The organism is Chitinophaga rhizophila, from assembly GCF_019492185.1.
In the GTDB taxonomy this organism is placed as follows: domain Bacteria; phylum Bacteroidota; class Bacteroidia; order Chitinophagales; family Chitinophagaceae; genus Chitinophaga; species Chitinophaga rhizophila.
The window spans coordinates 519043-573013 of record NZ_JAICCF010000005.1 but is presented as its reverse complement, the minus strand read 5'-3'; the positions used below and the strand labels follow the sequence as shown (position 1 = coordinate 573013).

General features: G+C 44.4%; 35 protein-coding genes and 2 tRNA genes. 16 read left to right on the top strand and 21 right to left on the bottom strand.

Annotation, left to right across the window (positions count from 1 at the left end; all coding sequences use genetic code 11):
- Window positions 1–202: 202 nt before the first annotated feature.
- From K1Y79_RS26595 to K1Y79_RS26585, 3 genes are all read right to left on the bottom strand, one after another.
- Window positions 203–286 (bottom strand) — tRNA-Leu (locus tag K1Y79_RS26595).
- A 94-nt stretch (window positions 287–380) separates the two neighbouring features.
- Window positions 381–1817, bottom strand: a complete 1437-nt coding sequence (locus K1Y79_RS26590) for a family 43 glycosylhydrolase (RefSeq protein WP_236059857.1) — start codon at window positions 1815–1817, stop codon at window positions 381–383.
- A gap of 190 nt (window positions 1818–2007) precedes the next feature.
- The gene (locus K1Y79_RS26585) at window positions 2008–5268 is read right to left on the bottom strand and encodes a hypothetical protein (RefSeq protein ID WP_220253246.1); all 3261 of its coding nucleotides are present in this window, start codon (window positions 5266–5268) and stop codon (window positions 2008–2010) included.
- A gap of 1716 nt (window positions 5269–6984) precedes the next feature.
- Between K1Y79_RS26585 and K1Y79_RS26580 the strand changes: the two genes are divergently transcribed.
- The 5 genes from K1Y79_RS26580 (at window position 6985) to K1Y79_RS26560 (ending at window position 9869) form a co-directional block, all read left to right on the top strand.
- A complete protein-coding gene (locus K1Y79_RS26580) occupies window positions 6985–7365 on the top strand; it encodes a DoxX-like family protein (protein WP_220253245.1) in 381 nt (126 codons plus the stop codon).
- 6 nt (window positions 7366–7371) lie between these two features.
- Window positions 7372–8109: a DUF2071 domain-containing protein gene (locus K1Y79_RS26575; protein ID WP_220253244.1), complete on the top strand. Its 738-nt coding sequence runs from the start codon at window positions 7372–7374 to the stop codon at window positions 8107–8109.
- The gene (locus K1Y79_RS26570; protein ID WP_220253243.1) at window positions 8100–8852 is read left to right on the top strand and encodes a class I SAM-dependent methyltransferase; all 753 of its coding nucleotides are present in this window, start codon (window positions 8100–8102) and stop codon (window positions 8850–8852) included. The genes K1Y79_RS26575 and K1Y79_RS26570 overlap by 10 nt, the downstream gene beginning before the upstream one ends.
- The gene (locus tag K1Y79_RS26565; RefSeq protein ID WP_220253242.1) at window positions 8836–9231 is read left to right on the top strand and encodes a hypothetical protein; all 396 of its coding nucleotides are present in this window, start codon (window positions 8836–8838) and stop codon (window positions 9229–9231) included. Before K1Y79_RS26570 ends, K1Y79_RS26565 begins: the two co-directional genes overlap by 17 nt.
- 170 nt (window positions 9232–9401) lie before the next feature.
- Window positions 9402–9869 carry a GNAT family N-acetyltransferase gene (locus K1Y79_RS26560; RefSeq protein WP_220253241.1) on the top strand — a complete coding sequence of 156 codons (468 nt, stop codon included), beginning with the start codon at window positions 9402–9404 and terminating at the stop codon, window positions 9867–9869.
- 108 nt (window positions 9870–9977) lie between these two features.
- Here the strand turns inward: K1Y79_RS26560 and K1Y79_RS26555 are convergent, their stop codons facing one another.
- Window positions 9978–13388, bottom strand: coding sequence for a HEAT repeat domain-containing protein (locus K1Y79_RS26555; RefSeq protein ID WP_220253240.1), 3411 nt, complete (start codon window positions 13386–13388; stop codon window positions 9978–9980).
- A 399-nt stretch (window positions 13389–13787) separates the two neighbouring features.
- On the bottom strand, window positions 13788–18668 hold the full coding sequence (locus tag K1Y79_RS26550) for a PKD domain-containing protein (protein ID WP_236059856.1): 4881 nt from the start codon (window positions 18666–18668) through the stop codon (window positions 13788–13790).
- 234 nt (window positions 18669–18902) lie between these two features.
- Between K1Y79_RS26550 and K1Y79_RS26545 the strand changes: the two genes are divergently transcribed.
- A complete protein-coding gene (locus tag K1Y79_RS26545) occupies window positions 18903–21287 on the top strand; it encodes a T9SS type A sorting domain-containing protein (protein WP_220253239.1) in 2385 nt (794 codons plus the stop codon).
- A gap of 85 nt (window positions 21288–21372) precedes the next feature.
- Here K1Y79_RS26545 and K1Y79_RS26540 read toward each other — a convergent pair whose 3' ends face one another.
- The gene (locus K1Y79_RS26540) at window positions 21373–22032 is read right to left on the bottom strand and encodes a heavy metal-binding domain-containing protein (RefSeq protein ID WP_220253238.1); all 660 of its coding nucleotides are present in this window, start codon (window positions 22030–22032) and stop codon (window positions 21373–21375) included.
- A 292-nt stretch (window positions 22033–22324) separates the two neighbouring features.
- Complete coding sequence (locus tag K1Y79_RS26535; protein WP_220253237.1) at window positions 22325–23029, bottom strand: DUF2071 domain-containing protein; 705 nt, start codon at window positions 23027–23029, stop codon at window positions 22325–22327.
- Between the two features lie 118 nt (window positions 23030–23147).
- On the opposite strand from K1Y79_RS26535, the gene K1Y79_RS26530 reads away from it, so the two are divergent.
- Complete coding sequence (locus K1Y79_RS26530) at window positions 23148–24056, top strand: SMP-30/gluconolactonase/LRE family protein (protein WP_220253236.1); 909 nt, start codon at window positions 23148–23150, stop codon at window positions 24054–24056.
- Between the two features lie 65 nt (window positions 24057–24121).
- On the opposite strand, the gene K1Y79_RS26525 is transcribed toward K1Y79_RS26530, so the two are convergent.
- Entirely contained in the window at window positions 24122–27313 is a 3192-nt protein-coding gene (locus K1Y79_RS26525) for a reprolysin-like metallopeptidase (protein WP_220253235.1), read from the bottom strand.
- 675 nt (window positions 27314–27988) lie between these two features.
- On the opposite strand from K1Y79_RS26525, the gene K1Y79_RS26520 reads away from it, so the two are divergent.
- From K1Y79_RS26520 to K1Y79_RS26510, 3 genes are all read left to right on the top strand, one after another.
- Window positions 27989–29044, top strand: coding sequence for an NAD(P)-dependent alcohol dehydrogenase (locus K1Y79_RS26520; protein WP_220253234.1), 1056 nt, complete (start codon window positions 27989–27991; stop codon window positions 29042–29044).
- A gap of 407 nt (window positions 29045–29451) precedes the next feature.
- Window positions 29452–30249, top strand: coding sequence for a hypothetical protein (locus K1Y79_RS26515; RefSeq protein WP_220253233.1), 798 nt, complete (start codon window positions 29452–29454; stop codon window positions 30247–30249).
- 335 nt (window positions 30250–30584) lie between these two features.
- A complete protein-coding gene (locus K1Y79_RS26510; protein WP_220253232.1) occupies window positions 30585–31196 on the top strand; it encodes a hypothetical protein in 612 nt (203 codons plus the stop codon).
- 105 nt (window positions 31197–31301) lie between these two features.
- Here the strand turns inward: K1Y79_RS26510 and K1Y79_RS26505 are convergent, their stop codons facing one another.
- On the bottom strand, window positions 31302–32336 hold the full coding sequence (locus K1Y79_RS26505; protein ID WP_236059855.1) for an MBL fold metallo-hydrolase: 1035 nt from the start codon (window positions 32334–32336) through the stop codon (window positions 31302–31304).
- Window positions 32337–32858: 522 nt separating this feature from the next.
- Between K1Y79_RS26505 and K1Y79_RS26500 the strand changes: the two genes are divergently transcribed.
- Window positions 32859–33731 carry a hypothetical protein gene (locus K1Y79_RS26500; protein ID WP_220253230.1) on the top strand — a complete coding sequence of 291 codons (873 nt, stop codon included), beginning with the start codon at window positions 32859–32861 and terminating at the stop codon, window positions 33729–33731.
- An 87-nt stretch (window positions 33732–33818) separates the two neighbouring features.
- Window positions 33819–34976: a glycoside hydrolase family 43 protein gene (locus tag K1Y79_RS26495; RefSeq protein ID WP_220253229.1), complete on the top strand. Its 1158-nt coding sequence runs from the start codon at window positions 33819–33821 to the stop codon at window positions 34974–34976.
- A 179-nt stretch (window positions 34977–35155) separates the two neighbouring features.
- Here the strand turns inward: K1Y79_RS26495 and K1Y79_RS26490 are convergent, their stop codons facing one another.
- Window positions 35156–35656, bottom strand: coding sequence for a hypothetical protein (locus tag K1Y79_RS26490; RefSeq protein ID WP_220253228.1), 501 nt, complete (start codon window positions 35654–35656; stop codon window positions 35156–35158).
- Between the two features lie 240 nt (window positions 35657–35896).
- Here K1Y79_RS26490 and K1Y79_RS26485 point away from each other — a divergent pair.
- Window positions 35897–35980: transfer RNA gene (locus K1Y79_RS26485), tRNA-Leu, on the top strand.
- Window positions 35981–36518: 538 nt separating this feature from the next.
- The gene (locus K1Y79_RS26480; RefSeq protein ID WP_220253227.1) at window positions 36519–36746 is read left to right on the top strand and encodes a hypothetical protein; all 228 of its coding nucleotides are present in this window, start codon (window positions 36519–36521) and stop codon (window positions 36744–36746) included.
- Window positions 36747–36973: 227 nt separating this feature from the next.
- Here the strand turns inward: K1Y79_RS26480 and K1Y79_RS26475 are convergent, their stop codons facing one another.
- From K1Y79_RS26475 to K1Y79_RS26460, 4 genes are all read right to left on the bottom strand, one after another.
- Window positions 36974–38545, bottom strand: coding sequence for an IS1182 family transposase (locus K1Y79_RS26475; protein WP_220253226.1), 1572 nt, complete (start codon window positions 38543–38545; stop codon window positions 36974–36976).
- Window positions 38546–39131: 586 nt separating this feature from the next.
- Window positions 39132–39494 carry a hypothetical protein gene (locus K1Y79_RS26470; protein ID WP_220253225.1) on the bottom strand — a complete coding sequence of 121 codons (363 nt, stop codon included), beginning with the start codon at window positions 39492–39494 and terminating at the stop codon, window positions 39132–39134.
- A gap of 778 nt (window positions 39495–40272) precedes the next feature.
- Window positions 40273–40710 carry a hypothetical protein gene (locus K1Y79_RS26465; RefSeq protein WP_220253224.1) on the bottom strand — a complete coding sequence of 146 codons (438 nt, stop codon included), beginning with the start codon at window positions 40708–40710 and terminating at the stop codon, window positions 40273–40275.
- Between the two features lies 1 nt (window position 40711).
- Entirely contained in the window at window positions 40712–45031 is a 4320-nt protein-coding gene (locus K1Y79_RS26460; RefSeq protein ID WP_220253223.1) for a DUF6443 domain-containing protein, read from the bottom strand.
- Window positions 45032–45522: 491 nt separating this feature from the next.
- On the opposite strand from K1Y79_RS26460, the gene K1Y79_RS26455 reads away from it, so the two are divergent.
- The gene (locus tag K1Y79_RS26455; protein ID WP_220253222.1) at window positions 45523–46341 is read left to right on the top strand and encodes a hypothetical protein; all 819 of its coding nucleotides are present in this window, start codon (window positions 45523–45525) and stop codon (window positions 46339–46341) included.
- A 423-nt stretch (window positions 46342–46764) separates the two neighbouring features.
- On the opposite strand, the gene K1Y79_RS26450 is transcribed toward K1Y79_RS26455, so the two are convergent.
- The 3 genes from K1Y79_RS26450 to K1Y79_RS26440 form a co-directional block, all read right to left on the bottom strand.
- Window positions 46765–46944: a hypothetical protein gene (locus tag K1Y79_RS26450; RefSeq protein ID WP_220253221.1), complete on the bottom strand. Its 180-nt coding sequence runs from the start codon at window positions 46942–46944 to the stop codon at window positions 46765–46767.
- Window positions 46945–46959: 15 nt separating this feature from the next.
- A complete protein-coding gene (locus tag K1Y79_RS29610) occupies window positions 46960–47103 on the bottom strand; it encodes a hypothetical protein (protein ID WP_394370784.1) in 144 nt (47 codons plus the stop codon).
- 109 nt (window positions 47104–47212) lie between these two features.
- Entirely contained in the window at window positions 47213–47422 is a 210-nt protein-coding gene (locus K1Y79_RS26440) for a hypothetical protein (RefSeq protein WP_220253220.1), read from the bottom strand.
- An 877-nt stretch (window positions 47423–48299) separates the two neighbouring features.
- Here K1Y79_RS26440 and K1Y79_RS26435 point away from each other — a divergent pair.
- Window positions 48300–48527 (top strand): hypothetical protein, encoded by a 228-nt coding sequence (locus K1Y79_RS26435; protein ID WP_220253219.1) that lies wholly within the window; start codon window positions 48300–48302, stop codon window positions 48525–48527.
- Window positions 48528–48761: 234 nt separating this feature from the next.
- Here the strand turns inward: K1Y79_RS26435 and K1Y79_RS26430 are convergent, their stop codons facing one another.
- The 4 genes from K1Y79_RS26430 to K1Y79_RS26415 form a co-directional block, all read right to left on the bottom strand.
- Window positions 48762–49679: an alpha/beta fold hydrolase gene (locus tag K1Y79_RS26430; protein WP_220253218.1), complete on the bottom strand. Its 918-nt coding sequence runs from the start codon at window positions 49677–49679 to the stop codon at window positions 48762–48764.
- A 22-nt stretch (window positions 49680–49701) separates the two neighbouring features.
- Window positions 49702–50586, bottom strand: coding sequence for an NmrA family NAD(P)-binding protein (locus K1Y79_RS26425; protein ID WP_220253217.1), 885 nt, complete (start codon window positions 50584–50586; stop codon window positions 49702–49704).
- A 72-nt stretch (window positions 50587–50658) separates the two neighbouring features.
- Entirely contained in the window at window positions 50659–51219 is a 561-nt protein-coding gene (locus tag K1Y79_RS26420; protein WP_220253216.1) for a Crp/Fnr family transcriptional regulator, read from the bottom strand.
- A gap of 170 nt (window positions 51220–51389) precedes the next feature.
- A complete protein-coding gene (locus K1Y79_RS26415) occupies window positions 51390–52322 on the bottom strand; it encodes a hypothetical protein (protein WP_220253215.1) in 933 nt (310 codons plus the stop codon).
- Window positions 52323–53971: the final 1649 nt, after the last annotated feature.

The following is a 53971-nucleotide window of genomic DNA, read 5'->3' as shown; positions in this document are numbered from 1 at the left end:
ATCATTTAATGCGAAGGTAAAATCATTTAGAAACGCCATGAGAGGAGTAAGGGACGTGAACTTCTTCCTTTTTAGGCTCGTTAAACTATATGCCTAATGGCAATCCCCCAAGTTTTCAACTTGATCCCGTTAAAACCTATGAAAAACCGACAAGTATAAATTAAAAATGGCTCTGTAATCAATTGATTACAGAGCCATTAAGTGCCCAGAACTGGATTCGAACCAGCACACCCTTGCGAGCGCTGCGACCTGAACACAGTGCGTCTACCAATTTCGCCATCTGGGCAACTGATTTTTGTTCAGGGAGTGCAAATGTATTACATTTTTAAAATTAGCCAAATTTTTATTTAACCTTCTATTTGAAGATGCCAACAGCTGTATTAAAGATTACGCAAACTGAAATAGGAAAACTCCGCGCTATCCTGCTCATTTCCCTTGTAATGTAAGCCTAGTCGAGGGCTTCTATCCCATTGAGGCAAAGACTTTATTTCTTCTGCTGAACCCACTTGTTTCCAGGATGCCTGGCCAGCCTGATAGAAGAACTTAGAGACACGGCCTTCAGACATAGCTAGCTTCAGACTGGTTATGCCTGAAGGAGCCTTTATTGCATGGAGGATGAGATGTCTATTATTATCTACCTTCCATACTTTGATACTATCACCTTGCACACCGACGCCTATGGCAACGCCTGCATCTCCATATACGACAAGTCCTTTAAGCGCCTTATTACGGTTAATAACACTTGTTGTGATCTCAAAACTGTCTGAAGTTGGCCTGACTGTCAAAGCGATTCCGGTCAGGTTATCGCTGGTGGTAGTTCCTGATAGGTGAAGCGTGCCCTTGTGGATCTTTACGGAAGGATCAGCATGGCGAAAGTCCCACTGCCAGAAATTTGACAAGGCCGTGGTGTTAAAATCGTCGCGTAGTTCACTGGGAACTGCCATATTATTGGATGCTATTTTCAAAGCTGGCCAGCCATCCTTCCCTTGCCAGGTTAAGGCAGAAAGCATTGCTTCCCGGCCAGTAAATACATTGCTCTTCCTGTTGTATCCGTGGTGTAAGTAGTAAGTCTCTCCCTTATCTCCTGGCACAAAGGTACCGTGCCCCATACACTTCCAGCTATCATTTTCGTGAAGGATGGGGTTACTGCTATATAGCTGATAAGGGCCCTTAAGACTGGTAGCACGAGCTACATGAACCGCGTAGCTGCAGTCTTGTCCGCAGCAGTTGCCGACTGAATAAAACAGATAGTAGTAATTATCCTTTTTCAATATACTCTGACCTTCCATACCAATACGGCTACTATCTTTTAACAAGGAGAAAAGTTCTCCTTCTGTTTTCAGACCATCTGCAGACAACCTGGAACCCAGGAGTTCAATAGGGCGGTCATCCAATCCATAGGCCTTGAAGGTGATATACAACTGACCGTTATCATTGAAGACAAAGGCATCAATGGCTTCTTTTCCGTGCTCAATCAGCACACCATGATCGGTAAATCCATGATCCGGATATTGAGAAGTTGCCACCCCTATGTAGGAACGATTATCTGACTTCCTCCGGGCGGTATAATACAGGTAGTAAGTCTGACCAATTTTATAATATTCGGGTGCCCAGAAAGACCCAACTGTCCATTCTGGAGATTTGTCGAATACATATCCGGTCTGACGCCAGGTTTTCAAGTCAGACGATTTAAATACCGGAAAATGAGGTGCCCACTCAGAAGATGTGCCGGTCGCATAATATACACTATCGACCTTTATTACCGACGGATCAGCAAAATCGCCGGGAATTACGGGCTCCGTAGCCTGAGCAGACATCTTTTGACAGATTAACGCGGAAACGGCAAATAACAGAAAACTACAATAATGTTTGATCCTGAGCATGAAGTACGTGGTTGAGACAATGACTTAAATGTATTCAGGTAGCCTTTACCTGATTAAGCGACTAAAATATAAATTATGCGGCTTAATTCATCATCCGTTCATCCTTTTCTACTAAAGATGTATTTTATTGTGTGACCGGATGCTGATAACGGTAGTCAAACATACTTCGTATCCTGCCTTCATTGTCTCTCACCAACTTTAAGCGTCCATGGCTATCGTAGTTATAGTAAGTTGTTCTGCCTGCGACGTCCGTTTGACTAGTCATACCGATTTCATCTTTGTAGGTATGATAAGTCATGAAGGCTCCCTTTAATTGCTGTTGCAGTGACTGCAGGTGGCTCCTCAATGCTGCTTCTCCGGACGGCTTATCCAATAGTCGCTGGTCAATATAACGGCGCACTGTGTCATATACGGCATTAGCGATATGCGCCACTGGATACCGGCTATTATATCCCCATAAGAGCACCTCCCGCACGTCAGCTGCCTGAGATTGCTCAAGTATCTTACCTTTCGGGCTATAGCTGTAAAAGACCACCCCGTCCTCTATCCTACCATTACCTACCTGCAACTGCCTCGATTGTGGCAATACTAAGCCATTTGGAAAAATAGCGTACCTATTCCACAACCTGAGCGTCTGCTTACTACCAAGGGTCTCAGTCTGTTCCAGCACCGGACTCACCATATTCATACGTATCATGGCTAGTCGCGCAACTTCCGCTGTACCCGTGTATGACAGGTCGGGCGGGTAAAGTTGTCTGACAGACTTCCAGCTGCCATTACTTGTTCTCTTCGCTATGATCGTTGGCTGTGCGTGTACAGGATTACCGTAAGTATACGCAGTTACTGCCTCCACATAACTATCTCCTTCACTACTGTAAGTCAGCATGCGCGTGGTATCAATATACTGCCATTTTGAATAATGGCTGTATGTAATCAGATCAAAGCCTGCGAAATCTTCAAACTCAACATTATTACGCGTACATACATTCCTTCTTCTGCTATTGACCAGATAGGCTTTTATTTCCTGGTTGACCCGCGAATCTTCCTTGTAATGATAAATGATCTTTTGAACAGACTTCCTCATTCCACGCTCGATGCGGAAAACATGGGTCATGGTCTCCAATCCGTTCCGCCATGCACGACTGGTAAACGGAGCCCCTGGCACGACTTCTCCCATCGTAATAAAACCTGGCATATCGGCAGCCAGCGTGTAAGTGTGAGCGGTACCCCCATTTTCAAAGTTCTCACCCTCTGACTCCACCACATAAGTATACGACACCGGAGAATGCCCATAAGCATAGATATTGTTGACCGACCCTGAATGCATAGTATAATAGAAACAACTGGTAAATGTACATCCAGGGAACACCCCGGAACAAGGTTGCTGCATATCCAGATAACGACTGTACACAGACTGAAATATTCTGCCGCCCGACGACCGACCAGCATCTGACTCCTGGTCATACAAATACCTCTTCACCAGCTGCGTTCCGCCTATAGGATCCCTGGTAACAACTTTCTCTACCCGCATGCCACCCGCATCCAGGTTACCCTCCTTCACCGTTTTGACACCAGGGAGAAATGAAAAGCCAGCCAGACAACTAACGGCAGCTCCGTGTGAGAGTACTTCCACACGATAAGTACGCCCTGCAGTCAAAGTAAGGATCTCCTGCGCCCTTTGTCCGGGCCACAATGTCACAGTGTACAGATTACTTCCGGTTGTAAGATCCAACACACTAATGTTTGCAATATGGTGCCTGTCGTCATACTCATATCCTGCATCCCCATCAAAGGTGCAGTAAACGTTTAATGCAATCTCCTGGCCTGTTTGTACCAACAGTTCAGGAGATGTTTTCCGAACTGTATTAAACCTGCCAGCCCCCGCACCGCCAATGCGATAAGATACCGGCTCAGGCATCACCTCATATGTACCGCATACCTTATTTCCTCCATAGATAATCGTATCAAATCCGCCGGTGGGATAGACTATCTTACAGAGCAACCCATTCCCGGCAAACTTAGGGTCAATACCCCTATCCGCCGTAGCTTCCGGAAATTTCTGTTGCTGTGACAATGTAACAGGCCTAGGTATCAGCGTCGTATTATTTCTTCCGTTAAAATACCCGAAATGATCCTGGGCAAATGTAAGCCGGGGGGGCATGCTATCCATCTTGTAATAACTGAAAGAATGCTCCTTACTGTCGCTAATTTCCGTACCATACTCTTTAAGACCAGACAAGAAAGGCCTGAAACAGAAACTGGAATCAGATTGCCACGTATTAAGATAGGACACAGCCCTGGCGTAAACATACGACAGCCGGAACGTTCTGATAGCACTTGAAGCTCCCGCCGGAATAACCTCGACCGATGATAATAGTTTGTCCGTAACATCCTTCCGATCAATATAACTGAACTTCACCGTTGTTCCATCTGTACTACGAATGGTCTTTAATACAGCAGCAGTGGCAGATATATCCGACAAGCAAGTCGTATTAGGTATCAATCCGCATCCCTGGTTTGTGCCTTCACATACCTGGCGCACTCCGGCATCTGCATACATCGTCTGACTGATACCCGCGGTATAAAGCATACGTATACGGAAGTAATCAAAGTAAACAGTGTCCCTGTTAGGATGGACGATAGCTGATAAATACCAAGCGGTAACCGCACCATCCGGGACAGACTTGCCACAATGCTGTCCGATAGAAGACTTAACAGATATATCTCTGGCAGAATCACTCCCAAAATAATACTGAATGCCATCCGGATCTGTAATCTTCCATCTTAACACCGAGGTCTCATCATACACCTTTTCCACCTTCAGTGCCGAATGAGCCAGCTGCACAACATTTTCATCTGCATCCAACACAAACCGTCCGCTGTATTTTCCGAAGGTAAAAGAAAACACGTCAGGTTCGGCGTCAAACCGCTGCCTGTCAGGATCATCGGCCAATGACGTTAAGAAGGCAAATAACGCATTATTCCTCACAGGATAAGTGGAAGGCGGGGTCAGACAACTGACTTTCTCGTCAGAACCACCATATACTGTACGCGTAATTACCCCACCCGCCTGCAAATTCCACGAGGTACCTGTACGCGAAGCTATTTCATCCGTCTTTATGCCATTACTACTATAACTCAGTGACACCGGCAGCTCAATATTTGCGGTTGTGTAAGTAAACAACGGTATGCTAAATGACGCTGTCCCCGTATTTAATCCTACATTAATACCGCCATATTTCCCAAGCGAACTGGCATTCGGTGCCGGAGGTAATACCTCAGTAAGCTTGTTGTAATTATTACCTGAACTAGTCTGCGCACTGACACTAGTTACCAGCAATAATATACATCCAATCAGGATATCAATAACTTTGGATACGCTCATAGCTTATGTACATTTTCTTTTACAACATTTCCTCCAGGAAGCTATAACTACAAGATTAGCTGCGTAGGCGCAAAATATACCCACAGCCAACCTGGAAGCCATTTCCCCCGGGATCACTTTAAACAAAATTTGATGAAGAGTTTTAACAATTCCGTCTGAAGAAGCTATTGTGCAAATAACTTAACAGGCTACAAACAATTACTGGTTAACGTACTATCATAATCGATAGTAGAACGCTTGTAAAGTTAAAAATAAAAATTCAATATTTCCATACCTTTTTGGAACCACCGCGTCAAAATATTTAGTTTTTTTAACGTAGGTTTCCATACTACATTGATATAGTCGTCAGCGCTTCTTAACCCCCTTCTTGCCCATATTCAAAACACTTTTCCGGCACCTCCACGCAACCGCAAGACGTCCGTTGTCCTCCAATGCGCATGGCACTAAAGGAAAGCAACATCATTCCGCCAGAACTACATAACAATGTTGACATACTTGAACTAAGTAGAATAAACTGGCTCCAATTATCAATAACCCATATCCCAGCCACAAAACACTCACAGCCTAAGCTGCAACTCGATTCGCCCATAGCTGTCCCTCCATAAGAAATAACGGCCGATACGCGCTTTGGAATTAGTCGATGTCGCAACAGTACTGCTTGGGCTAATTAACGTACATGCTGTTTCAAAGTCCCGGACGAGACACATTCTCACCTCAATCACCGCGTCAAAACATCGGCAGTCTTCTCAAAGAACATACAGCTACATCTCACATGCATGTCATTTACTAACTATTCAAAAATCTGCCTATCCGTCTGCATGCAATGCAAACACATTCTTTCAATCAGAAAAAGGATAAAATATGATCAATAGCAAGCAAAACAGTTTCCCTCTCTAAACCACCGCGTCAAATTACTACCAATTCTTTCGATAACCACCTGGCAACGAAGTCTGACCTTTTGCCAGTCCCGTATCATTCTAAAAACTATCCCTACAATAAAATTATATTCATTGCCTTCATGTAATAATGAAATGAACTATTGAGCAGACCCTATACAAAATTCGACTCAATCAGATCTACAGGCCGCTTCCCTACTGACTTTAGTCGCGCAGTGCAACCCGTTTCTCCGTTACCTCTAGTCTAATGCCCAAAGAACCCAGACTCACTGCAAGACATCCCAGATGGTCAATCTTACTACACACCGCCTCTGCAACTATTTATCTTCAAAACCGTTCAATTGCCCGCACTCAAATCTTCCATATGCAACTCCGGTTAATTTCGATATTTCCTGCCTGCAGATTACTGTCTTTTCGACCGCTTGTCCATCTAAAAAAGGCAAAAATCCTATCCGAGAATACATCTACATAAGCCGCTTTCCAAAAGTCGTCCAATTACAGCATCATCCACCGAACCACCGCGTCAAATCCATTTTTGCTTGTTCGTCGCTTTGCCGTCGCTAGTTCGTCGCTTGTTCGTCCACTCTCCCTTCCAGATATATTAACCCCTTAACACCGCCTCAAACAATACATCCTAACTAACTCTTTTACAGACAAGCAATCCCACCTCCCAATCTGAAAACACTTCTTCGCAGTAACAACTGCACATTTTCTCAGTATCTTTGAATAAGCAACCAGATACTTATTAGCCACCTTTATCGGGAATGAAGGCCCATGTCAACTAGTAATGGTTTAAACATACCGGCATAAAATAATTGAAGTGAAACGCTCAACTCCACATATTATCATAACTTACTTTATCGCCCTTGTCTGGCTGGTCAACGGACTATGCTGCAAAGTATTACATCTCGTCCCCCGGCACGAACAGATCGTCGCAAGGATATTAGGAGATCAATACGCGGCAACACTCACCATCCTGATTGGTATTGCAGAAATAGCGATGGCGATATGGATAGTAAGCGGCATCTGCACACGCTTCAATGCCATCCTACAGATGATCATTATCGGATTAATGAACGTCCTTGAATTTCTGCTGGTCCCTGACCTGCTACTATGGGGCAGAATAAACGCCTTGTTTGCAGGAATTTTCATGCTGATGATCTACCTGAATGAATTTAAACTGAATCCTAAAAAGACTTAAGTGCCTATGCTCGCCAGCCTTAAAAATCATCCTTTTGCTGTTGAAGCCTTTTTTGAAAGCTCTATCGTGCTGACATATGCCTTCCCGAAAGATCAACTGGCACCCTTATTACCGCCCTGCCTCGAGTTGGATACATTCAAGGATACTTATGCCTTCGTTGCCGTGGCAATGGTACAGACTAAAGCGCTGCGCCCTAAAGGCTTTCCACGTTTTCTAGGGAACGATTTCTTCCTCATAGGATATCGGATCTTTGTACGCTATACCAGCAACTCCGGTAAGCGATTGCGCGGACTATATATCCTCAAATCAGAGACAGATAAGAAAAAGATGGAGCTATTGGGAAATATCTTCACACATTACCGCTACTCCACCACCGATATCACTAAGACGCAGTCAGCCAATATCACTTCCTATCTGTCGAAAGCCTCTAACTTCCAAGTTTCTCTCGATCTTTCTGCTGAAGAAGCGCCGCTTCCGGCAAATTCACCATTTACTGACTGGAAAGAGGCCCGACGTTTTGCCGGACCATTACCCTTTACTTTCAGGTTTGATGCTACTACTAACGAAGTATTGATCATTGAAGGCATAAGAGAAAACTGGACGCCACACCCTGTATCTGTACTGTCGCATCAGTTTTCTTTCTTTGATGCTATGCAACTTTCACATCCGGTGCTGGCCAACGCTTTTATTATCCGTAACATACCCTATTACTGGAAAAAAGGAAAAACTGAGCTATGGCAGTGATCAGAAAGCCGTTTCAGGGCGTCTATAATATCATCAGGTTCAACTGGCACCTATATGCTATTTCAGCCCTCTTAATGGTATTGTGTATTATGGTAGCCAGCTTCCTGACAGGCTTCAGTTTACTATACCTGGTAGCAGGGTTGATACTTACGGCCAATATCATATCATTAACCGTATCGGTATATGTCTATGACCTTTCGGATCTGTACAAACTATACTGGATCAGGGAACAGGATGATGCATCGCTCATTGTAAATATTCATGCGGGATTCGATGAAACAAGCCTACTGTTAAAACATAAATATAAAAATGCGGTGTTGCGGGTGATTGATTTTTATGATCCGGCGAAACATACCGAAGTCTCTATTCAACGCGCTCGTAAAGCATATCCTGCGCTTCCGGAAACGATCCGGTCTGCAACAACGCAGTTACCATTGGGAAACAATGTGGCCGATAAAGTATTTATCATCTTTTCTGCCCACGAGATACGCAACGTTCCTGAAAGAACATCATTTTTTCATGAGGTAGCCCGTATTGTCAGGCCAGGCGGTGAAATATATGTTACAGAACACCTGCGGGATCTTCCTAACTTCCTGGCCTACAACATCGGGTTCTTTCATTTCTATAGCCGGCACTCCTGGCTATCTCTCTTCGGGCGTGCAGGCCTTAAAGTTATTAAAGAAATAAAGATCACTCCATTTATTTCCACTTTTATACTTACTAAAAATGATACTGCATTTTAAGATAACAGGTATCCTCCTGATCATATTATCCTTCAGTCATATCGTCTTTCCCAGGTACTTTAAATGGAAAGAGGAACTGAAGCCACTTAGCCTGATCAACCGGCAGATCATGATCATTCATACCTTCTTTATTGCGTTACTGGTTTTCCTGCTTGGACTGTTATGTCTTACTTCTGCTACCGAACTTATTGATACTTCATTCGGAAAAAAGATTTCGCTCGGTATCGGTATTTTCTGGTTCATCAGGCTCATCTTTCAGTTCTTCGGGTACTCTGCTGAACTATGGAAAGGTAAACGATTTGAGACGGTCGTCCATATCCTGTTCTCCTTATTCTTCGGATACATGAGTGTTATATTTATTATGGCCTACTTCATGTAATACGATTCAATCACTAACAAGGTTTTCCTGATGCCCGCCACGCGATAGTTTTCATTATATTTGGTGTCAATAGCAATGTCCGTAGACGGCGTGATGCGTATGCTGCCAGGCGGCACAACAATTGCTCAGAAACTATATACTGTCTGTGTGACCATGTTAAAACTTTTCTTATGGCTGTTATAACCAGAAGCGCTTCCTTAAATGACTTACCTGTACTCGATAATTTCCTGCAGTTACTGGTAGAAGCAGAACGGCCCTTTGACGAAACCATCCGTAGTGGACATGTGATTTACTACGATCTTAAATCGCTGATCGAAAATGAGAATGCAGCATTACTGGTACTGGAAGATAACGGCGAACTTGTAGGATGTGGCTATGCGCTGATTCAAAAAGCGAAATCATACCTCGTGTTCTCACAGTATGCGCATCTTGGATTCATGTATGTTGTGCCTGCTTACCGCGGACGTGGACTTAATCAGCAACTCATCACCGAATTGAAGAAATGGGCTTTGTCTAAGGGTATCAGCGAAATGCAGTTAGAGGTGTATGAGGAGAATATTGCTGCTGTCAAAGCATATGAAAAGGCGGGCTTCAGCAAACTGCTGCTGACAATGCGTTGCAGCATAGAAGATCTGTAAATTGACAATATCATTTACTATAACGAGACAGGGCTGACGATCAACGATCATCAGCCCTGTCTCATTTAATTACAACTGTATACTTAGCCACAATGGCCAATTATATTACTATTCAGATTTCTGCTCAGCCAGGAAGCTGACTACATCTCTTATCTCTTTCTTTGACAATATCAGCTTCATATCAGGCATGCTTGACTGTGCATACTTCTTATTGACAATCTGATCTGCGGCGATAGTCCGTTCAGCAGTTCCCTCCTTGATAGTGATACCTGTTTTCGTTTCCCCTTGCAACACACCTGTTACGGTTTTACCATCTTTCAGCTCCAGGGTGATCATTCCGTACCCCGGTGCTAATCTAGCACTCGGAGCAATAAGCGCTTGCAACAACTGCTCTCTCGATATACGGCTTGCTACTCCGTTAAGTCTGGGTCCTGCATTACCACCTCTGTCATCGTAAGAGTGGCAGCGCATACATTGTGCGTTCTGATTGTTGAAGAAGATCTCTCTGCCTCGTCTAGGATCACCACCGGTCAGACAACTATTGTAAGAGGCCAGCTGTTGATCTGGCGACATCTTATCGTTGATTGCCTTGTAACGGGCTGCTAATGCTGTGGAGCGGCTGCTATCAATAGCTTCGCCCAACTCCAGTTGTATGTTCTGATCCAGTTTGCCAGCGGCCAGTTTGTCAAGTAGATCGCCTAGTGGTTTCTCTGTATACTGTGAAGGCAACTTACCTAACGTCAATAAAGCGGCTTGCTTTTCTTCCGTAGTTTTATTCGCAATCACGCCGGATAACAGATTCACCATTACACTTTCAGAGATATGCATTTTACTTAACAGATCCAATCCAGCTACACGTACTTTCTTTTCCTTATCTGTCAATGCAGCGGTGATACCCTGTTCCATACCTGTATCTTGCAGATGCACCAGTGTCTCCAATGCTGCTACGCGGGCATCCGCATCACGATCTGTTTTCACAACAGCCAGCAGTTGTGATCCGGCAGATTTAAGCTGTAATTTTGCTATTGCTTTCGCAGCACTTACACGTACCGGCAGATCTTTATCTTTCAATAAAGCCGTGAGTGGTGCAACAGACAGTTTAGCTGCCGGCGCAGCATCCCTCTTGATCTCTCCACGTAATCTGCCATCCACCCTATCCAGTACAGAAGGCTTAGACCAGACACTCAATGCATCTATCGCCTCGGCACGCATTGCAGCAGGACTAGCCGTTTGCTGGGCATAGGCAATCAGATTATTCAAGGCGCTTTCAGTACCAACGCGCAGGTTCGCATTGATAGCACGGCGAATCAGTGGTTCATTTTTGAATGTAGTTGTCTTGAGCAGGTTACCCAGTGCCGGTAATGCATCTTTAATAGATAGATCATCGTTGATTGCACGGGCTGTCTCTGTAACAACAAATTCATCTTTATCATTTAGAAAAGCGGCAATACCCGGATGGCTCATTCTGCGCAATGCAACCACGGCGGCTATACGCAACGCACGGGAAGGGCTGTTAGCCAGTGCTATCAAAGGATCTGCCTGTCCGATACTGGAAAGTGCCAACGCACCCGCATGACGCTGGTAAGCATCTATATCGTTATTCGCTTCCAGGAATGCTATCAGCGGTTGTACTGCCGGTGCGTATTGTATTCTACCCAATGCTTCTGCTGCGAAGAAACGCGCACGGCTGGCAGTATCTTTCAGTACAGGTACCAATGCTGCGCCGGCTTCTTTATAGCGGATGTCGCCCAACCATTTAGCTGCCTGTGCCCGGATTTCGGGATCACTGTCCTGTAAGAGTGGCAGTAATGATTTGGCATATTGTTTATCAGTGCGGGCCAGCTGACTAAGTCCCCATATTCCATGTACTCTTGCCAGCTGATGTTCTTTCTGCTTCAATGCCTCTTCAAATAAAGGCGCACCTTTACCCTTGCGTTTCACCAGTTCAAACTGTGCTTTCATACGTACACGCATATCAGGATTCTTCAGCAGGTCACCCAATTCAGCCTCTTTACGCTTACTGAAATCTTCTGCTAACAGAGACTTCGTTGCCTGTCTTTCTGCAGATGCCGCCTGACTTTTATCATCCAGCTTCCAGATACGGCCGTAATTGTGTGTACCCCATCCATCAATCCAGTCGGCAACATACAATGCACCGTCCGGGCCGAAATCAATACCAGTAGCCAGTACGCCACTTAATACTTTCTTCTGTTCACCTAATTCAAACGATGCTCCTTTCTGGTTGAGTTTAAAGGCATGTACTCCGGAGTTGGAAGGGTTCCCAACAAATTCCGCTACGAAGAAAGTGTTCTTGTAGGCAGGTCCCAGAGCGGTGCCGGGGTTGTAAACGAACCCCGCAGGACCGCTTACAAAGTTGCTGATGCATGGAGTGATGTATGCGGCCTGTCCTTCAAAACGCGGCAGGTACATCTTTTCATCCATCCATACTTTATAGGTATTATTGTCAGGATCATTGTATTTACCATACTGCCAGTTGGCGCGCCATCCCTGATCACCGCCGTTTACCAGATATACGAGGCGTTCCATTTCTCCCGGATGATCGCCGTCGTTATCCTCACTGATGATATTACCATATTCATCAAAAGCAAATTCGTGGGTATTACGGATACCGTAAGCATAGATCTCAAAGTCGCTACCGTCTGGATTAGAACGTGCCAGTACACCTGAGTTAGGGAATGACCATTCTTTGCCGTCAGGACCTTTACCGTTGAAACCAATGTCTCCTATCTGCCAATAGATACGGCCATCAGGGCCCATCTCTACACCAGACATACCATGACCGCTAAAACCAATATGGACACCGTAGCCATGAGAGATAGATGTTTTATCATCAACAATACCATCATTGTTTTTGTCCTTCATACGCCATAGGTCGGGCGCTACTGCCACATACAGGTCATCGCCGTCGCTCAGTACACCGCCTACAACGTCGGTTACCTCGTCATGGAAGTCATCTACTACCAGCTGGCTCTGATCAGCGACGCCGTCGCCTGAAATATCCTCCAGCCGGAAGATATGTTCTTTCTCCACTGTCAGGTCGCGCCAATCATGAGAACCATCTCCGTTCACATCTTTCAGCCATTCATTCTTTTTACTGTTCTCCGGAGATAGTTCCTTATGCAGGAAAGCCCGGCGGTCTTCGACCGTCTGCAGACTGATAGAGGGGATCTCCCAATCTCGATGACCACGTATGTCAAACTCTGAGTTGTTCTGTCTGTCGGTAGTCGTGTAGTACACGCGGCCATAATCGTCAATATCAATTGCTACCGGAGATATGACCAGCGAATCAATCCCCCATAGGGTCAGCGACAATCCATCTGCCAGTACTGGTTTTACGATAGATCCGATCGAGTCAGCCAGATGAGCCGTCAGCGTCGTATCCATCTTTTTGATACGCTTATCCGCCGGTCCGGCATCGTGTTTACAGGCGGAGAGACAAGCCGCCGAAAAAAACAAAGACGCCAGAATAGGGTCTTTGAAAGCATGAAGTTTTTTCATATGAGGAAAGCATGATTGTCAAGTATACACATATACTACTATAGCACATGTGCGACTGATTAAGATAGGGTAAAAAATATGTATTGGGGAATATTTTTTTTAAACGGAACGTTCCTGATAGGGATGGCACAATATAGAGCCGATGCAAATGATTGGTTTGCAGCCGCATGATCTGTCCGACGGACATTTATTTTATCAGCACCCAGGTAACAGGAATCAGGCAAGATCAGGTCATCTGACAGACAGTTTATGGCTTAGCGGCTGCAATAGTCGGATGACAGACTATTGTTGTAAATGTTATTATAAATCAGAAAGCCTTCTCTACGGAGAAGGCTTTCTGATTTATGAAGTAAATTGTAATGATGATTAATACTACCGCTGACGTGAGATAGGTAGTAGTTATCTGACTACAGTAACTGTTCCCCTGAACAGGAAGGTAGTGCCATCTTCACACATGGTCTCCAGCGCATAGACGTAAGTACCGATTGGTGCTATCTGGCTCTTCCAGGTACCATCCCACCCTGATGATGCACTATTTACAGAGAAGTGAGTTCTTTCAAAGACAAGGCTGCCCCAGCGGTCATACACCCTCATCCATACAATCTCTTTGACACCACGCCCTGTAGGATAGAACCATTCATTCTTACCGTCCCTGTTAGGAGAAAAAGCGTTAGGCAGGAAGACAGCTCCTTTATCACACGTCACTTTTACAAATACGTCATCTGAAGCTTTACAACCATATACGTTTTCTACTTCCAGGGTATAGTTGGTCGAGAGATTAGGCAAGGCTTCCGGCGTAGCGCAGGTAGGGCAGTTCAGATATTCCGGCGGTGTCCAGTTCCACCTAACGATATCAGAACTTCCTTGTCCGCTTAACGTCAGCGGCGTACCAGCCATCACCATACGATCAGGTCCCACATTTATTGCCGGTGCAGGATTGACTGCTACTACCAGTGAAGTATCATGTGTAAAGCAACCGTCTGCATCATACCCTGTTACCTGGTAGGTATAGCGGCCCAGCGCCTGGATAGTGGCATTAGGCATTGGACTGGAAACGTTATCAAGCCCCTCTCCTTTCCAGGTATAGTGATCTGCACCAGTTACCCGCAATGGCAGGATATGGCCCAGGCAGATCGCCGTATCCGGGGTAGCCTGGATGGTAAACGGCTGTGTTACGCGGATGCTTACCTCGTCAGTATTACTACAACCTTTATCATCTGTAACAGATACCTGGTAGGTAGTATTTTCCAGCGGAGTAGCTACAGGACGTGCAACAGCCGGGTTATTCAGGCTATTGGCCGGCGACCATTCATAGGTAATTCCTCCACCGGCGCTAAGGACGGTACTATCTCCCAGACAGAGCATATTGGCAGCCGCTGTAGCGTTAATAACCGGTTTAGGGAGAATGTTGATGTTGTGACGGGCAGTGTCGCTGCATCCCTCGCGACTAACAACAGTCAGTACTACTTCCGCAGGTCCGGTCAGGCTATATGTCTGGTCTGCAGGTTGCTGTATGCTGGCGACGTTACCATTACCGAAGTTCCAGTTCCAGGCAACATCATTGACTTTACTCACTGTACCGCTGAATTGTACAGGCGCATCCTGACAACCATCAGGCGGACCGGTGATACCGGCTTCAGGCTTCGGGTGGACGGAGATCTTTTTGCTGACAGTCTGCGCGCAACCGTAGGCAGTTGTTGTAGTAAGCGTGAAGTCGTATTCTTTTACTTTATCCAGGTAGAAACGGGGATTAGCAGTGGTATCGCCTTGCGCCACTATTCCCGGCTCATAGCTCCAGGCGTATGTGGCCGGCTTTTTCAGATCGTCAATGGAATAGCTGCTGAAGGTCGGATTAAACGTAATCCAGCCTTTATCACATATAATGTCAGGTTCGGATACCAGTTCCACTTCCAGCTTATCTACTACTATCGGTTCCTGCAGGAAGGCAGTTCCTTTACAGCCTGCCTCATCTGAGAGTATCAGCCTGGGTTTGTAAATACCTGGCTGTTTGAAAGTATGTTTGATGATTGAGTCATTGGTTTCCATCACAATACCGTCTGTGAAGTCCCAGGCGAAGTTGACAGCGGCAGAAGTAGCTACCCTAAATTCAATCTCTTTGGTAAGACAGCCACCATCCGAAGAAGTGATAATGGTTGCGAAAGGCCCTTTCACTTCTACCTCCTGCACATATTCATCTTCTGTCCCCGCCTCCCCGGTTACTTTCAGTTTGACCTTGTACTTACCCGCGTAAGTGTAGGTATGAGAAGGATCACTGATGGTAGAAAAACTGCCATCCCCGAAATCCCAGTAAGAGCTGGTATAGTTAACGGAGGCATTAGTAAAACGGGCTATCACCGGCGGGCAGCCGCTATTGTTGACAAAGGCAGTGGTTACCGTGAAACCGGCGCTTACGTGAGACACTTTTACCTGTTTCTGGGCACTGTCAGTACAACCATTGTTATCTTTTACCATCAGCTTAACCGTATACAGACCTTTGTCAGGGTAGTTCTTCACCGGCGAATACTCCACAGAGGTTGTATTGTCGCCGAAATCCCATTTATAGGTTGCATTGCCACCAGTTTCACTCGTCTGGTTATAAAAAGATACATTGGCGCCAGGCGGTATAAGTGCTGCACTAGGCGTAAAATCAGCGTTCGGCCCGTTTACCTGCAGGTACGGATTAGTGGCAGTACTGATACAACCATCTGCATCTGTCACTCTGAGGGACGGATAAAAGTAGCCGGATTTATGGTAGGTGTGCCGGAAAGGAGGATTGGTGAATAGTTCGCTCGTTCCGTCCCCGAAGTCCCAGGACCAGCTTTTAATAGGTTTACCTTTAGAGATATCTGTCTGGTCTTTAAACGTGAGTGGTGTACCTCTGCACTCAAGTAGATCAGGGTTCACGAACTTAGCCACCGGCCCGTGTACGTTAAGCACAACGTAATTACTGGTATCAAAACATTCCTGCCGGTTTTTCATAACCAGGCGGATTGTATCTATGCCGGGACGCAGATTGGTAAAGCTGGTCTTGTCATAGTTATAATTGTTCCAGTCAGGAGATGTGCCGTCTGACGAATACCAGGTATATACATTCTCGGGAGCGTATAACCAGCTGTCGATAGCGGTCACATTACCGATGACGGTCTCATTACCACATAAGGTTGTCTTGTCGGTTGCAATGGTAATAGGGGCTTTCGGATAAACACCGACGTTAATGGAATCTGTGCTGGTACACGTACCATCTGTCACAGTCAGCTTCACTTTATAATCTCCCATCTGGGCATAGCGATGTTTGGCAAAGTCGATCTTAGAAGTATAGGTATCTTCTTTCCCGTCTCCCCAGCTCCATTTCCAGCTGGTGACAGTACCTAGTGAATGTTCAGCGAAATTAATTTCTGTCCGGTCCTCGCACTTAACGTTCATCACTGTAAATCTTGGAAACGGATTAACGGCCGTAATGTAGGCGGTTTTGGTAATCGTTTCACTACAACCATGGTTTGACACCGTAAGGGCGACTGTGTAAGTACCAGGATCTCTGTAGCTATGCTCCGCATTTTGTCCGTAACCATAACTGTGGTCACCAAAGTCCCATGCCCATCCTTCTCCTACATCTGATATTCCGTTGAAGGTAACCCAGTTATTGCCACATACCTGTGGAGCCTGGGGAGAAGAGAAATCAGGTTTGGGCTTCTTATATACCCGGATGCCGTCATAGTTACGGTTTAACATGGCGGTGCCTTTACAGCCATTCGTTGTAACGTAGTTAAGCGTCACTGGATATACGCCGTCCTTGGTATACTTATGTGAGGGAGTAGCGGCTGTTGATTTCGGACTGCCATCGCCAAAGTCCCATTCATAGGTGGCAATGGGATCGTCTGTAGTGACAGATGCCTCGAAAGTAGGCGTTATTTCTACGCAGCCAGTATAATGACTGGCCGAGATCTGTACTTCCGGCTTTACCACCCTGACATAGCGTTCTATATTGCTGGTGCATCCGGAGGCATTAGTAGCGGTGAGTCTGATCGTGTAGTTCCCGAGACTATTATAGGTAGCTGAGGGGTTTTGCTGAGTGGAGGTCTGTCCGTTACCGAAATCCCAGCTCCAGCTGGTAGCATTCTGAGACAGATTAGAGAGTTTCACGGTAGCCGGCACATCGCAGATAGCTTCCTGATCAGTGGTGAAGTCAGCGCGTGGAGCAGGCTTCACTACATAGTCTTTGGTCACCGTTTCACGGCATTTGTCATATTCTGCCGTCATTGTCACCTTTACCGTACCTGGCTCTGATGGGTAGAAAGTTGCAGATTCATTAGCACCGTTGATATAACCTTTGTCTACACTCCAGGTGACGTAGTTAGCCGATGGCGTGTTGGCAGCATTGAAGATAACACTGGCATTCTCACAGATACCAGCAGGCATAACGAAGTCAGTGTTAAAGTTAGCGACGTTGATATCTTCGGAAGTGCGGGTGGCAGTACAACCTTTATCACTGGTAACAGTCAGCTTCACATTGTATACCCCTCTTGTCTTATAGCTATGGGGTGCAGGATTTGCGCCGGTAGCGGTGCCGCCATCGCCAAAGTCCCATTGGTAGGTAAGGTTACCAGGACCAGTAGTAGTATTGGTTACAGTTAATGATCCGGGGGCAGTACAAAGGAATTTATCAGAGAGTGTGAACCCCGCGATCAGCGGTGCTGCCGCTTCTACAACATTGTTAATTGTCTTAGACGCAGTACAGCCATTACTATTAGTAACAGTAAGCGTTACTGTAGGCGATATTGCATTGTTGTAGGTATGTACGGGACTACTGCCTGTACCTGAAGCGCCGTCACCAAAATCCCATGTATAAGTAGCCATGGTACCATTTACAGGATCAGATTTATCTGTGAAGGTAACCTCAAAGGGCGTACAACCTTTAGCAGGACTGGCTGCGAAATCAGGCTTAGGCTTTCCCCATACTGTAACTGTCTTCACGGCAACACTTGTATTACCCGCAGCATCTTTCGCCGTCAGCGTAACTGTATAGTTACCCGGAGCGGTATACGATGCACTGGGGCTTTGTTCTGTTGACGTGAAACCATTACCCAAGTTCCACTGCCATGAGACAGGACCACCAACACTATTATCAACAAATTTGGTAATGAGACTTTCACAATCACTGATCTTAGTCGGACTGAAATCAGCTTTGATTTGCGAATAAGCGGAAACGCCCATTGCAAGCACACTCCAAAGTACACTACAGGTTACGGCTACCCAACGGGCTGCCTTGGCATTCAGGGACATACACTAAAGTTCACAATGAAAGTACGAAAATAATATAACTTACTGATATAAAATATGTTGTAGGGTATTAAATGTGTCAGAAACGCGCTAAACATAGATTTAACTTTGAGTTAAAAATTAAAGTGTAACTTTAGTTATATATCAATAAATCATGTATCCCTTATGTAGCCCACTTAACCCGAAGTAGCGTGTATTCATCTTCACCTATAATTTAAAATCCATTAAAGACCTACTATGAGAAAAACTCTACTGGCATTGCTATGTCTACTGACAGGCAATCTCTATGCCCAAAATTGTCCTCAACGTACTGTAACCACGCAATGGAATGTTGCAGGTACCAGTAACACCTGGAATTGGAGCACACCTTTCTATGACGACGCCTATATCAAAAACCGGTCGTCAACCATCATCCCTTCACCGTTTTATAGTCCGACAAGCAGCATCCACAACCCCGGTCTTATCTTTCTGATGGACCCTGCAGTGAAAGACCTGCTGCCTGGAGAAGGCTGGGAACTCCTGGTAAAGGACTTCGGCAACAATGGCAACCTGCCGGCCACTGCCGTTACAAACCCCTTTTTTGCGTTGTATAACAGGTATACAGCTACTATCCGTGTGTTCTTCCTGGTAGTGGACCCGCTATCAGGAACAAACAATGGCGCGACAATCAGCCTTTCCTTTGAAAGCGGCGATAACGGCAATGAAAGCGCTATGCTGGCCTTCGCCTCTCCTATCACGACGGCGATAGACAGGTTTGAAAAGCGGCAGACAATGCGTATGCCTAACCGGTATGCCAACGAGTTTGACTATTGGTTATTCGCAGACTTCCCGATGGCATATGACCCATGTACCTGCCTGTATAACTCGAAGATCACTTTTAATGTGCAGCTGATCCAGAATACACAGGCAAAGCTTGATCTGAAAATCAAAGGTTCGTCGTCAGGCTCTATCAAACAGGTGATACAGGCGTCGCCAGGAGGCGTACAGGCGTCGGGGGGCAGTAATTCTATACTGAGTATGGATGGTGGTATTATTAAGGCCGGACAGGAAGGTTACAAGAACTGGCAGGCCTTTGCCAATGTTACCAATAACGTGGCAGCAGGTATTACGACACTGGCAGGTATGGATGATAAAGCCAAACTTGCATCCCAGGTCAGCCAGTTAGCCAGCTTCACAAAAGCGATTCCTTACGTGGGAGCTGTAATGGGGGTATTGGACTTCTTTATAGGAGGTGGTAAATCAGCCGCCAGATCAGCTCCTATGGCATTCAATTCAAATATGAGCCATGAACTAACCGGTACTGCGACAGGAGAACTGGAACTGTCAACAACCAGAGGCTACAGAACGATCAACACACCGGGAACTAATATCAGCGGAAGCAGTACGGCAATACCCACTTATGACAATATTCTGGGTGTATTCAACCTGGTAGAGACGCCAATGGTGGAATACCTGGAATACAAACGAGCTGCTAATAACGGTATCGGTTTTGAGCAGTATAATCCCGACTACAATCCGAACTGCCAGCCTACACCAGACGATCCTTATGCATGTGAAGGTAACGACCCAGTAAGGGCGTCTGTCATTGCACAGCATGAGACTACCCTCCTGCAATACCGGGTGGTCAGTCCGATAAAATATGCGTTAAACCCTGCTGCAAAGCTGGATGTGGTTGACATTAAGGCGGCAATTGTTGTTTCTGATACAGTGCGGCTGGGCGCATATGGCTTTAATCATCCTGCGTACTTCGGTAATCTGCCGGCATACTCCAGTACTGCACCTAATGTCAAGTTAAATATGATGGGCTATGAATATGAGAATGATACCAGGTATAGAACGGCCTTTGTACCTCTTGGCTGTCTTTCTAATACAAGCATAGGTGTAACAGTATCAAGGACGCTTGTTATACCTGAGGTGAGGCCGGCAGATATCTATGTGAAGATAATGGCCACTTTCCGCAGGAAAGATGCAGGCCCAGATACACAGGATATCCTGTTTGTAGGTACCTACAGAACCCAACAGCGTCGTTCTGATGCAGATCCCCGTAATCTGACCTTCAGGTGTATCACTACGAATCGTAAGGATGCGGGCCTGGTGGACGTTCCGCCATATGAGTTCCCAAATACCTACTACTATCAGCCTTCCGCCATCATCTTCCCGCAGCCGGTGCCAGGTATTGCCGGTGTAGCCGATCCAGTATTCCCGGCAGGTTGTCCGACCGGGGTTGTTCCCGCGCAGACAGAGCAACAGCTGATTGCCTTCTGTAATGATGCCACTAAATATAAGCCGCGCGTTACAGGTGCGAGGAACTATGTGGACGCTTACAGACCGAAGGAATCTGTGCCAGAAACACCAAAGGAAATGCTGATCTCACTAAGCAATGCACCAAACCCGATGCGTGATGAGACAAAGATCAACTTCTCGCTGCCAAGCCCTTCGGAAGTACGCATATTTGTCAGCGACATAACCGGCAATACGGTTGATGTCATACTAAACAAAACAATGCCTGAAGGTCAGCATAACATCATCTACCGTTCTAATAAGCTACAGAGCGGTACATACTTCTATACCCTGATGGCAGGGAGTCAGAAGGTTACCAACAAACTTGTTGTTGTAAAATAAAAGTCAAAAGGGATACCCGTAAGCATTGGGTATCCCTTTCTATCTTCATGTCCCTTGTTCAATGGGGGATCTTATTGTGGATTCGTTACTCCTTGAGCACTGCAGGGTACTTCCTTTCCCATTCAAACAGCTGTTCTTTCAGCTGCCCTATCCTTTCAATGGCGTCCACTGCTGCCTGTTCAAGGACGTCCATATTACTCAGCTTAACCACTGTACCGGACATACACACCATAATCATTCCCTTATCTCCCCCTAATTCGGCATAGTCGATATCCAGCCCTATAATAGCGTTACCTCCCATCTGTATGGCCTTACCCCGGAGCTGGGTTGCGCAATGAGCTTCTCCGGCGGCAATTTTCCTGTTATAAGATTCAGATTGCATACCTAACATATCTGTCCAGGAAGCAGCTAACTCTGAGAACAAGCCTGTGCCGATAGTACTCTGTCCGGTAGCGAACCCCAACACCTGGTACTGCCAGTTATAGGGACTATGGGTGGTTGCCAGGGGAATGTGATCCAGATCGTTTCTGAATGTGTCCTGCAGCACTGTTCTACGTTTTCTGAACTCGGTCAGGACATCGAAGTATTCCGGTCCGGTACACTTGTCACAACCTATCTTCTTCGGGGTGCGGGTAAATTCAGCTATCAGTTCCAGCCGCTCATCTGAGAGCAGGTTATTCACGCTGAACATCCCTGATTTTAATTTAGTACCACAACCTGGGCACGCGGTCAATTCGGTCATCATGTAGCAGGTGTTTAAGGATAAATGCATGGTTCTGGAGACAAGCAATTCATAACTGGTATATGGGGCTGGTTCATCGAGCGCTCACTTATAAATAACAGATCTATCAAAGAGATGAACTTCTCAGGTAGCCATCAGTTGCTTCGTTGCTGATAACTATTAATTTAAGACAGAAATTACAATTATTGGTTAACAAGAAGTAAATGTAAAGCAGCGCTTACAGGGCCAGCGTACTACTAAACCAAGACAAGGCGTATCCCCAGGAATTGTATCTACTTACGGATAATATGCGTAGCTAACACCGTTTTTCACCAGTACTTCTCCATTCATGCGCTATGCCCGTCATCAATAAGGCATTATCAAAGCGGACAGGGATATTGTGTGTATCGAAAAAACTGGTATATACGTCCTGCACAGAAAGTGGCTGCATCTTCCAGGTGAAGGTGCGCAACTCAAGGCCCTGAAGCTTCCTGCCGTTTATAGGAGAATATCCTACCGCTCCTTTTTCAAAGAAAGCAGAAGCCCTCTCCAGGTTCCCGAAAACGGAATGATCATTCAGCCGATCACTTACACGGCCCGTAATGGAAATACAGGTATTGTCCGAACTGGTATAGTCTACATGGTAACTGTCGCCGCTCTCACGAACATTAAATTTCGCAGCATAATGTTTACCGGGAAAAATCCGGCCTCCGGCCAGCACATTAAACTTGGAAGAAGTATCCCTTCTTGGCATATACACCCCCTCCCGGGTAATCCCATTCTCCTCCCACTCTACCGCTATACGATGGGCACCATTCTCGGAAGACAGCCCAAATATTGCCGGTACTCCCTTGGGTCGTAAGTGCTTCAATCGTATCAGGCATACACCGGCGATCGCATGCCCATTATATAATTTAGGCCTGAAACCGGCTGGAAGAATGGTCTGTACTGCTTCCGGCGATGCTGTAAAGTTGATCAGGATGCGGGGGTCAATAAGTCCGTGAACTATAGGAATGTTCATGTATAGGGAATTACTCAAATTTACGGATTAATTACCTTTTCCAGGCGCAACAGCATATTATAACCCGACACATTTCATAATCTGCTCCGCAGTTGCTAACTTCCTTCAAAATAAGCGTATGAAAAGGACACGTGACCTCTTGCTACTCTGTATTATGTCAGCCTGCTCAGCGGGTGCAGCTGTTGGCCAGCAATCACCAATGCCACAAGTAGTGGCTCCCGGCGCAGTGCTCAATAAGGTAGAAGGGAAGTTTGCATTTTCGGAAGGGCCGGCAGTCAACAAAGCCGGAGACGTCTACTTTACTGATCAACCTAATGATAAGATCTGGAAATATGATACCAAAGGACGGTTAACCTTGTTCATGGACAAGACCGGCCGCTCAAACGGGCTGTTCTTCGATCAGCAGGGCAACCTGATTGCCTGTGCAGACGCCAACAACGAACTATGGTCTATCACCCCAGATAAACAGGTAACCGTGCTACTGGGCCAAGTCGATAACAAACGGCTGAATGGCCCTAACGACCTTTGGATTGATGCGAAGGGTGGCATTTATTTCACTGACCCTTACTACCAACGTGACTATTGGGAACGGAAACAGCCTGACATCCCCGGCCAGCATGTCTACTATCTCCCGAAGGGTAACTCTCAGCCTGTTATAGTTGAAGACAGTATTGTAAAGCCCAACGGCATCGTCGGTACGCCAGACGGCAAATACCTTTACGTAGCAGATATACAGGCAAACAAGACCTACCGCTACGACATAAGGCCTGACGGACAGCTTATCAACCGCCGGGAATTTGTTCCGCAAGGCTCTGACGGCATGACACTGGATAATCAGGGTAATTTGTATATCACAGGTAAAGGCGTAACGGTATATGATAAAACCGGTCGGTTGCTTGGGAATATACCAGTACCTGAAAACTGGACCGGCAATGTATGCTTCGGAGGGAAAGACAGAAAGCTGTTATTTATCACCGCTTCAACATCTGTATATACACTTCGTATGCAGGTAAAGGGCGTCAACTGATTCAACAGAAAAGCCAGCACCCATAACAGGTACTGGCTTTTTCTAGCTGATTAAAATACTGCGCCTTATTGTTTTATAATTTTTGTTAAGCTCACCTCTTTCGCACCGTTCTTCACTCTCATGATATAAACGCCTGCAGGCAGTGCGGATATATCCAGCTGGCTATTTACAGCATTCACTTCACGGCGTAATACCTGTCTGCCATTTACATCAAACATGCTTACTTCTGACTTGCCTTTATAACCGGTCAGATTCACATTCACCACGTTAGTTGCCGGATTCGGGAACACAGCTACTTTCGGTGCATCACTGGTTGCTACGTCGGCACTACGGCTGGCAGTACCTAACTGTACCCGCAGGGTATAGCAGGAGGTAGCGCTGTTAGCCCCATTGTAACCAAATACCTGTGCATAGTAAGTACCCGGTGTAACAGACCTGCTGATCGTTTCGCTGCTGGTACCACCCGCTTGTGAGATTGCCAACTGTGTGCCAGCACTGTTCAGGAGTTTCAGATCATAGTCGCCCGGCAGGGTACCCAATGTAATAGTAATGGTACCACTTGTCGTAATAACAAACTTATAATGATCGATATCTCCACTCGGGCTGATAAGACCTGTTACGTCAGTATTGAACGGAATAGTTGCAGCTCCTGCTGTGGTACCATTTGTAGCGGTATCCAGTACGTTGGCACATGTTGGTGGCGTCAGCGTCGTAAACTGAGCGCTTGCGTATACGCCATTGCCATCCGCGCAGGTGGTTCTTACTCTCCATTCATAAGTAGTAGAAGATGTTAAGCCGGTCAGACTAACATTTGTTGCTGTAGTGGCAGTAGCCGCATTGATCCAGGTGGGAGATGACAGTGTTTTATACGCTACGTCATAACTCACAGCACCGGATACAGCACCCCAGCTTAAAGTAGCAGCAGACGTAGTAACGGAAGTACTTGTGAGTGCGGCAGGCGCGCTACAAGTAGCACTTGGGGTGGTTGTAAATTGTGCGGCGGAATAAGCACTGCTATCGCTGGCGCAATGTGCTCTTACCCTGTAATCGTAAACTGTACCTGCCGTCAGACCTGTCAGGGTTACCGAAGTATCCGGAGAGGCGGTTTCCGCGCTGATCCAGGTGGCAGATGAAGCCAGCTTGTAGTCCAGATCATAAGCAACTGCACCACTTCCACCCGTCCATGTAACAGTAGCAGAAGTAGCATCTACCGCTGCAGTAATTAAGTCAGTAGGAGGCGCACACGAAGAGCCGGCTGTAATAGTGAAGTTGGTATTGGATATATCAAAGAAGATATTGCCTACCGCTTCTACTTTAATTCTCGCGGTTGTAGTGGGTGTATTAGGAATAATCACTGCTTCAGCGCCATCATTATCTGTACTAGCTACTAAAGTAGTAAACGTGTTACCTCCATCCGTAGAAAGAGAGATTTTCACACGTGCGCAATTCACCGGAGCAGCTGTAGAATTGGCCACATTCCAGGTGATGGTCTGTGAAGAGTTACCTGCCCAGGACAAAGCAGTATTCGGGGCGGTGACAGAGAATGGCCCGGAGGCATTGCTCACCGTTACCGTCATGTTAGAGAAGTTTGTTTGTCCGATAGTCACCGGAGCAGTGGAGCTATACGGTGCATTATCCCTTACAGTTAACCGGAAATTCAATGTCCGGGAAACGGAACTCAGGGCTTCTGTATTCGCGCCGGCATCTCCGCCAGGCAGTGGTCCTGACACCAAACCTCCTGCCAAGATAGTTTCCAGCTTAGGAAAATACCTTACAGGAGAAGTAGAAGGACGATAAGATATCCAGTTGGGACCGGACGTTTTACCAGGCGTAGCTACGCTGGAAGTACCTGTCTGAGAGGAAGGCGCATTGTCATTCTGTTCCCAGCTGTAAGTCAGTACATTGCTGCTATCGGCATCAGTAGCTGAACCAGTGAGTACGAACGGAGTGCTGATAGGAATAGTATAGTTGCTGCCTGCATTGACAACAGGAGTTGCATTGCTGCCAGCTAAGCTGGTTGTTACCGGACAAGTCTTTGTTGACAGATTTGCCTGGATCTGCGCAATTGAAGCGGCATGAAATACATCAATAGAATGCGGAGCCAGATCCTGACTGGTAATACCGGCATAGCCCATAATGGTAACACCGGAACCAGGTTCTACATTGACGCCGGTACCTTCATTCCTGTTGGAAAAAGTGTGGTTGGCACCCAGCTGGTGACCAACTTCATGTACGACGTAATCAATATCAAAGTTGTCGCCTTGCGGGATATTGTCAGCCGGAGAGGTAAAACCACTCCCCTTCTGGTTATCCACGCATACGCAACCAATGCAACCGGCATTACCACCGCCACCGGACGCACCAAACAGGTGACCGATATCATAGTTGGCCGCGCCGATCACGGAGTTAAGGGTATTCTGAAGTTCACTGTTCCATGCGCCACCGGCACCGGAGCTGGCCGCAGAGTAAGGATCTGTGGCTGGATTATAATAAAATACGTCTGTAGAAGACGCAACAAGGTTCAGGTGTAATGCCAGGTCTCGTTCATATACGGCATTGGAACGGGTCAGCGTCGCATTAACAGCAGCGAGTACCAGGCCCACCTGTGCAGGGCTGGTAGCGCCGAAATAGTTGGAGTATTCCGCAGTAACTGATTGTGCCAGCCGCATTGTTTTTGCATCGCCGGTTGAACGGGCAGCGGTGTTAGGGATTTGTCTGCCGATATCGCTGGCCAGTTTCTCTTCTGGCGTAGCACATTTCCATGGCAGGGCTTTCGCCTGCTTTTTGAATACCGTATATACGGTATGGTCAGCAGAGTATGGCTCTATAAATTCATTCTCTTTTTCCGGACGGAATACAGTGGTCTGTATGCCCTGTGGAGAGATGCTGAGCTTCAGAGTAGCAGATTTGTCTGTCACGCCTTTGCCGGAGAATGACCTGATCTCGGGGAAGCGGGCCTGCAAGGCAGGTTCGAAGTTGGATGACTCGGTTATCTGGAACTGCTCAATTTTCCCATCTGCGTTGGGCAGGGAAATAATGGTTGCATGCGCCGATTTATTACCGACAGTTTTAAATAATTCACTCCTGAACGGAGCCAGGTTAAGATCAAATAACTTAAATTCGGTAGGAAATGCCAGTCGAGACACGGCTTTATCTGTAACGATCCTGGCCGCATCGGTGTGGGGTTTCCAGTACTCCTGGGCAAATGAAAGGGAACTGCACAGCAATGCTGTTGCGAAGAGTAGAGCTCTTTTCATGTGTAAATAGGGTTTTTGGTTGATAAATGGCTATCAGTATAAATGTAGGCAATCTTACTGCGACCGCAACTGTACCGGAGACTATATCTATAGAAAGCAATATGATGGGACAGGGATGGGGCACAGGTGACAACACACTCCGGATCAGATACTATTTTACTGCGGATCAAGTCCACCTCAAGTCCACCTCACCTCCAGCTTACCAGCAGAATAACGACCTCATAACAAGCTACCCAACAGTAGTTTATGACGGAGTTATACAACTCTTCACCCAACTCGCAGACAAATTAGCCAAAACGTTAAAATACTATCACTTTAAGGCAAACGGGAATGCCAGGAATCAGGAGGCCTGATCACTGGAATCAGCAAAATCAATTATTATGTTCGGGCATAATGGCTGTTTGATACAGAGCACAAACTATCTGCGAGTAGTTGCGTATTAACATCAGGTTCAGTTTGAAATTTATAACTTACTGTGAATAGTAAAGTGAGGATCCGGCATACTGAACAGCGTTAGTATTAACCATTGGTATGTCCCTCCCACGCCCTGTCATTTGAAATTTTTAACTATTTATTTGAAAATTATAATTTCCCTGGTATACCGTCTTGTTAACTTTGCTCCGGTGTGGAACATTGTTTGAGCACATCTTGTTTACAACAAAAAAACGATTGTCAATGAATACTACAGCAGTAAAAGCGTATGGCACTGAGGCTGCCGAAGCGCAGTTAGACCAGTTAGATATTAATCGCCGGGAAGTGACCCCTCATGATGTTGAGATAGACATCCTGTATTGTGGTGTTTGTCACTCCGATCTGCACACTGCGAGAAACGAATGGCACTTTACAGTGTACCCTTGTGTACCGGGCCATGAGATAGTGGGTAAGGTAGTAAAGGTGGGCGATCATGTGAGCAAGTTCAAGGTAGGTGACGTAGTAGGCGTTGGCTGTATGGTAGATTCCTGCCGTGAATGTGAGTATTGCAAAGAAGACCAGGAGCAGTATTGTGAGAAAGGAAATATTCAGACCTATAACTCACCGGATAAATTCCTGGGTACACAGACATTCGGCGGTTACTCAGAGAAGATTGTAGTGGATGAAAATTTCGTACTGCGCATTCCTGACAATCTGGACCCTGCGGCTACGGCCCCATTATTATGCGCTGGTATCACTACGTATTCTCCGCTACGGCACTGGAATGTAGGGCCTGGTAAGAAAGTGGGTATTGTTGGAATCGGCGGACTGGGACATATGGGTATTAAAATCGCAAAAGCGATGGGTGCGCATGTGGTTGCATTCACCACATCGGAGTCGAAGTTTAATGAAGCTAAGCGTCTGGGTGCAGATGAGGTAGTATTATCAAAAGATGAAAAGCAGATGGAAGCTTACCGCGGAAAACTGCATTTCATCCTGGATGCAGTTTCTGCTCAGCATGACATCAACGCGTACCTGAGCCTGCTGCGTGTAGATGGATCGCTGGCTTTAGTAGGCGCGCCTGAGCATCCGCTGCCGGTAGCTGCCTTCAGTGTGATCATGGGTAGGAAAAGCTTTGCTGGTTCTATGATCGGAGGTATTGCAGAAACACAGGAAATGCTTGACTTCTGTGGAGAGCATAACATTACTGCTGATATTGAAATGATCGACATACAGGAAATCAACACTGCGTATGACCGTCTGGTAAAAGGTGACGTGAAATACCGCTTTGTGATTGATATGGCATCCTTGAAAGCATAGTGACTGTTACAAATATCTTAAGACTATTACAGCACGCCGGAGATAAGCATGTCTCCGGCGTGCTGCTTTTATGGGCATTGCCTCGAGACAATCGTTGGCCTGTTACATTGACAGTTATCGGATAGTCAAAGTCAGTCAGGCACCTGTTAACATCCTGCAGAAACAGGTTTATTTACACGAATAGTTGTTTATGATATTTATTTCATTTAAACTTGTAATGAACTATTCTATTCTCATTAACTGACACACCCTCTTAGAATCATTACTACGAATAACCCGGTTTCTCCAGGTCATAATTTTACCATTCCCCTTTGCCAGCCTGCTACGTCCTGCTGTGATCATGCTATTTAATCAGCGTGGACATGTTATACCTATTTTCTAACAATCATAAACCTCAAAAAACAATCATGAGAAAATTGTGCTTTGCCCTATGTGCAATTATCATTGCCTGCTCAGGTCTCGCAGGTTGTACAAAAACAGATGAGCCTCATTCCGACCCTTCCTGTCTCCGGCTTACAAAAATCGTTGAATCCGGAGGAATTGAGTACATATTTGAGTACGACAGTTTAAACCGCCTTGCATACAGGTGGACGCACATGGAATATCCTGCACTGCCGCAGTACAAGTATGTGTATGACAACCAGGGACGCTTAAGTCAGATGATCATCGCTGGTTTTGATTTTGCTATTGGCGGCGGATTCAGTAAGTGGCATTTCTACTATTATGACAATCAGGGACGGATTGCAGGAGATACCTGTTATCTGGGGATGGACGGCATTATCGGTCCTGACAGGCCTATCTATACCAGCGGCATACCTATGCAGTATGTAACAGAGTATGACACCTTTCAGTATGATGCACAGAACAGGATAATATCAGAGACACATACCTACTTTGATGGAAGGACATTTACACGCGAATTTAGTTACAATGCAGCCGGTAACCGGATTGGTGGTGGATGGATGGGTGACTTTGAGTATGACAACAAAGTGAACTTTAACAGAACCGATCCTGTGCTACAGTTTCTGCACAGAGACTACAGTGTTAACAACCTGAAGATCGGCGACAGTTATAATGCTGAGGGACTACCACTTGTATTTCCCAGTAACGGGAAATTACACCCGCTTGGTAACGACTGGGGAATCGGAGGCTGCACATTAACCTATGCATGTAATCCAGGCAGAAACAGACCTTCACATCATTAATAGATCCGTTTACATATCCGGTAAACAGGCAGTATGAGGTGGGAGCTGCTTTCCAGGCCTTCGCTGTTCTGATGCGGTATTGCTACCACATCAACAAAGAAATTGAACTACCTATTTTCTAACAGATACAAATCATCAGATAGATCATGAGAAAACTGTGTTTTGCCCTATGTGCAATTATTACCTTATGCCTGAGCTTTACGGGCTGCATCAAGCGTGATGAGCCCCATCCTGCTCCGTCTTGCCTGAGGCTTACAAAGATTTCGGAATCCTCTGGGATAGATTATATTTTTGAATACGATAGTCAGAATCGGCTAGTCTATATGTGGACGCAGATGGAATATCCTGCGAGGCCCCAGTTTAAATATGTGTATGACAACCAGGGTCGCTTGAGTCAGATGATCATTGCAGGTGAAAATTTTGATCTGGGCGGAGGATTCAGCAAGTGGCATTTCTATTATTACGACAGTCAGGGGCGTATTGCCGGCGATACCTGTTATCTTGGTCAGGATGCGATCATCGGTGCTGACAGGCCAATTTATACAACGGCAATTCCAATGAAGTATGTAACAGAATATGACACCTTTGAGTATGATGCGCAGAACAGGATTATATCTGAAACACATACCTATTTTGATGAACAGACGTTTACCCGTAGTTATTCCTATAACACTGCAGGTAACAGGATTGCTGATTGGTGGACAGGAGAGTTACAATATGACGACAAGGTGAATTTTAACAGGACAGATCCTGTATTGCAGTTTTTGAACAGGGATTACAGCGTTAACAATCTGAAGACAGGCACGAGTTATAATTCTTATGGTTTGCCCGTTTCATTTCCTGCAAATGAGTATTTACACCCTTTTGGTAACTCGTGGGCTATCGGGGGCTGTACGTTCACCTATGCGTGTAATCCGGGCAGTCAGAAGCCCTCACATCATAAGTAAGTATTGTTGAAATTCCAGTTAATGAGAATAGTAAAGCGGAGACTTTGCCGGTTGTTATGTATATAGCAACCCACCAAAGTCTCCGCTTGTTTTTATCACGGACTGTTAGTTTACGCCGGTCCACCAATCCTGGAAGACTTGCTGGTCATTTCGCAGATCGACTATCTGTCCGATCATCGGCGTAGCCAGTGGCATATCTGCAATTGCTTTCAATCTTTTCAACGGTTCATCCCAGGGGTGATTACCCAGGGTAAATTTGGAAGAATGGACAGGGAGTAGTCTTTTAGCATTCAGGTCTTTGGCTGCCTGCAGGACTTCTTCCGGCTGCATATGGATATACTTCCATGCCAGGTCGTACTGGCCGTTTTCGAGGATGGCGAAGTCAATCGGACCAAACTTTTTACCTATTTCTGCGAAATGCGTATCGTAACCGCTATCGCCACCGATATAGATTTTCAGAGAAGGAGTTTGCAGGATGTAGGACTGCCATAGCGTGTTATTGCGGGACAGACTTCTGCCGGAGAAGTGGCGTGTGGGAGCGGTATGAGCAGAGAAGCCCTCACCGAGTTCGACATCCTGCCACCAATCGGTTTCTATGATCTGTGCGGGTGTGTAGCCCCATCTTTCGAGGTGTGCGCCTACACCGAGTCCGCAGATCACTTTGCCTACTTTATCTTTCAGTGCTACCATCGTCTTATAATCCAGGTGATCATAATGATCATGTGAGATGAACAGGTAGTCAATCACCGGAAAATCGTCAATACTGTAGATATCAGCGCCTTTAAAAGCTTTGGTGCCTACTGGTAAAGGAGATGCACTGCCGGAGAACACCGGATCAGCGAGGAAGCGCTTCCCTCCTGTCTGAATGTAATAGGATGAATGGCCGAACCAGATCAGCACGTCCTGATCGGGCTGGATAGCTGACAGATCAGTTTTTACGGAAGGTAAGGCGTCTATAGGACGCAGGCGTACACGCTTTTTAAACATAAAGTCGTACAGAACACCACTCATATTATAGCCTTCTGATAACTGAGGCGTGTGGTGAATATTCTGGAACTGTCCGTCTTTATAGTGCGGCGATTGTTTAATTAATTCAAGTCTTTTACCGGAAGGTTTTTCTCCGAACAGAGGATGTCTCATATACAATAATACAATGATTGTCAATAATAAAAAGAGGCCAAGAACTATCTTCAAGCTTTTGATAGCTACCCCGGTTAATTTCTTCATATATTACTATTGACGAATCTGATGGACAGATATTTTACCAAAGGAAAAATATTTCCGGGAAAGTATGGCAGCCATATGACTAACGGGTGTAGGAAGTGTATGGGAGCAACCGTTCGTAGCCGGATCGAGGTGCTGGGAGACGGTAAGGACGGCGACAGTTGGGCGCTACATTCAAGCAGGTTGCGTGTTGGAAGTGTTTATGACGCCGGGTATGTGAGTTTGGTTCAGGGAACTGAGCTATTAGGCTAAGAGGATATGATGGTCGGGGATAATGGGTCATTTTGGAGAATAACGTGTAGTGGCAGAGATGGGAAACATTTTATATCTTGTCAGACGGAAACTCGGACAAACCCATTTTAAACAGGCAGGTGCATACGAGCAGGTATGTTATCTTTTGTACGACCCGGATTTGCAGTAAAAATGTATCAGATTACCATGAAACCAATCTCCCTTCGGTATTGTAAGCCAGCTATGGCAGTTTTAGCAGGGCTTATAACCATGGCGTCCTGTGAAAAAGACAAGGACGGTATTGTTAATACACCAGCGTATCTACCCGCAGCCATCCATTTTCATGGCTTGCCGGCAGACAGTTTTACCTACAATAGTAAGCAGCAGCTGGAGCACCTGTATTACGATTACAGCAGCGCAACCGGGTATAATGCGTATTGTGTATTTGACTACAATGTGGCCGGTAAATGCGTGCGCGTCAGGTATTACAATACAAACGATCCTGTATTGGCAGACAAGGATACGCTTGTATATAACAATCAGGACTTTACTGTCTATACGGAGGATGATGACGACCCATTTGAGCTGGAGGATGGCCGCGCTTACAAAGTCAGCAACGACGGAATACTGCTGGCTGGCAGTAAAGACACGGTTCGTAGTTCTGAAAGGAAGCGTGTGAACTATATAGAGACAAGCTTCAACGGAGGTAATGCAGTTAGTACAACAATCGTGAGTTATCTGTATATGGCAGGGTCTAATTATGAGAGAAGTGACGTATCAACGCTGACGTACCGGTATGATGATCGTCCGAACGGGTTGCAACTATTGTTCAGGATTAACCCTTATGCCGGCTACCTGATGAACCATCATCATAGTGACGCACCGTTACTGGCGGGCGGCAGGAACAATCTTGCCGGACTGACATATGAGATCGTGAATACAACTTATACAGAGAAAACCGACTATACTGCTACTAACACCTATGATCCGGAGACAGGACTGGTAACGACGCAGGTAATGAAATCAGACAACCGCAATGACGATATCACTATTTCGTACCGTTATATTCCGCTGAAATAGATATTAATCTGTCCGACCACTTGCGGACAGCGGTACATCAGGCTCAGGTTACATACGAACAAGCAATTTCCACGATAAATAAGCAACATGCAACGATTATTTTCTTTCCTCACAGGCTTTTCCCTGTTTATGTCAACAGCAGGCAGCACTCCCCTATTTGCTCAAACGGGAAGTGCCTCAGCGGGAGCTACCTTTCAGAATCCATTACCAGTCGAATTTGGCGATCCTTATGTACTCAGGGATAAACATGGCAAGTACTATATGTACGGCACAGGAGGCGCTAAAAACGGGTTTGCCGCCTATTCCTCTGACGACCTGGTTCACTGGCAATCGGAAGGGCAGGTCTATTATGCAAGTAACGCTAACGGATGGAGTGATTCCACAGCAGCATGGGATGGCGCGTATTGGGCACCTGAAGTATATGAATACAAGGACCGGTATTATATGTTTTACAGCGCACAATGGAAGCACAATCCTACCCGTGAGCTGGAGAACTTCCGGATAGGTGTGGCAGTAGCTGACCGTCCGACAGGTCCGTTCACAGACCTGAATAATAAGCCGGTATTTGATCCGGGATATCCGGTGATTGACGCCAATGTCCTTTTTGATAAAGATGGCAAGATATACCTGTATTATTCCCGTTGCTGCTACAAACACCCGGTAGAAAGCGAAGTAGCCACCTGGGCAAAACAGCAGGGATGGTACGACAGTATAGAAGAAAGCTGGGTATACGGCGTAGCACTCCAGCCAGACTTCAGCGGCGTAATTGGCGAGCCGGTATTGCAACTTCGTCCGCCGGTAAAAATGGATGACAAACAAGCAGAATGGGAAAGCCGTTCGGTGACATCTAAGGAAGTGAACCGTCGGTGGACCGAAGGTTCTGTTGCTTTCCGCAAAGGTGATACTTACTATATGATGTACTCCTCCAATTACTTCGGTGGCAGGAACTATGCTGTAGGATATGCAACCGCGAAAAGTCCGTTGGGGCCTTACACAAAGGCAGCAAATAACCCCGTATTGGAAAAGAACGAAGAAAAGGGAGGTACAGTAACTGGTACAGGGCATAACAGTATAACATGGTCGCCAGACGGTAAAGAGATGTTGTGTGTGTATCATGCCCGTACCACCGGCACCGGCGATCAGCGGGTAGTATTCATTGACCGTATGAAGATTGGTAAGAATGGTAAGCTGACGGTAGAGGGACCTACTACAACGCCGCAGGCAGTGCCGGGTAAGAAGCGGTAAACTGAAATGCCGACTATTGGAAGCATACGGCTGCAATAGCCGTATGCTTCCAATAGTCTAGTAGCTTGCAGTAATCTAGGGGTATCTCTGTAACGAGACTTCGTACAACACGTGCATAATGTACGACCTTACTGCATGAAGCAGCTTTACAACAAACGGGGGTCAAGATAAGATTGAAGTCAGCCGATAAGATTAGCGAATGGCCTTGCGCCGAATCTTTCTATGAACTTTTTTATCAAATCTGCTTCTACCGCCCTGGGATCACCCTCGCCTATTGATTTCCAGCAAATGACCAATGACTGTGAAGCGGCAATCTGCCAGATGAAACGCCCACCCCAATGACCAACAGCTTTGCCATTGCCAAAGGCCAGATACTGTTTTATCCGGGATCTCAAAGTTGCCTGACCGTTGCCACCAGCCTTCCCGATATAGATAACAAGGGTGTCCATAATCCAGTTTTGTTTCAGCTGTTCAAGCGTCACATTCTGATCCCGCCCCTTAAAGAAACCGCCAGCTCCTTTAGGTAAGAAACGGATAGGGGTCGCGTCAAGATTTAGGACAAGATATACCCCCTTAGTTAATGGTAGCACCGAGGGCTCGGCAAGTAATGTTGCCATTGTCTTGAAGCCGGTAAATCCTGCTGCTTTGATGCTGTCCAGGCTGTTAAAATCGAGGGTCATGTTATGAACAATTAGATGCCAAGTCTTTACGCTAAGGGGCACCATCTAAAATAATGTATTCCTTGAAGTAATTGGCTGTCTGATGTACGTCGCGTTCCATAACTGATACATTTGAAAAGCTCTTCCTGCGTTCGTTGTAGTGCAAGCTATATAGGGCAAATACAATATATTTTTAAAAAATGTTGGCAGTTTGAATTATTTATATATCTTTGCAACCCGCAACTGAAGGACAGTTGCTTTGCCCAGATGGCGGAACTGGTAGACGCGCTAGACTCAAAATCTTGTTTCGGCAACGGAGTGCAGGTTCGATTCCTGTTCTGGGCACGTTGAAAATCAACAACTTACTAAGGTCACACAACAGTGTGGCCTTAGTAATTTCTACAAATTTGCCAGTAAAGTGATCACGCTCTAACAAAATGATCGTTTTACCCGGTACTGAATGTATTTAAAAGAGCTATTCTTCTTTCAAAGTTAACCAATTTGAATTAACGCTGCTTCCACCATACTTCCCTGAATTAAGATTAACTCGTGCCTCCTACCGCACAATCATAAACGCACACTAGATCAAGACCAAGAGTTGTGAAGCACAACAAATTTCCTAGTTTTGCAAAAGAAAGGATCAATACAGGACGGCTATTTAGCATTAGTAAATGCTATTACTGCCTGAGTTTATATAACAACACGGATCAAGTTGAAAACTTGGGGGATTTGTCGGGTCAAGCATAAATTTTTAAGCTCCTAAATAAATCTGAAAATTTCCATTTTTAGCTGTTATGATGAGTCACATTCCGCAACTAAGAGTCATTAGAAACAATGAATAATCATTGTTAAACAATTTTTCTTACACATTCAATAACTTCTAATGACACCTTATGCAAATTTGGGAGGAGATTCCGGTATTTCCTCTTATGAATCAGGAAGAACTTCAATAACCATTGAATTTAGTACTGGAGCGGTTTACCTATACGACTACAGTAAACCAGGAAGCCACCATGTAGAACAAATGAAATTATTGGCTGATGCTGGACAGGGATTAAACAGTTATATTGGCAGGAATGTAAGGTCCAACTATGCTGCAAAACTTAGATAATCCTTTATTTGAGCTGATTGAGTAGCGTTAATTTACTAATTATCAGAACTATCTGGTTCGAGAATCTACCACTACTGGGCACAAAAATAGCGGGGCTGACCAAAAAGTAAAAAGAGCTTTTAGGTCAGCCCCAATTTTTTAGAGCATTTTCTTGATTAGTTTAGTATTAAATGCGGTATTAAGGGGTTAGAAAAGGGGGAAAGGCGTTACTTTGACAGACTTTACTCTTAAGCAGCCGATAAAAAGACTTTCAGATGGAGTTTTCGCAGGTTATGAGCAATGGCTATCAGGCCAAATTCAGCCTTTACCTTTTGTTTGCCTCGTAAATGGAATCGTCTAAATCCCTGATTCTTTTTAATGTCTCCAAAGCAGGTTTCTACTTCTATACTCCTTTTTCGCTTCAATTCATCTCCCAGTTCACTTTTGAGATTGTCACGGGCTTGCTGCTTATAATGTTCAGGAGACTGATTGACTTTTATGGTGCGGTTAGAGTTTGATGTGCCTTTACAATCTTTTGCAAAAGGGCACCCCTGGCAACTTTCACACTCGTACAGCCGACTGAAACTAATATACCCATTTTTATTGCGATCTGTTTTGACATAGCGAAAGCGAAGCGCTTTATTATTAGGGCAGATGTAAGTATCGTTGGCCGCGTCATAAATGAAGTTTTCTTTACGGAAAGGGTTTTCAACGTATTTATGACTACGCTCTTTATGATACAATGGGAATTTTACATATGCGGCAATCTCCCTATCATCCATTATCTCATAGTTCTGCTGAGTACCGAATATGCTATCTGCTATAATAGCTGTTGGTTCATGTCCGCCATGTTGTTTAAATTGCTGAACGTGATCTTTAAAACATGCGCCATCATTATTTTTTTGATGTACACTATAACCAGTAATAAACTGATCCTCGCTGCCAATAAGTATGTTATATCCAGGTAATACTTCACCATTCTTCATCTTCATAGCTGTCGCATCCTCATCCGTTGCGCTATAACCGCTACGGCTACCACTGATCTGCTGCTGCCGTTCATATTTGTCTATACTATCCTGGTGAGCGGAAAGTTTTTTCTTTAAGGTTGTGGCCTTACGTTTTAGCCGTTTGGATGCTGCTGTCTCAATAACCTGATCAAGCTTGCTGGCTTGCATGGCTATTTGTTCCTTCGTAACAGCCTGTTTGTCTGTACCAGATTCTTCCAGGTCCTTATTGCCGTATTGACTTTGCTCAGTCTCATTAAGCTGGTCAATCTGTTTAAATAAATCCCTGCACTTTTGTTCGGTTGCGGCCTGATAGCGCTTAGCATTCTTGTTCCAGACCATTTTATGCCGATTGGCATCAGCTTCAAAGGTTGATCCATCACAGAAATAATGTTCAAACTTGATATACTCTTTAGTTAACAAGAAATCCAACATCTGCTTAAACAACTCTTCAATCGTTGTTTTGAGCACTCCACTGCGGAAATTATTAATCGTACGAAAATCTGGGCGATTATAAGCCACCAACCACATGAACGTAATATCTTGACGTAACGCCTTTGCTATCCGACGTCCAGTGTAGATTTTAACCGCGTAAGCATAGAGAAGTATCTTAATCATCATCCGGGGATGGTACGCACTTGTGCCTCCTCCCATATAGCTGTTAAGTATGGTAGTAAGATCCATACTGTCCACTATCCCATTTATAACACGGACAAGATGATGAGAGTCAATAAGTTCCTCCAAATTGGGAGGTAGTAACAAATTTTGGTTGGGCGAGTATTGTTTGAATACTTGTTTAGTCTTAGCTTTGGCCATAGTATTTTTGATGTGGTAATTAAAAATACTAATCGGCCCTCTTTCTGCAAAGAAAAGGGCCGACCTTTTTGGTCAGCCCCGCTATTTAATGATATTTTACTATCTCGCTAACTAATTGATTTTAAATTTAAAACAGGTTCGATTCGCGATTCAAGTATTACCGCTTAAGACAAGATAAGCCCAGTCATTGCACTTTGCAGTCCAAAATGGTTGAAACAATTTCACTAAAGGCATCAAACCAGCTAATGCACTTGCGATCAGCATACACTTGGATTTGCCCGGGCCATCCTTGATTACTTTTGGTTATCTGATGTCTATTTTTTAGCCACGTGGACACCTGCTTACTAAGGTTGACATTTCCTTCTGATCCGATTTCAAAACCTGTGATGAATGCAACTATTTGCTCTTTATCCAACCGATAAACATACATTAAGGGTCTTCTAAGAAAATGTATTATGACTTCCTTGTGTTCGGATCTCATTGGATTTGAGATGTTAGTAAGATTTATATTTTACAATTGCAATATTGGGAGGGCAATTAGATTATCTTCTAGAAACGCCCAGCGCCCTAAAGTTTGATGCTGGTATCAACATAGCCAGAATTTTTTATGGCGAAAATCTATCCTACTGGGACCGCCTGAACAGCCACCTACATCTTGGGCGTTTTTGTCGGCAGCATTATGTCCGATTATCCATTTTCCTATTTTACGATGCTTCATAATGACTCCGCAATCAATCATCTCTCCTACTTTTCCCGAAAGATTACCTACATTATGAATAACATAGATAGAATCTCCTTTAATCTTTACAAGCACGGTGGCTCCAAGTGATTTACCATGCCATTCTGAAGAAGCAACATGGTAAACATACGTGCCATTTTGGGGCTTCTGTGCATATATATTGCCATTACAAATAATACAAAGGAACAAGATGCCCAATATATGTTTCATGAATAATAGTAGTTTTTGAAAGCTGGTTATTCTATCACCAGTAAACGAGTGTAATAATAGAAATAGAATTTTTGCTTTGCGAAGGTATGATTGCGGCATGTTATTTCAAATAATCTAGCTTTCATAATTTAACTTATTAATAATCAGCACAAGTTGGTTCGATTTTATACCACTACTGGGCACAAAATGACCCTGTAATCAATTGATTTACAGAGTCATTTTAATTTATGCTTGTTAATTTTTCACAGGTTTTAATCCCTTTCTACCACTATTATTGACAGTCAATTGACAAGCAGCATGACAAGCAGAAATTGTCTTACTTAACAACAGATTCCCGTCCTAAGTGGTCAACCGGGAAATTACAGACATTATTACCACCAAACGAGCATTGGGCGCGTCCTAAATGGCAGACCTAAAAATGCAAAGAGGTCAGGACTGACACGTATGCAGGAATAATCTCTGAAAATTCTTCTCCCGCCTTTTTCACTCTTATTACTTATTTTTATTGGCTCTCCAATGAAGTAAATGAAAAAGAGTCTGCAAAAATTGCCAATACAACATTCGAAGCTAAGCAACTATTGAGCTGGCATGAGAACTTCCAGGCAAGAAAAAAGGGAAGAAGCTGCCGCCCTGATCAAACACCAATTATTTTCAATCCGGTAAATAAACTGCTTCCTTCGCCGTCCTACTATCTAACAATTACCACTCCGCTACAGGTAAAGGTTGTAAAAACGAAAGGTCGGGATGAACCGGAACTATTACAAATTCACAGCCTGTATCAGTTTGTACTTAACTGATCATAGCGCTTTTTTATTAATTGCCTGAAAGAACTATCCATCATTGGTATATTAAATCCTATCTCCTTCCGACGCTGACAGCTACATTTTTTGTCCAGTTTCCTATCATCCTTTTCTAGGATACTCTTTAAAGCAATTCTATTATTAACCATTTCCAGAACTTTCCATCTTAGAGAAATTGGTGCATGAAAATTATCCCATAAGTTGACGTTTGTATCAAAACATTCATCATGAAGGAACCTTGGAAGTGCTCCACGCATATAATTATTAATACTGTCGGCATAAGTAATTATTTGTTTCTGTCTACCTTTTATCCTGTCTATGCGAAGGCCGACGCTTACTGTTAAACATGTATCAATATCTTGCGCCAATGATACATACGCATTAAGCAGGAGAATTAGGAACAATGTTACTTTCATGTTATTTAATTTCTCTATTTTGATATATTACGCGCGTATTCCCATTACTATATTTAATTGTACTAGCGCCCAAGGTCCTCGCTGCCCGAACATTAGCATCGGATTCCTTATTTGCAGCATTTTCAGCAGCTATAATATTGCTGTTCATTGCATTCAAAGCGGGAACGCCAATATTATTATCTACGAAATCTCTTCGTTGATCAGCGTTCATTCCCGCCGCAGCATTGGAACTGGTAAATGTTGCTGTAGCATTCACTATAACCTGGTCTGCCTGCCCCGTAAAACTAGTTGAAATGCCGTCAATGTTCACCGAAATAGTGACAGGCGTTATCGCAGCTTCCAATAACTGATCCTTATGCCCTTCTTCATGTGCGTTAACTTCTCTCTCCAACCCTAAGTTCTGTTTTTCTATGTTTGTCTCCAGTGTTTGCCCTTTAAATGCAGCAGAAAGGCTAATTGTAAAGCTCAAAGAAATATCAATATTTGTACTTGATGCACTAGTTACATCAATACTGGTAAGAGTAGTACTTCCTAAATCACTCAATGCAACAGGATTCGCTGTCTTTGAATAATCATAAGTAACGTTTGGAATAATACTGTCACCTAATGGATCATTAAACCTGACAGGATTATTTTCCATAGAAGCATAAAGACTGTTAGCAGGATTAGGCCTCGGATCGATTTGCCAAAATCTTCCCAACTGCGGATCAAGAGTTCTTAATTTCGTTCCATATAACTCTAGTCCACTTCCGTCAGAAAACTCCTCATTTTGAATTTCTGAACCTTCATTGTACTTCAACTTATTTTTAAAAATTCCTGGGTTGATAGCGTCAATGCTAATTCCTGCCATCGTCAATCCAAACGGATAATAATGAGTTTGCTCCAATAACGGTCCACTAGTCAAGCCCAAAAGCATATTATCAAAGTAAACGTCTTGTTGACTCTCATTATTCGTGTAAACATATAAATAGCCACTTTTAACTACCTGCATCTTTCCCACTTTTAGCTCCTGTAATTCATCCGGGATTGATTTCACCTGCCTAACACCACTATTTTCCTCTACTAATTTAAAGTCATCATCAAACAAAACAAAACTTAAGTATGCTTTCGGACGATCTGACGGTCCATTGTCTGCTTCCTTCTCTCTTAAACGTTGATAGGTATTTCTATAAAAGTCAGCATTGAATGGTGTACCGTTAGAAAGCACCGCATCATGTGCCTCACTTTCTCCAGCACTTCCTCCAAAAGCCTGTACTAAACCCGCCAGTATATCTTCTACTGGTGCCTTCTGACCATTATCCTTTGGTCCGTCAGACTTATAAAAAGCACGAGCACTGATCTGAACAGTATCTCCTGCCATTACCCTTAACACCAGCGAAGGTCCGATCTTCTTTCCTTCAGCTTTACCATTTAACCTAGCTACTGATTTATTCTCTGAGGTAGTCTCATCTAAGGGATAACCTGATGGCTTCTCTACCCGCGTCTCTTCAATATTGCTGAATAATGCTGTCTCGGTTGCCGCAGCACTACTCTCCATAGTTGCTGCATACATGGTAAAGTCGGTCTGATCCGTCAATACTGTTCGCACATTACCCAAATGGTCCTTCTCAAAATAATCGTATGCATATCCTACAGGATTACCTCTTTTATACACTGGTCTTATACGCCCCTCTTCATGATTGATCAATTCAAGGCTATCCCGCTTATAAACAAATATCCCGTCGTAATCTATCACTGTTGTCTTTGCCACACTTCCGATGTTATCCACTACCGTCTTAGATAATTTATTACCCATAGCATCATATAAATAGGTAATCGTACCTTTTCCTGCCATAGTAATTACTGAGGGTAAGTTCAGATGATTATAAGTAATTGATGATATACGCTTATTCAAATCTGCAATCATATTACCATTAGCATCATAAGCGTAATCTTTCACGGAGGTATTACCATCTATGAAATCGCCGAGCTGCGCTGACTTTGTAATAGATGAGTCTATATCCCGAACACCCAATAATCTGTTACTATTTGACGGATATGTGTAGATCAAACTATCGATCGTCTTACTAGCTGTACCAACCATACCCTTCTGTAACATGGTTTTGATGTTACCATTGGCATCATAACTCAGGTTGCTCACAGAAAAGTCCTTTGCTCCCTGTGCCCAGCTGGCTCCGTTTCGTTGGGTAAAATAAGCGCCCGTCAACCGATTTGCCCTGTCGTAATTATAACCGTATGCAAAAGCGCTGTCTGCACGTGTCTTCCACTTTACTCCCGCTATGTTACCGTTGAGCTGAGCAGCCGTAAAGCCATAATCGTAACTCAGTTCCTGACCAAACCAGTTACTGGTCACATTACCACTATTGACAAAGTTCTTGTTAATGCCCTGTAACCATCCACGGATATTATATGTATAGTTTAATGTATCCAACATCGCCCCCGAGGCGGTCACTCCCAAGCGTTTAAGACGCAGCTGACCTAGCTCATTATAGCTGTTAGCTGCTACCATCCTTTCCTGACTGACATCATCATTTAAACGCTTCTTAACCGTCAATAACCGCCCACCATGGTCATATGTCATAATTGTCAGTAGTGTAGTCTGAGGTATTGTACTTTTGGGATTCTGATGACGCAGGTAGGTTCCTAAAACAAGGCCTTTGTAACTGTACAACGTTGACATAACATCTTTTCCTCCGAGGTTGTTCTCGGCTACTACTTGCACAGTACGTCCTTTATCATTGTAATAAGTAGTAGTTGTAAGCCATTTATCCGTTCCCAACACCCTTACCTTTGTACCTGTTACCAGGCCGTTTGTCATAGTTGTAACTGGCCTTCTATCAGGATAAAGTGTATCTGCGGCCTGTAGTTTAGTAGTATCAGCTCCTACAAATGCAAGCTTACCTGCATAATCATACTTATCATAAAAAGTGTACGTCAACGGCATTAGCGATGATGCTGGGATATCTGGTAACGGATTACTGGCAGTAATGGAGATTGTCTCCCCAGCTGACGGATTAATCTCCGCCACTAGCTCTGTGCCTGTGCCACTATCAAAGCCCTCCAGCAGTGATATGCTCTTCGTAGCTGTATATAAGTCATTGCCCTCATGCGCATAAACATATAAATCCTCCTTCCCGGGAGCTGTATAGGCCACCGACTTTGAACCAGCGACTGCATTCATTCGTTTCTGTAAGGAATCCGCAGAAATAGTATTCTTGTATATCCCGGTCATAGTGGGGCGATTCAATTCATCATAAAAGGTCACCAGCCACTCCATGGGTGACTTTGAACGTTGAACTGAATCCTGGATAAATACTAACCGGTCACGGTTATCGTAAACCATAAAAACACGACCCGATCCCGGTATCCGCTTCACAATCATTCTTTGGCGACCATCATATTGATACTGATAACATAAACCAGTATCTACTGCTGTAGTTACAGTCCAATTAATCTTAATCGACTCAACACCTTGGGGAGGAATAACGTATCGCAGATTGCCCAGGTCATCATAGACGTAATAGGTACATAACCATCCATACGCCCCGGCAGCTGGAGCATCTGCTATCTGAACCTTTTTTAAGACAACATGCCCATCTTTGTCTTTATACTCGACTACCTGGTTCTGTTGTTCATCAATACTCACGGTCTTGTATAACTGACCTGCACTATAATACCCGGTACTAGTAGGTAATCCATATCCTATATTCCATAATCTTACAGAGTCAGTTGCCAAATTCACCAGGTAACGGGCCTCAACTGGCTTGCCTGACCAGCTATTCCCCGGCGCATATGTTTTCAAAATCCTGTTTAAAGGGGAAGCTTCAAAGTCTGTTTTACTATAAAAGATGTTTTCTCCGATAACTCCCGGGTTCAACACGCCGTTCTTATAGAAATTACTTTGTGTCGTAAATGGATCAGTTTTAAACCTTCCATCGGCAGACGACTGATCTGCATAGGGCAAGTATTGATATTGCTGTCGTCCAAATTCATCATATACCTCCGTTTGTACCAGGTCCTTACCATTGGCAGTAATTCCTTTAGCCACTGTTTGTATGGGTCTTCCCAAGCCGTCCAGATATTGAGTTGTTTGCTTCACTTCTCTCACCTTTCTGGCAGCGGCCTTTACTGCTGCCGTATCACTTAATGGCATATCTGGATCCCAGGTCCTGACATAGTTAATATTAGTATTGGTATAAGATGATGGTAACGGAACTGCAGTAGCGGTGCTACGTACTCCTCCCGGCTTTTGTGCAAAAAGGACAGATGATAATAATAGGGTTGAAACTAAGGCAATTCCACGCAGTACACTAAATTTCATAGAGGGACTTACTTACATTATAATTGTCGGCTAATATTACAGGCAGTTTTACTTAACTATTCTACTATAACAGGTATATTGAAACAAACACTATGGTACTGTTATTAAAAGCTCTACAAATATACAAAACCAATTTACCTCTCCAAAGCGTAATATAAAATTCGCAAATGGACTCTTAGTAATAGCCGTCACATAGCAGAATGGATATTAACTTACTAATTATCAATACTACCTGGTTCGAGAATGATCCACTACTGGGCACAAAAATAGAAATCCGCTCTAGTAGCGGATTTTCTATTTTAAATAAGTTTTATGGTATTTTAATTCATTCATATTCAATCTATAATTGGTTCGATCTCTATCCTTTGTATTCGTTCCCAAACTCCTGTAGAAAGTGTTCCTACTTACTAACGCTGTTCCCCAAAAGATAATGCTTATTTCAGGAACAAATGTGCTATTTTGTAAACGCAAAGGCAAACAATTGAATATTAATGGGAAGCCGCGTAAACTATACTATTAAAAGTAAAGATGGACTTAGAATTTATCAAGATCGATGGGCTGCCAGTCGTGTTCCATACGATCTGTATCTCGGAGAAAATGCATTCTTAGAATATGTAAAGGAATGTACCATCACAGAACACTTAAGTGAACATGGATGGATGGAAGGATTTGTCATTGCTGATATTGAGAAGAAACTACTCGGATTTTGGTCTTGGGAACTTGAGCATGAAACCTCAGTGTTACATTACTTCCTTGCTGCATTGAAGAAAAAATGGCCCGGTTGGCAATTAATGCACTTAGCCAACTACATGTACGATGCTGAGAAGCTTATTGGGATTAAGTACACTTCAGCTCAAATAATCCCAAAGTATACCTCTCCGACTGTTGATGTGATGTTGAATGATGAAATCGATGATGGCTATCCACACGCATTATTCATTATCAGACAAAATGAGAGTATTTATGTCATTGAGACAATGACTGTACAGTTGGAGCACGTTATTTGTTACGGAGAGACATCAATTAATATATTGCTGGAAAAGCCATCAATACCATTACCTGTAGAAGGCGAAACGCGTTCATCATACCACATGGTCATTGATGTAGACAATAAGCTGCTGATCGTAAATAATAGCATATTGGGCATATGGGAAACAATGGCCCATAAATGGCCAGGTTTTAACCTGAAAATGGGCTGCATTGGCTATCTGGCAATGTTGAAAGAAGCGAACATACACACCGCCGGTCTGGAAATGTCAGAAAAGAAAATCATAGGAGCTTTTACTGAGATGATTACCGGTAAACATTAGAGTAAATAACGTCCTGTGGAATATTACTAGAAAAAGGTTGTTCTTGATCCGAAAATCTATAGAAAGGCTGTGATTTAACGCCAAATTACTTTCACTACTTTTCATGGCGGCAGCGATTTAATTTACTAATAATCAAGAGCACTTGGTTCCGGGTAGAGCGGTTCGTTACCTCCCCGCTCCCCCACAGACCTATACGAGCGGCTTTCCCGCAATTAACATGGTCTCTTTTGGGTAAAGGGTCAGTCCGTATTTACTTAATCGTTTCGGTAAAACTGCCATCACTCGTAATGCATCTTCCTTGTTGGTAAACCCAAGAGGAAAGTCATCCGCAAAACGGATCATAAAGCTGTCATCCTTCAGTAATCGCCGGATGCGATCTTTGAACCAGGTATCAAGTACATAGTGCAGGTAAATGTTACTCAGTTACGGGGATATGCTACCTCCCTGAGGAGTACCTTTCGTGGGATACATGACCTGACCATTTTCAAGTATACCTGCCTTCAACCACTTGTCTATCATTTTCCTTGTCACACCATCTTTTATCTTTAGGTTAAGGAACTTACGCAGGCAGCCGTGGTTGATGCTACCAAAGTAGTTTTGCATGTCTGCGTCTATAATTTAACTCATCCGGTTCATGCTCACTACTCTGGACAGTTCTTCTACTGCCTGGTGTTGGGATTTGCCCGGCCTAAATTCATACGATTCACGATAGAATATCTCTTCATATATCGGCGTCAGGACGCGCGTTGCAGCCGTCTGCAACAGCTTATCTTCTACTGTAGGAAGAACTAACGGACGCAGCTTTCCATCTCCTTTAGATATAAATACCGCCGGATGTTGGGTGTACGATACTTTCCGCTCCTAAAAGCCATCAATAACTCGGGATTCTCTCATTTCTTTGTTTATTGTAATCAGTCCATTTCTCGCCATCTACGCCGCTTGCTCCCTTCTTATTCAGGGAATCGAAGCAGTCATGCAATAGGCTGCTGTCAATAAAATCATGCAGGTTAGTCAGCGCATCTCCCGGATACTTCCTTGCCCGGGCCGCTATCTGCATCTCTACGGTTAACACCTCGTTCATGTCTCTGGTACATTTAGTTTTACTAAAATGCTAGTTCCGTAAACAGACATCCTCCTTTCCTACTAAGTAGCTTTCATAGAGGTGATTTCCCACACTTCTAACGGTACTATGAGGATGCTAAGACTGCCTTCGTCCTTCTCCTTACCTTCAATTTCTCTCGGTTCGGATACCTCCCGATATCGCCATTTCTTTACACTTACAAGGTGACGATACAAACCTTGTAAGCCTGGATTATTCTTGTTCGGTCAATCCCATAAACCGACTTCCGTTTGGAGACGTTAGGCTCTCCCGTGTTCCCGTATCACCCCAGTCTGCCTTTGATATGTTCTCAGACCCCGGTCGAATCGCCCCCACTCCTCTATAACGCAGGTTTGATGTTGCTTTAGCCTTACGAACAACTAAAGCTTCGACATACAGGAACACTTCAAGGCGCAGGTAGCATACCTTCGGCAGTCGCTGTCTACGCTTCGTGCCATCATATCTGACGACTACGCAAGACTCGCTTCCGATGGTTGACTAGACCTTGTCGGACAGGATTGGTTAACTGTCGGGTAATTTCGAGGTGTTTCATCTAAAAAAATCCTCCCCTCACGGACTTTGCACAGCGCAGTCGAGATTGCTTCGCTACTAGGCACTGAAAATAGTAAAGCCGCTCTTCGACCGGCTTTACTATTTTAAACTGTTCCTACACTTTTTAAGTGTATCATATTCAAATCTGAATTGGTTCTGTAAGAGGTGTAAGAACCCATTATGTCCAATATGACATGACTGTTATTGAGGGGATAATTAATACCCTGCCAAAGCATTTTAAAGCTATACATACGCTTAGTACCTCTACTCCTTCGGACATTTCAATTATTACCATCAAATTCGATATATGAAAGCAACAATTATACAAATTGAATGTACATGTTCTGCCTCTCCGACGCAATACGAAGGCATATTAGAGGACGGGAGGATGTTCTATTTCCGATTTAGGTGGGGCAAGCTTTCAATTTCTGAATCGAGCAACCCAACAGAAGAAATAGATGATGCTATTGTCGGAACGGTCATTTTAGAAGATGAAACCAGTGACCAATGGAACGGGGCGTTATCAACAGAATAAGTGGTGTCATACTTGTCTTCAGTTTATACCCTATCCCCAGAAATTATTAAACGTATACATACAACGACCAGAATGTAAGAGTCCCGTTTCTAATAACTAGCATCAACAGGTTGGTAAACTTAGTGTTACCAGGCGCTAATAGGCTTGTATATTATTAATTGACAAGCCTATTTTCATGCTAGATATGTCAGTTTTTTCAATTCTTGCATTGTGAGAAAATAGTTCCTGTCAGCTTCACCTTCTCTCTTGCCCGAGAAATTCCAGTATTATCGCATTAACCTCCTGTGGATTTTCTTCGAAAAGATAATGTCCGGTTAAGGGGAGATGTACCAACTTATAATTTTCGGCTATCAAAGGCAATGAGTACTGATAATAACCATATGAAACGTTGCTGGCAATACCCAATACCGGCATTTTTAGTTGCTGGTAAGTTTTTGCATGTTCAATATCTTCATTGAAGGCCTGGTACCAGGCATTTGAGGCGCGTATTCGCTCAGGCGAGTCATATACAGCAGCATAAATTTCTCTTTCAAAGTCAGACATTTGGGAATCGTCTGTCATTACGTAACGAAAAAGCCAGTCCAGCAGGTAGCGATATCTCCCAGCCAGTAATTTCTCCGGAAGCTCTTTCACCTGATTGAAACCCATCCACCAGGTATATGGACGCTGGTTGTCAATCTTATCCCCAAAGGTTCCCTTTGCAGGCATAAGCGGCATCTGCATCATCCCTTCGTTTGGGTGCAGACCGTCTGCCAGCAGCAATCGTGATACTACATCTGGGAAATTAAAAGCCAGGCTGCAAGCTACCATACCACCTATATCATGTCCGATCACATTTACCGGTCCCAATTCAAGCTGTAAGATCAATTCGTAAATGTCTGTCGCCATCGTTTTCTTATCATACCCAGTTAATGGCGCAGCTGAACTGCCCATACCGCGGATGTCTACAACTATAACCCTGAAGTATTTGGCTAATTCCGGTGCTATTCTGTGAAAAGAATACCAAGTTTGCGGCCATCCTGGAAGGCAGATCAATGCAGGACCATGTCCGCCATCAACATAGTGCAGTTCTGTTCCGTTGACTGTTACCATATGATTAGTGAAGCCATCCCACTGTTTGATCAGTTGGTCATCTTTATATATTTCTTCCATATAAATTTTTTGGAGTTGGGAATTATTTGAATGCGGACTGTATCGATTGCCAGTCAATACCTGGATAACGGTCATTATCGGGTATGGTATGTTGGGCAGCAAACATACTATACAGATATTGCATCTGCTGCCACACCGGGTATAACTCATGTTCTCCTTCAGGCTGCTGTTGACGGACTTGACTGATATAGGCGGAAAATGCTTCCATTGCTCCCCACTCCTTCAGGTAGAAGTTGCTGCCGAATAATTGCTTTGCAACGTCTGCTAGTTCTGAAGGACTGATCTGCGTTCCTGCAATCCGTAAATAGCGTGGTGTGGATTCGTCCAAAGCAGCGGCGGCAGTATATGCGGCAGTATCTTGTACCGTCGTAAAATCAATGCGCCAATGTAGTTTACCAGTAAAATATTCAATTTGTTGTTCCTTCGTATTGAGCAGCGGGATATCATACTTTAACACATGAGTGAATGCGCCATTAAAAATAGACGTTGCGCGTATATCGCTTTGGTCGATAATAGACTGAAAGGTCTTTCGGAGATCAAAGTTCCTGTTATCGCCTATCTGAAGTTGTGTGTAATCGGTGCAGAAGTCCGAGGGAATGAAGCGGGGCACACCTGCTTTTATAGCAGCCTGCAGTAATTGGGATTGTGCGTTAACAATAACATCGTGCAAACCTGCCAAAGTAGATACAACACAACAGACTCCTTTACACGCAGCAACGAGGCTATTGACGTCGGACAGTTCCGCTTGGATAATTTCCACTCCCATGCCCCGTAAAAGGGAAACACTAGCGCTGTTACTTTCGGCCCGTACGATCGCCCTGACAAGAGCACCTCTTTTTATCAATTCTTTGCATAACTTACTCCCGAGATCGCCGGTAGCTCCGGCAACTAAAATAACCTTGTTCATAGTGTTCATAATTTGAAATCAAAACTATAAACCATTAACAAGCAAAAAACTACCAAATGGTAGATAAAGATCTTAACGTAAATTTCTACGGATCCGACTCAGGGCATTGGGTGTTACACCAAGATAAGAGGCGAGTTGCCTGACAGAAATGAGCTGCATGAAACCGGGCTTCTCAAGAAATTCCAAGTATCGCTCTTCCACCGTCAAGGTTTGAAAACGGATAATTTCATTTATCATTCTTACAGCCATAGCTTCCCAGGTCTTGCGGCCAAATTCCTGCCATATGGGAAGCTCCTGATAAAGTCTGTCCATATCTTGTTTAGTGATACAATATAACTCGGCGGATGCTACAGCCTCAATGTTGAATCGCGTAGGTAACCCGGGGTGTAAACTGGATATCTCGGTGAAAAATTCATTGGGTTGAACAATCCATGCCGTCAGTTCATAATTGTCGGCAAAGAAGAACCTTAAAGCGCCACTATTTAGGAAATAGTACTCATTAGCAATCTGTCCCCGCTTCAATAATAGATCTCCCTTGTTAACAGACTTGACGTAAAAGCTATTCAAGATCTGTTCGAGATCAATATCGTCTATTGTAACCTTTGATTTAATATAGGCGCTCAGTTCCTGCATCTTATTGAATACGGATTTAGTTGCCAGACCAAATCTCCGGTAATTACCCTAGATGAGTAATTACGGAGATTTCCTTCGGCAGTAGTCACGTAGAAGCAAATTTAATGCTACAATTCCTCTTAAACAGTTATACAGCATCAACAGACCACCAATCCAACTATAACATCCTCTTACCTGGGCTTCTTCTCCAACTCAGCCAGGCGTTTTCCCTGTTCCTGAATTACTTTCTCCTGCTTGATCAGGTGTAAGGTCAGTTCTTCTATCTTTTGGAGCAAGATCTTGTTCATCTCCCCCAGATCCAAGCCATTTTTCGTCACCTCTGCTGCTGAAGGAACATCAGGAAGGTGCTTATGCTGTTGAATATACGTTTCTACTTCGGTCAGGCCAGGTAGCTTATAATCCGAATCAAAAACAAAATCCGCCCATCCGTCTTGTGTAACTTTGACCCTTTTAGCACCTATAGCGCCATTGACTGCAAGTCTGAACTCGCTTGTATTAAAGGTGCCAATACCCACAGTACCTGCGAAGTAGTTCTTGCCACCGCCATTAAAGTAAGCGCTATTTGAGTAACTCAAACCCTGTATATTAACATATGGTTCCGGAACAGTTTTTACAGTGAGTGTTAAGTTATCAGTCACTTTGAACGGAACCGGATTGGCTACACCATCATAAACAATGGGACCTACGCTATAGTTTGATTTATAGTAATAAGTAGTCGCTCCACGCAGCCAGATAGCAATGCGACTGATAGTACTTCCATGGGTAAGATCCATCCAGCCCCCAACAAGTCCTATAGTAGTGTTCGGATTGGCATAAAGCTGTTTGATATCAGCATCAATGAAATTTGCGCCATGTCCAAACCCGTTAATATGAAATCTGAATGTGGCCATAATTGAACCCCACCATTGACCATTAGGTGCGTGAACCGATGACCTACCTATTTCCAATTCCACAGGTAGATTTGAATTATAGCCTCCATCATAAAATGTTACAGGATAGTACTTGTTCCCATCTCCCTGCACTGTGAAAGACTGCTGCGCAAACATTGCTTTCGTAAGAAATAGCAATGTCAAAAAAAATAACGTTTTTAGATGCTTGTTCATGTAATGGTGTTTGTGGTGGTGTTTAGCCTTTGCTTATTCAATAGATTGTCCAGCCGGATCAACAGCCGTTCACTCTCGTATAATTCAGTAAAAAAAATTAGTGCGATCAACGGCTAAATCACAGCCGTCCCCATAAGTAATGTGTTATCAGATAAGTTTGCTGTCATCTGATAACTCATCTCTCATATGTCCAAAATTGCCTTTGTAATTGCTCTGAAGTTGCACTGAAATTTATCAGTATTTATCACCCGAATCTGCTGCAGTACGTCCGGTGCTAAATACTAAAATGCTAATTTGACTACGGGAAATGATATATCACCAGGCAGGTCATCTGTGCAGATTTAACATGGCCATTAATGTGCATCCGGACCTGCTTCAACATGCTGTATGTAGGTCATACCTGGACTTACACATGACATCTCCGGTGAAACTTTCATCGGTATAAGGATTTTAAATACTACATTCTAAATACCCTGCACGCTCATCACTCAAAAAGCAGATTGTCCAACTAAACAATTCACAATTGTTAACAACAGAAATATAAAATACTCACCGACAAGGATGATGGGGCTTCTCTCAAACTACAACATCAATCAAGTCGGAGCGCAAAATTGACATATACGTCGGACAAAAAACATAACATGTTAGTTGTATCCCGCACGTTTATTCGTCTTTGCATACACAAAGAAAACCGGGCACTACGCATTGTATCTAGTAAGTGTTGACACATTTAACCGGAAATCAAACCCTTTTACCTTCCCATCTTACTGCCCTGCTGCTCATATGCGCTACTCGCCAGTTATTGGCAAAATCATCCTTCCCCAGACCAGGAAATTTTTGGTAAATTTTACCAACAATAACGCCAAAGCGTCAACATTTCGTTAATCCGGAGTACTTACCACTGTCGCCCTAATCAGATATGCCCCTACCCTAGCTGGACTGACACATCCCTATCTCACCTCCCCTATCATCTAAACGCTGTCGCTCACTTATGACTACAAACAGCCATCTGCTTACATTTCGTGGCACTTGCCGCGCCTACATCGCAGCAAACGGCTCTTTGTGCTCTCCCGCTGCCTGCTTCATAGCCGGACCCGATGCCTCACCCTACTCCTGAAAAGTTGTCCGTTTTACTGCTATAAAGTGACTTTCCAGACAAGAAAACTCTTTACGACCTGAATTGGCGCTCTGTCTGCCGAAATATTCCCTATGATCAATAGAAAAAATCACCCGTGCAAACCTTTATCTGATTTCGCTTTAGTATTCACTCCAAAACGTCATCAAAAGGTCACTAAGAGGTCACTTCAATATCCCCGGGATATCCAAGTGACCTCTTAGTGACCTTTTGGCAATGAAATGGTATGAAACATTAACCGATATTTAGCACTCAATCGATCTGCAAATAGTCCACGGTAAGCCGGGCGAGACAAATTGCCGGAGCCGGTATTTCCATCCCCCGGGCAATATCAACCCAAATTCCCTGTTTCACCCACCATGAAGAGATAATACTGCAGTGGCTTTTCCTTTCCATCAATAAAAAGCTCCTTTCATGTGATAAATCCTCGTGGATTTGCTCCCATAGTGCTACTCTATACTCTCCTCTCGTGCCACACTAATACCTGTAAATCGGATCGCAGTGAGGCTATACA

What these genes read in the sequence shown, in the direction of transcription:
- K1Y79_RS26565 (WP_220253242.1), top strand. Translation starts at nt 8,836, where the DNA reads ATGATACTGCATTTTAAGATAACAGGTATCCTCCTGATCATATTATCC.
- K1Y79_RS26585 (WP_220253246.1), bottom strand. Translation starts at nt 5,268, where the DNA reads ATGAGCGTATCCAAAGTTATTGATATCCTGATTGGATGTATATTATTG.
- K1Y79_RS26515 (WP_220253233.1), top strand. Translation starts at nt 29,452, where the DNA reads ATGAGAAAATTGTGCTTTGCCCTATGTGCAATTATCATTGCCTGCTCA.
- K1Y79_RS26480 (WP_220253227.1), top strand. Translation starts at nt 36,519, where the DNA reads ATGACACCTTATGCAAATTTGGGAGGAGATTCCGGTATTTCCTCTTAT.
- K1Y79_RS26430 (WP_220253218.1), bottom strand. Translation starts at nt 49,679, where the DNA reads ATGGAAGAAATATATAAAGATGACCAACTGATCAAACAGTGGGATGGC.
- K1Y79_RS26530 (WP_220253236.1), top strand. Translation starts at nt 23,148, where the DNA reads ATGAAAAGGACACGTGACCTCTTGCTACTCTGTATTATGTCAGCCTGC.
- K1Y79_RS26570 (WP_220253243.1), top strand. Translation starts at nt 8,100, where the DNA reads ATGGCAGTGATCAGAAAGCCGTTTCAGGGCGTCTATAATATCATCAGG.
- K1Y79_RS26535 (WP_220253237.1), bottom strand. Translation starts at nt 23,029, where the DNA reads ATGAACATTCCTATAGTTCACGGACTTATTGACCCCCGCATCCTGATC.
- K1Y79_RS26520 (WP_220253234.1), top strand. Translation starts at nt 27,989, where the DNA reads ATGAATACTACAGCAGTAAAAGCGTATGGCACTGAGGCTGCCGAAGCG.
- K1Y79_RS26440 (WP_220253220.1), bottom strand. Translation starts at nt 47,422, where the DNA reads ATGAACGAGGTGTTAACCGTAGAGATGCAGATAGCGGCCCGGGCAAGG.
- K1Y79_RS26495 (WP_220253229.1), top strand. Translation starts at nt 33,819, where the DNA reads ATGCAACGATTATTTTCTTTCCTCACAGGCTTTTCCCTGTTTATGTCA.
- K1Y79_RS26545 (WP_220253239.1), top strand. Translation starts at nt 18,903, where the DNA reads ATGAGAAAAACTCTACTGGCATTGCTATGTCTACTGACAGGCAATCTC.
- K1Y79_RS26575 (WP_220253244.1), top strand. Translation starts at nt 7,372, where the DNA reads ATGCTCGCCAGCCTTAAAAATCATCCTTTTGCTGTTGAAGCCTTTTTT.
- K1Y79_RS26560 (WP_220253241.1), top strand. Translation starts at nt 9,402, where the DNA reads ATGGCTGTTATAACCAGAAGCGCTTCCTTAAATGACTTACCTGTACTC.
- K1Y79_RS26450 (WP_220253221.1), bottom strand. Translation starts at nt 46,944, where the DNA reads ATGCAAAACTACTTTGGTAGCATCAACCACGGCTGCCTGCGTAAGTTC.
- K1Y79_RS26555 (WP_220253240.1), bottom strand. Translation starts at nt 13,388, where the DNA reads ATGAAAAAACTTCATGCTTTCAAAGACCCTATTCTGGCGTCTTTGTTT.
- K1Y79_RS26435 (WP_220253219.1), top strand. Translation starts at nt 48,300, where the DNA reads ATGAAAGCAACAATTATACAAATTGAATGTACATGTTCTGCCTCTCCG.
- K1Y79_RS26490 (WP_220253228.1), bottom strand. Translation starts at nt 35,656, where the DNA reads ATGACCCTCGATTTTAACAGCCTGGACAGCATCAAAGCAGCAGGATTT.
- K1Y79_RS26470 (WP_220253225.1), bottom strand. Translation starts at nt 39,494, where the DNA reads ATGAAACATATATTGGGCATCTTGTTCCTTTGTATTATTTGTAATGGC.
- K1Y79_RS26550 (WP_236059856.1), bottom strand. Translation starts at nt 18,668, where the DNA reads ATGTCCCTGAATGCCAAGGCAGCCCGTTGGGTAGCCGTAACCTGTAGT.
- K1Y79_RS26420 (WP_220253216.1), bottom strand. Translation starts at nt 51,219, where the DNA reads ATGCAGGAACTGAGCGCCTATATTAAATCAAAGGTTACAATAGACGAT.
- K1Y79_RS26540 (WP_220253238.1), bottom strand. Translation starts at nt 22,032, where the DNA reads ATGATGACCGAATTGACCGCGTGCCCAGGTTGTGGTACTAAATTAAAA.
- K1Y79_RS26475 (WP_220253226.1), bottom strand. Translation starts at nt 38,545, where the DNA reads ATGGCCAAAGCTAAGACTAAACAAGTATTCAAACAATACTCGCCCAAC.
- K1Y79_RS26525 (WP_220253235.1), bottom strand. Translation starts at nt 27,313, where the DNA reads ATGAAAAGAGCTCTACTCTTCGCAACAGCATTGCTGTGCAGTTCCCTT.
- K1Y79_RS26505 (WP_236059855.1), bottom strand. Translation starts at nt 32,336, where the DNA reads ATGAGACATCCTCTGTTCGGAGAAAAACCTTCCGGTAAAAGACTTGAA.
- K1Y79_RS26500 (WP_220253230.1), top strand. Translation starts at nt 32,859, where the DNA reads ATGAAACCAATCTCCCTTCGGTATTGTAAGCCAGCTATGGCAGTTTTA.
- K1Y79_RS26415 (WP_220253215.1), bottom strand. Translation starts at nt 52,322, where the DNA reads ATGAACAAGCATCTAAAAACGTTATTTTTTTTGACATTGCTATTTCTT.
- K1Y79_RS26425 (WP_220253217.1), bottom strand. Translation starts at nt 50,586, where the DNA reads ATGAACAAGGTTATTTTAGTTGCCGGAGCTACCGGCGATCTCGGGAGT.
- K1Y79_RS26590 (WP_236059857.1), bottom strand. Translation starts at nt 1,817, where the DNA reads ATGTCTGCTCAGGCTACGGAGCCCGTAATTCCCGGCGATTTTGCTGAT.
- K1Y79_RS26460 (WP_220253223.1), bottom strand. Translation starts at nt 45,031, where the DNA reads ATGAAATTTAGTGTACTGCGTGGAATTGCCTTAGTTTCAACCCTATTA.
- K1Y79_RS26455 (WP_220253222.1), top strand. Translation starts at nt 45,523, where the DNA reads ATGGGAAGCCGCGTAAACTATACTATTAAAAGTAAAGATGGACTTAGA.
- K1Y79_RS26465 (WP_220253224.1), bottom strand. Translation starts at nt 40,710, where the DNA reads ATGAAAGTAACATTGTTCCTAATTCTCCTGCTTAATGCGTATGTATCA.
- K1Y79_RS26510 (WP_220253232.1), top strand. Translation starts at nt 30,585, where the DNA reads ATGGAATATCCTGCGAGGCCCCAGTTTAAATATGTGTATGACAACCAG.